A 56,567-nucleotide genomic window follows, 5' to 3' on the forward strand; every position below is an offset into this window, starting at 1 on the left:
GCCTGTCGCTCGGCTCGCTGACCGGCCTGCTGAACGGCGGTGACAAGGCGGTCAGCGCCAACAGCATGACCAACGCCGCAGGCGTGATGCAGTACTGCGTGCAGCACAACGTGGTGGATAACAACGTGAAGTCGGTGAAAGAGCAGGTGCTCGACAAGCTCGGCCTGAGCACGCAGACAGCGCAGACGCAGAGCACCGACTACCAGCAGGGCATCGCCGGCCTGCTTAACACCGGCAACGGCCAGCAGCTGAATCTGCAGAGCCTGAGCAACTCGCCGATGGGCGAGAAGCTGAAAACCAAAGCCTGCGACGTGGTGCTGAAGCAGGGCAAAAAATACATCGGCATGTAATCCGCCGCTGTACGGGCGCGAGCTGTCCCTCGCGCCTCTCTTTATCCCTTCACGGCCCTAACGCGCCACAGCCCTTCTCGTCTCCTCCTCTACGCCCTGCAGCAGCGCCAGCGCCTGCTCATACGACCGGATATTGGTATAGCCAATCACCAGCCCGTAGCGCTTCTGCGTCTGCATATACCAGCCGGAGAGCGGCAGCACGCGCAGCTGATGGCGCTGCCACACCTCCGCCAGCGCCGCATCCTGAATGCCGCGTCGCAGAAAGGCGACGATATGCATGCCGCCGTCGGTCAGCTGATACTCAAACAGATCCGGGAAGCACGCCTGCAGCGCGTCGAGCATCATGCGGCGGCGCTGCTGATAGAGAATGCGCATCTTTTTAATATGGCGATAGAAGTGCCCTTCGCTGAGGAACTGCGCGAGGATTTTCTGCGGCAGCAGCGGCAGGCCGTTCTCCAGAATCTCGCCCAGCTCGCGAAAGCGCGCCAGCGTCGCTTTGGGCATCACCAGATAGCCGATGCGCATCGCGGGCATAATGGTTTTACTGAAGGTGCCGGTGTAGATCACCCGGTCGTGCGTATCGAGGCTTTTTAAGGCCGGGATCACCTTGCGCGTGTAGTGAAACTCCCCGTCATAGTCATCCTCGATAATCCAGCTCTCGTTCTCCTGCGCCCACGCCAGCAGCTGATGCTTGCGCGGCAGCGACAGCGTTACCGCCAGCGGGCTCTGATGGGTTGGCGTCACCACCGCAAAGCGCGCGTCGGCGTGATAGCGCAGCAGATGATCGACGTCGATCCCGTCGCGATCGACCGGCACATAGTGCAGGTTAGGCGCGATCCGCTTCAGCAGCTTCTGCCCGAAGAAGTAGCCGGGATCCTCGAACAGCACCTTGTCGCCCGCCTGCGCTAGCACCGCCAGAATCAGCCGCAGGTTGGCGCGATAGCCGCTGGTGATAAAGATCTGCTCAGGCTGGCAGTCGAGCCCGCGCGAGATGTTGAGGTAGCTGGCGATCGCCTCGCGCAGCGGCGTATAGCCCATCACCGGCGGCATCAGCATCTCATCCGGCCGCAGGCTGCGCGCCGCTTTGCCGGAAATCAGCAGCCACTTCTTCAGCGGAAAGGCGTCCAGCGACGGCATGCCGAGCCGCATCTCCCCTTTGCTCTCCCGCTGCTCAATGCGCAGCGGCAGGTCGCTCTCCTCTGGCTGCCACGCTGGCTCCTGTTTGGTGACAACCGTAAGCGCGGGATTGACGCGCGTGCCCTTCGCGCCCTGGCTAACGAAGTAGCCTTCGCCAATCAGAATCTCGTAAGCAGCCTCGACGGTTTTGCGCGCCACGCGCAGCTCGCTGGCCAGCACGCGGATCGCTGGCACGCGGTCGCCCGGCTTCAGCACGCCCGCCTGGATCTGCTGCCGATAGCGCGCGTAAATCTCTCTGTATCCCACCGCTATGTCCTACCTGTTTTTACGTTTTTTGGCCCTTTTTACTCTGACATGGAAGGCTATGATGCATCCAGCTTTTAACCGCTATCCCTTTACTGTTCTGAAAGAGGAAAAGATCATGACGTCACGCGTTAACCACTTTAAAACCGTCCCGGCGCTGGCTAAATCCCTTGGCGACCTCTCTATGGCGCTACGTAAATCGACGCTGGACGCTACGCTGAAGCATCTGGTGGATATCCGCGCCTCGCAGCTCAATCACTGCGCGTTCTGCCTCGATATGCACGTGAAAGAGGCGAAGCTGCACGGCGAGCGAGAGCTGCGTCTGCATCACGTCGCCATCTGGCGCGAGTCGCCGCTGTTTAGCGCTCGTGAGAAGGCAGCGCTGGCGCTGACTGAAGCCCTGACGCGCATCGGCGAACAGGGGGTCAGCGAGGCGCTTTACGGCGAGCTGCGCGAGCACTTCTCCGAGGTGGAGCTCAGCGAGCTAGCCTTTAAAATCGCGGTGATCAACAGCTGGAACCGCTTGCAGATCCTGTCGCAGATGGCGCCGGGCGCGCTCGACAGCGCCTACGGGCTAGACCGCGCTGAATTACATTAATTTTTAACGCCAGCAGCGCAGGCTGCTGGTCGCCCCATGTTTTTCTGCGCGCCCTGAGGCTATAGTGAGCTTTTGCACTACAAAGGACAGCACGCATGAAAGGCATCAACATTGCGATTTACTTCGATCCCGATCTCATTTTCGCGACCGTACACCAGCCGGACGGCAGCTATCTGAGCAAAAACTTTCAGTACGACGATGCGGTTATTGAAGAGATCTACCAGTGGCTGGAACAGTTCACGCCGAATCGCACCCATATCTGCCTGCTTGAGCATGACACTGCCGATATCCTCGCCGACGAGCTGGTGGATAACGGCTATCACGTTCATCGCGTCAGCACCCATCTGATGCTGGAGTGGTTTACCTCCTCGCCGCCCGCCACGCCGGACGGCACGCCGGTGCGCGCGCTGCTGCGCTATCTGGAAGAGGAGAAGCCGGAAGAGTATGTGTCGCGCACGCCGCAGATTGAGGCGCTGCTCGATATGTTCGACGATCTCGACGCGCTGGAAGAGGTGGAAGAGGAAGACGACGAAGACAGCCTGCCGGATGACGTGCTGCGCCTGGTGAAGCAGAAGAAGATCACCGCGCTTGCCGCCGCGCAGAGCCTGATCCCGGAGCTGAGTGAACGTATCCGCGAGCACCTGATGCGCTATCCAGAACTGATGACGCCTGAGCTGCTGGAAGATTTTTTCCCGGAGCTGCTGGAAGCGATGGAACGGCCTAAACACTAATCCCGCGACAGAAGAGGACGCATATGCAGGCGTTATTAGAAGCGGTGGGATTAGGGCTGATCGTGCTGCTGCCGCTCGCTAACCCGCTCACCACCGTGGCGCTGTTCCTGGGGCTGGCGGGCGAGATGAACTTCAGCGAGCGCAACCGCCAGGCGCTTCAGGCCTCCATCTATGTGTTCGCCATTATGATGGTGGCCTGGTACGCGGGCAACGCGGTGCTCAATACCTTCGGCATCTCGATTCCCGGCCTGCGCATCGCCGGCGGGCTGATCGTCGCCTTTATCGGCTTTCGCATGCTGTTTCCCGCGCAGCCGGTCGGCCACTCGGTGGAGGCGCAGCACAAGCAGGATGAGCTGGAGAACAGCGATACGCGTCAGGAGCCGGTCAATATCGCCTTTGTACCGCTGGCGATGCCGAGCACTGCCGGTCCCGGCACCATCGCGATGATTATCAGCTCCGCCTCCACGGTGAAAAGCGGCGTCGATTTTCCCGCGTGGGTGATTGCCGCAGCGCCGCCGCTGACCTTTCTGCTGGTGGCGGTGATCCTGTGGGTGGCGCTGCGCAGTTCCGGCAGCATTATGAAGCTGGTGGGGAAAGGCGGCATCGAGGCGATTTCGCGCCTGATGGGCTTTTTGCTGGTCTGTATGGGCGTGCAGTTTGTGATTAACGGCGTGCTGGAAGTGGGACATAACTTCCATTAAAAAAGGGCGCCGAGGCGCCTTTAATATTTTCAGGTAAGGTGCTGACGCGGGTGAGAAGGCCCGATCGCAAAGACGCAAAAAGCGGCATCCCTGCCAGCTCGGCCCGCGACATCCTTGTCGCGGGACGCTTTGCTCTTCGGTCCTTCTCACCCGCTTGCAGACTTCTCAGCCGTCTGAAAGAAGGCGCAGTGCCCTTTAGTCGTGCTTCAGCGACTTCCGCACATCCGCAACCTGATCCTTGCTCACCGCCGGCGCGTTATTGCTCCAGCCCTGACGGATAAAGGTCGCGAGCTGCGCCACTTCGTCGTCGCTCAGACGCTTGCCGAAGCCCGGCATCGCCAGCGTCGACGGTGCCTTCTCGGTAGACGGCTGCTGCGCGCCTTCCAGGATGGTGTGGATCAGCCCGGTCGGATCTTTAGCGTTAACGATCGTCGCCTGATCCAGCTCCGGGAAGATCCCCGGCGCGCCTTTACCGGTGACAAAGTGGCAGGCGCCGCAGTTGTCGAGATAGAGACGCTCGCCTTCGCTCAGGTTCTTCGCCGCCGTCAGCTTCGCTTCGGTCTGCTGCTGCGCCTGCACGTTATAGGCCTGCAGCGGCGGATTGCCGCCAAGGAACTTCAGATAGGCCGCGACCGCTTTGAGATCGGCGTCGGTCATGTGCGAGCTGCTGTGCTCAATCACCGACTTCATCTCGCCGCCCACCGCCGCTTTATCGTTGCGGCCGGTCTGCAGGTAATCGACGATCTCCTGCTCGCTCCAGCGCGGCAGACCGCGCAGCGACGGCACGTCCCAGTTATTCAGGCTGCCGCCCGCCAGGAACTTCTCATCGCCGCTGTCCAGCGCCTTCTCGTTCATGCCGAGGCCGCGCGGCGTGTGGCAGCTGCCGCAGTGGCCGAGGCTCTCAACGATATAGGCGCCGCGGTTGATCTCTTCAGAGGCGCCGCCGATCGGCTGGAACGGCTTGTCGCTGGTAAAGGCCCAGTTCCAGAAACGCATGCCCCAGCGCTGGCTGAACGGAAAGCTCAGGCTGGTCTCCGGCGGCTGCTCGGCGCTCGGCTGCACGCCCTTCATAAAATAGACATACAGCGCGTGCATATCTTCATCGCTGATTTTGGCGTAGTCCGGGTACGGCATCGCCGGATAGAGGCGCGAGCCGTCCGGCAGCACGCCTTTGCGCACCGCGTCGGAGAACTGCTGCTCGCTGTAGTTGCCGATGCCGTGCGCTTTGTCCGGCGTAATGTTGGTCGAATAGATGGTGCCGAGGTTCGACTCAATCGCCAGCCCGCCGGAATAGTCCGGCTTGCCCGCGACAGAGTGACAGGCCATACAGTCGCCGAGACGCGACAGGTATTCGCCCTTCTTGATCAGCTGGGCCTCATCTTCCGCATGCGCCTGACTCGCCATGCATCCCAGCAGCACGGCGTTGGCGAGTAACAATGATTTCAGTTTCATATGCTTATGCCTGTACCAGTGGACCGGGGTTCTTCAGATACTGTTCCTTGATCGCCTGCGCCGCCATCAGGGTAATCGCGCCGATGGTATCGGTCGGGTTCGCCTGGAAGTTCTGCGGGAAAGCGTTGCCGCCCGGTACAAACACGTTATGCACGTCCCAGCTCTGCAGATACTTGTTCAGCGCAGAGGTTTTCGGGTTGTCGCCCATCACCGCGCCGCCCACGTTGTGGGTGGAGACGTACTTGGTCAGGTCGAAGTTGGCGTCCATCGGCAGGAAGCTCATGCTCATGCTGTCCGGGTTCAGCTCTTTGCTGATATTGCCGACGATGCCCTTCAGGTACTGCTGCAGCTTCAGCTCGTTCTGTTTCCAGTTAAAGGTCATGCGCAGCAGCGGCTGGCCGCGGTGGTCGGTGTAGTTCGGATCGAGATCCAGATAGACGTCGCGGTACGACTGGCAGGTCGTGGTGATGCTGATCTTCATGGAGTGGCCGTACCACTCTTCCAGACCCTCTTTGTAGCCCATGCCCCAGCTCGGCGTGCCTTTCGGCAGCGAGGTGGCGATCGGCGTGCCGGTGGCCTGCGAGCTGTGGATCTTCGCGCCGCCAAGGAAGCCGAGGCCCGGACCGTCGAAGTTGCCTGGCGAGATGTCGTTGAACATCTGGCCGGTGGCGCCTGCGGTGGCGTACGGGTTGAAGTTTTTATCCTTGAAGAACAGGGTCGCGCCGCCGTTCGACAGGAAGGCGTAGTTACGTCCTACCACGCCCTCTTCGGTGATCGGGTTGTACGGCTTGCCGATGCCGGAGAGCAGCATCAGACGCACGTTGTAGAGCTGGAAGCTGGAGAGCACCACAATCTTTGCCGGCTGGAACACTTCGTTGCCGTCGACGTCGTAGTAGATCACGCCTTTGGCGGTCTTCTTGTCGTCATGCAGCACCACCTTCACCACTTCCGCGTGCACTTCGTAGGAGAAGTTCGGCATGCGCTTCAGCGCATCCATCACCGCAGTCTGCGGCGAGGCTTTGGAGTAGTTCAGGCACGGATACTTCGAGCAGTAGCCGCAGTAGTTGCAGGGTGCGATCTGGTTGCCGTACGGGTTTTTCCACGCGCGGGAAACGCACGCCGACGGGTTGGGGAACGGATGGTAGCCCAGCTTCGTCGCCGCTTCTTTAAACATCACGTTGTTCAGCGTGTCTTCCAGCGCCGGCAGCGGGTAAGGCTCGGAGCGCGGGCCTTCAAACGGGTCGCCGCCTTCCAGAATCTGACCGCGCAGGTTGCCGGTGGTGCCCGACTGGCCGCAGATCAGCTCGAACTTGTAGTAGTAAGGCTCGATCTCTTCCCAGCTGAACGGGAAGTCCATCACGCGCATATCTTCCTGCAGGATGCCCGGCTTGTAGGCCTCGTCCACGTAGGTTTTCAGCTTGATGTCGGTCGGCGTCGGACGGATCAGTACCGCCGTCCAGTGCATGCCTGCGCCGCCCACGCCGGTGCCTGGCGCGAACGCGCCCCATTTACGGGTCGGCAGCGCGGTCTGGGTGGTGTCGTAACGCACGGTGACCGCCACTTCTTTCGGCGTGGCGAACACTTTGTTGCGCACGTTGTAGGCGTATTCGTCAGCCGGTTTCGGGTAGGCGAAATCGGGGTAGTCGCGCTCGCCGCCGCGCTCTAAGGCGCGCACTTCAAGGCCCGCCAGCGCCAGTTCGATGCTCATCAGCGAGCCGGCCCAGCCGAGGCCGCAAACGACGACGTCGACTTCTTTTTTAGTAATCTGTGCCATGATAATCCTGTCTCAAATACCTGATTCAACGCCGTTAAGCGCGTTCACCCAAAAGGCTGACCGGTCCCAGCGGATAAGGCACGTTGTGCTGCTTCACCCACTCGGTGAAGCTGGCGCGCGCGCCGGGGAAGCCGATGGCGATCCAGGCTTTCATGCCTTTGTTGCCGCCGTACATCGGATCCGCGAGATAGCCGTGTTTGGTATCAGAGAGCAGCTGGCTGAAGAACTGCGACGCTTTCAGGTTACCTTCGCCCAGCGCGGCGAAGTCGATGCCGTTCTTGTTGAGTTTGGTCAACACGTCATCTTTCTCTTCCAGCGTGAGCTGCTGGAACGGCTTGCTGTAGGTGGTTTGCACCCACTGCGTCACCAGCTTGATCGCGGTGTGGTACATCTGCTGCGGCGTGAACGGAATCTGGTAGCCGAAGGTGGGATCGGCGTGGACGTTGAACGGGCCCTGCATATAGATCTCGTCGCCGAACTCGCTGCTCTGCAGCTGCTGGTCGATAAAGATCGGCACGTTGGTTTCCAGCGCGCCTGGCGCTTTGCCTTTGCCGCCTGCCGGGATCAGGCGATCGGTCGCGGCCAGAATAAACTGCCACTCGTCCGCGCTAAAAAAGCCCGGTTTATAGTCGGCCAGATCCGGCGCGGCCATTTCTGCCGCCTGCGCTGCGGTCAGCCCTTTTAAAACAAGGTCACCTAGCGGCAATGCCAGTAGAGACCCGAGCAAAAACTTTCGTCTGGTGGTGGGTTTGTCAAGAAGCATAGCGGCACGACTCTCACTTGCTGTAAAAGTAATATATTTGTTAAACACAAATCTTATCGGTCATTTCCGCGGCAATATTAGGGATATAGATATGTCTAAATGTAACAATAAAAGTAAAAATGTGTTTTAGTGAAAATTTATAATTGTGTTATTGGATGGTTACAGACGGGTAACAGGCTGTGAAAGCGGGAATTTTGTTTAAAATTGCACAATTGATTATTTATTAACCAGGAAATTTGTGCGCAGGACCATTTTTATTTGCGGTGGGTGACTGTTGCCGAAAATAATCAATCAAAAAAAATCATACTTCCATACAAGAGAACTATTCTCATCGGCAACAATATATTCACTTATTTACAGCAGCAATGACATATTGCGGAAAATGTGATCGCTCTTTTATCAAACGGCTATTTTGGGACGGACGCGAAATAAATGAATTACCGTCATCCCCGTCGCACTAAAACGGCGAAAAGCGCGAAAAAAGAGACGATCTTTTTATGCAAAGCTCATAACAAAGCGGCATTTTGACTCTGACGCGCCGCGGATATAGTCGGTTTATCAACGACTCAGGATAAACTTCTATGCGACGCATTTTACTTGTGATGTTAAGCGCGCTGGCCTTAGCGCCGATGGCGCACGCCGGGACGCCGAAAGATACGCTGGTTATCGCCGTGCCGCTCGACGGCATTATCAGTTTCGATCCGGCAGAAAGCTTTGAAACGGTCAGCAACAGCAGCCTGCGTAATGTGTACCAGACGCTGGTCGAGCCGAATAAAGACGATCCGCAGAAGCTCTCGCCGCTGCTGGCGCGCAGCTGGCAGCAGGGCGAAACGCCCCACAGCCTGATCTTCAACCTCAATCCCGATGCGCGCTTCGTCAGCGGCAATCCGGTGACCGCGCAGGATGTCATCTTCTCGCTGACGCGCGCGGTGAAGCTCAACAAAGCGCCCTCGTTTATTCTCGGCGAGTTCGGCTGGACGCCTGACAATATCGACAGCCAGTTCACGGCGCTTAATGACCACCAGCTGGAGATCCGCTGGCCGGCGCAAATCGGTCAGGATCTGGCGCTGCGCCTGCTCACCGCGCCGGTCAGTTCGGTAGTTGACAGCAAAAGCGCGCTGCAGCACGCCAGCAACAACGATACCGGCAACGGCTGGCTGAAGACCCATTCCGCAGGCAGCGGCGCGTTTTCCATCAAACAGTTTGTGCCGCTGCAGGCGCTGGTGCTGGAGGCCAACCCGCACGCCGCCCCGCAGCCGCACCTGAAGCGCGTGCTGCTGAAGGGCGTCGCCGATCCCGGCACCCGTCGCCTGCTGGTGCAGCAGGGCGATGTGGATGTCGCCTATCAGCTCGGCCCCGATCAGATCGCGGCGCTGAAGAGCGATGCCAACGTGCGTATCGACGCCTTCCCGTCGAGCCTGGTCTATTACCTCGGCTTTAACACCAAAAACGCGCAGCAGCCGGCGCTCGGCAACCCGGCGCTGTGGCAAGCAGCGCGCTGGCTGGTGGACTACGACAGTATCGCCAACCAGCTGCTGAAGGGTCAGTACCGCATCCATCAGAGCTTTTTGCCGGACGGCTTTGACGGCGCGCTCAACACCACCCCGTTCCACTACGACGTCAGCAAGGCAAAGGCGATCCTGAAGGATGGCGGCATCGCGCCGGGCACCCATATCGCCCTGACGGTGGTAAACCAGCCGCCCTATATCGACGTGGCGCAGGCGCTGCAGGCGAGCTTCGCCAAGGCGGACGTTAACCTGGATATTCAGCCGGTGGCGGAGTCGGAGCTGTGGAGCAAAATGCGCGGCCGCGATTTCCAGTCCATCTTCATTTACTGGGGCGCGGACTATATCGACCCGAACACCAACGCCAGCGCCTTCGCCTATAACGTGCCGGGCGGCTCGAAAACGCTGGCGTGGCGCGTCGGCTGGGATATTCCTGCGCTGAGCGCCGAAACGCGCAAGGCGGCGGGCGAAAGCGATGCCGCGCAGCGCCGCGCGCTCTACACCCATTTGCAGACCGAGGTGCAGCAGAGTTCGCCCTTCGTCACTATTCTGCAGGGCGCGCAGCAGGTAGCGGTGCGCAAGAATCTCAGCAACGTTAAGCAGGGCATCGGCGTCAGCATGCTGCTGCTGGACGAGGTGCAAAAATAATCCTCATGGCGCGCGGGCATCGTCCCGTGCGCCAGCCTCAACGGCGCTTATATCGCACAGCCGTTTCAGCGCAATCCTCTCACCTTCCCCCGCCGCGCTTGCTATCCTTCAGACAATGTCCTTTGTCAGAGAGTGAACCTATGACCGCCCCGCTGCTTATTGCCCAGACGCCCGATGTGCAACTCCACCTTCTGCCCGCGATGGCGAATCGCCACGGGCTGATCACCGGCGCGACCGGTACCGGCAAAACCGTAACGCTGCAAAAGCTGGCTGAATCTTTCTCCTCTGTCGGCGTGCCGGTATTTATGGCGGACGTGAAAGGCGATCTGACCGGCATCGCGGCGGAAGGCCAGCAGAGCGAGAAACTGCTGGCGCGGCTGGCGAAGATAGGCGTCACCGACTGGCAGCCGCAGCGCAATCCGGTGATGCTGTGGGATATCTTCGGCGAACAGGGCCATCCGGTGCGCGCCACCGTCTCCGACCTCGGCCCGCTGCTGCTGGCGCGCCTGCTGAATCTCAACGAGATCCAGAGCGGCGTGCTGCAAATTATCTTCCGCGTCGCCGACGATCAGGGACTGCTGCTGCTCGACTTTAAAGATCTGCGCGCGATGACGCAGTACATCGGCGACAACGCCAAAAGCTTCCAGACGCAGTACGGCAATATCAACAGCGCGTCGGTGGGCGCCATCCAGCGTGGGCTGCTGGCGCTGGAGCAGCAGGGCGCGGAGCACTTCTTCGGTGAGCCGATGCTCGATATCCGCGACTGGATGCGCGTCGACGGCGACGGCAAAGGCTTTATCAATATTCTGGCGGCGGACAAGCTCTACCAGCAGCCAAAGCTCTACGCCACCAGCCTGCTGTGGCTGCTGTCGGAGCTTTACGAGCATCTGCCGGAGGCGGGCGATCTGGAGAAGCCGAAGATGGTGTTCTTCTTCGACGAGGCGCACCTGCTGTTCAACGACGCGCCGCCGGTGCTGCTGGAGAAGGTCGAACAGGTGATGCGCCTGATCCGCTCGAAAGGCGTCGGCGTCTGGTTCGTCACCCAGAACCCCGCCGACGTGCCCGAGAGCGTGCTCGGCCAGCTCGGCAACCGCGTGCAGCACGCGCTGCGCGCCTTTACGCCGAAAGACCAGAAGGCGGTGAAGAGCGCCGCCGACACCCTGCGCGCCAACCCGGCGTTCAATACCGTCGAGGCGATTCAGGCGCTGGGCACCGGCGAAGCGCTGATCTCTTTCCTGGATGAAAAAGGCAGCCCGTCGGTGGTGGAGCGCGCAATGGTGATCGCGCCCGGCTCGCGTATGGGGCCGGTTACCCTCGACGAGCGCAATGGCCTGATCAACCACTCGCCGCTGGCGGGCAAATATGATGAGGAGATCGACCGCGAGTCCGCCTATGAGAAGCTGCATCAGGGCGTGAAAGGCGCCAGCGAGCAGGCCGACGCGCCGCAGGCGAAGGGCAACCAGGTCGAGGTTGACGACGGCATTCTCGGCGGGCTGAAAGAGGTGCTGTTCGGCCATACCGGCCCGCGCGGCGGCAAGCATGACGGCATCGTGCAGAGCGTGGCGAAGAGCGCTACGCGGCAGATCGCCAACCAGATTATTCGCGGCGTGCTCGGCAGCCTGCTGGGCGGACGCCGCCGCTAAGGCAGTTTCCGCAGCGGTTTGGCCTCTGCTAAGCTGTGAGCATGGATAAATTACGCGAACTTAAACGGACAAAACGTCTGGCGCTCGGCCTGCTGCTGCTGGCCGCCGCCATCTTTATCACCACTCTTTTTCTGCCGCCCAACTTCTGGGTCAGCGGCGTCAAGGCGATCGCTGAAGCGGCGATGGTCGGCGCGCTGGCGGACTGGTTCGCCGTGGTGGCGCTGTTTCGCCGCGTGCCGGTGCCCTTTATCTCGCGCCATACGGCGATTATCCCGCGCAATAAAGATCGCATCGGCGACAACCTTGGCCGCTTCGTGCAGGAGAAATTTCTTGATACCGACTCGCTGCTGGCGCTGATCCGCCGACACGATCCGGCGCAGATGCTGGCGCAGTGGCTGAACGCGCCGGGCAACGCCGACCGCGTCGGGCATCATCTTTTGCAGGTGATGCGCGGCTTCCTCGATTTTACCGACGATGCGCGCATTCAGGCCTTTATGCGCCGCGCGGTGCATCGCGCCATCGACAAGGTCGATCTGTCGCAGACCAGCGCGGTGCTGCTGGAGAGCCTGACTAAAAACAACCGCCATCAGGAGCTGCTCGACGCGGCGATCGATCAGCTGCTGCGCCTGATGCATAAACCCGCCACGCGCGATTTTATCGCCATGCAGATTGTGCGCTGGCTGAAGCGCGAGCATCCCATTAAGGCCAAAATGCTGCCGACCGACTGGCTGGGCGAGCACAGCGCCGAGCTGGTCGCCAACGCCGTGGATTCGGTGCTCGACGACGTGGCGGCCGATCAGGGTCACGAGCTGCGCCTCGGCTTTAACCGCGCGGTGGATCGACTGATTGAAAAGCTGAAGCACGATCCCGAGATGGCGGCGCGCGCGGAGGAGATAAAGCGCTGGATTAAAGAGGATGCGTCGCTGAACCGCTATATCGGCGAGCTGTGGAACGACCTGCGCGCCTGGCTGAAAACCGATCTCAACAGCGACGATTCGCGCGTGCAGGAGAAGGTGCGCCAGGCGGCGCTGTGGCTGGGCGAGAACCTGGCGCGCGACGACGCGCTGCGCGCCTCAATGAATCGGCATCTGGAGGAGGCCGCGCGTAGCGTCGCGCCGGAGTTCGCCGCCTTCCTGACGCGTCATATCAGCGATACGGTGAAGAGCTGGGACGCGCGCGATATGTCGCAGCAGATTGAGCTGAATATCGGCAAGGATCTGCAGTTTATCCGCATCAACGGCACCCTGGTGGGCGGCACCATCGGGCTGATCCTCTACCTGCTGTCACAGCTCCCCACGCTGTTGCCGCTGCTGGCGCGTTAAAACCCCGCAACGCGACAGACAGAACCCGCTTTTTAAGGCGGGTTCTTTTATTGTGTTGATCGGTGTGGAGTACAGCTTAGGACGGTTACTGGTCGTCGAGGCGGTCTAATTCTTCTTCCGTCAGCCCGGTAGCCTGCAAGATGGTGTCGCGCGGCAGCTGCATTTTCAGCAGGCTGCGCGCGACTTCCAGTTTGCCCTTAAGCTCACCTTCCTGTCTGAGTTGTTCTGCAATCGTCATCAGTGGGACCTCATGTTGCGGCATTCGTTGCGCCAGTTCACGAACAAAGGCGCTGGCATCCGTGGTTTCGCCTGCCTGAATAATATAGTTTACCAGCGAGAGTGTTTGTGATGAAGATTTGTCCGCCTGCCAGGCTGCTACCAACAGGTCCATTATCTCTGCTAAATCGCGCTGGCGAATATGTTTTTGCAGCAGCGTCAGCGCCGCCATACGACGATGCTGCACGATTTCATCGTCAGGAATAACGGTGACGTCGACCAGCGGAAAAGCCTTGCCGTAAAGCACGGCGGCCAGCGCCGGGTCGCCGAACCCGTCCAGCCAGCAGGTTGAATATGGATAAGGACTGCGCTGACCGGCGTAAAACAGCACCGGTATCACCAGCGGCAGCCTCTTATGTCCGGCGTCGAGGTGGCGCTTCATCGCCGCCACCGCGTAGCGCAACAGCCGAAACGCCATCTGTTTATCTGGTGTCGACTGGTGCTCAATCAGCACCTGCACATAGCCGTCGTCGCCGCTGCGGGTTTTCATGCTGTAGAGCACGTCGCTGAAGTAAGGGCGCAGATCATCCTCTACGAAAGAGCCGGAGGCCAGCCTGAGCGTGCTGAGGTCGCAGAGCGCAAGGAGTTGCGGCGGCAGGTGGATTTCCATAAAGTCGCGCGCCACATCCGGCTGGCTGAGAAGCTGGCGGAAGACGGCGTCGTGCGGGGGCGGCGTACTCTTCTTCTTCATCTTTCCTGACTCTGAAAAAACCTGCGCAGAGCCTGGCATAGCTGAAAAAGCGAGTCATTAGCGATACCGGTAAAGGCTACCGGTTTTCAGTGAGTTATAAGAGAGAGGCCGCAATTTGCGGCCTCATTTTTTGCTTCTGGATTGTTGCCCGGGCTTAACGCCGCTTAACCAGCAGGAACAGGCTAATGGCGAAGAAGGCGGCGCTGGGCAGGATCGCCCCCATTATCGGCGGTAGACCGTACACCAGGCTCAGCGGCCCGAAGATCTGGTCCAGCACGTAGAACAGGAAGCCGAAGCTGATGCCCGTCACCACGCGCACGCCCATCGACACGCTGCGCAGCGGCCCGAAGATAAACGACAGCGCCATCAGCATCATTACCGCCACCGACAGCGGCTGGAAAATCTTGCTCCACATATTGAGCCGGTAGCGTCCCGACTCCTGGCCGCTCTGCGTCAGGTACTTGCTGTAGTTATAGAGGCCGCGAATCGACAGCGCGTCGGGATCGAGCGCCACCACGCCGAGCTTGTCCGGCGTCAGATTGGTTTTCCATTCGCCGCTCAGGCTCTGCGAGCCGCTAATCTGCTTCGCGTCGTTGAGATCCGACTCATCCACCTGCGCCAGATTCCAGCGCTTGTTCGCCTGGTCCCAGGTGGCGCTGGCGGCGTAGCGCACGCTCTTCAGACGACGGTCGTCGCTGAAGTTATAGATGCTGACGCCGTCGAGCTGGTTATCGCCGCGCACGCGTTCGATATAGATAAAGTTATTGCCGTCCTTCGCCCACAGGCCGTTCTGCGTCGACACCAGCGCGCCGCCGTAGAGCTGAGTCGCGCGGTAGTTGCGCGCCATCTGCTCGCCCGCCGGGGCGAGAAACTCGCCGATCGCCATGGTGAGCAGCACCAGCGGGATAGCGGTTTTCATCACCGACAGCGCCACCTGCATGCGGGTAAAGCCCGCTGCCTGCATCACCACCAGCTCGCTGCGCTGCGCCAGCGTGCCCAGGCCGAGCAGCGCGCCGAGCAGCGCCGCCATCGGGAAGAAGATCTCAATATCCTTCGGCACGCTGAGCAGCGTGTAGTAACCGGCGGCGAGCGCGGTATAGGCGCCCTGCCCGGTCTTACGCAGCTGATCGACGAACTTGATGATGCCGGAAAGCGACACCAGCATGAACAGCGTCAGCATGATGGTATTGAAAATGGTTTTACCGATATAACGGTCGAGAACGCGAAACATCAGACGGAACCTCCGCGGCTGAAGCGGGCGCGCACGCGGCGCATCGGCACCGTATCCCACAGGTTAAGCGCTACCGCCAGCAGCAGATAGCTGATATTCACCACCCACATCCAGATCGCCGGATCGAGCCGCCCTTTCGCCGCATTCGACTTCAGCGAGCTCTGCAGCAGGAAGAAGATCAGATAGAGCAGCATCGCGGGCAGCATCGACAGCACGCGGCCCTGACGCGGGTTGACCACGCTGAGCGGCACCACCATCAGCGCCATCACCAGCACCGAGAAGATCAGCGTAAAGCGCCAGTGCAGCTCGGAGCGGAACGCCGGCGTGCTGTTGCTGAGCAGCGTGGTGAGGTCGGACTGCTCGGCGTCGTTGGGATCGAGCGTCGCCTCTTTATAGCCCACGCGCGCCTGATAGTTGGTGAAGTCGGTGATACGGAAGTCGCGCAGCATCGCCGTGCCTTCGAAGCGGGTGCCTTTATCCAGCGTCACCACCTGCGAGCCGTCTTTGCGCTGCTCCATATGGCCGCTGTCCGCCAGCACGACAGACGGTCGCGCGTTGCCTTTAGCGCGCAGCTGCGCAAGGAAGACGTTGCCGAACTGGTTGCCCTTGACGTTTTCGATAAACAGCACCGAATTGCCGTCGCTGGAGCTCTGGAACTGCCCGGCCGCCAGCGCCGCCGCGCCAGGGTTGGCTTTGGCGTTTTGCGTCACCTCGTCCTGATAGCGCGAGGACCAGGGGCCGAGCCAGATAACGTTGACCGCCGCCACGACGGAGGTGAGCAGCATCAGCACCATCGCCGCCTTCACCAGCACGCTTTTGCCTAATCCGCAGGCGTGCATCACGGTGATTTCGCTGTCGGTGTAAAGCTTGCCCAGCGTCATCAGGATCGCCAGAAACAGGCTTAACGGCAGAATAAGTTGTGCCATTTCAGGCACGCCAAGCCCTAACAGAGTCAGAACGAGATTTGTTGGGATTTCGCCGTCCACCGCAGCCCCTAAAATCCGCACTAACTTCTGACAAAAGAAGATAAGCAGCAGGATGAAAAGGATAGCCAGCTGGCTTTTGAGCGTTTCCCGAACCAGATATCTAATGATGATCACGCTTAGTACGCCTGTGATAACTTGTCTTTTTGCAGGAAAATCGCTAGTTTCAACGCTTATTAGCCATTTTTCTTCATCAATGGCCTGCGTCGCAGCTAAAATGGTATGACAAACACGTCAGGGTGGTGAAAATTAACGCATTGCCACACTAAACGTAGTTCGAACGCTGATTACCAACAAAATTTTTTACCTCTGTGGTATCAAGCGGACCATTCTAGCGACAGCCGCGGCCGTTGTCTTTAAGATTCAGGAGAGTGCATGGAGTTCAGTGTAAAAAGCGGAAGCCCGGAAAAACAGCGCAGCGCCTGCATTGTTGTCGGTGTTTTCGAGCCGCGTCGTCTGTCGCCGATCGCCGAGCAGTTAGACAAAATCAGCGATGGCTACATCAGCGCCCTGCTGCGCCGCGGCGAGCTGGAAGGCAAAGTAGGCCAGACCCTGCTGCTGCATCATGTACCCAATATTCTTTCCGAGCGCATTCTGCTGATTGGCTGCGGCAAAGAGCGCGAGCTGGACGAGCGCCAGTATAAGCAGGTGATCCAGAAGACCATCAATACGCTGAACGACACCGGCTCGATGGAAGCGGTCTGCTTTCTCACCGAGCTGCATGTAAAAAGCCGCAATACCTACTGGAAAGTGCGTCAGGCGGTCGAAACCTCCAAAGAAGCGCTTTATAACTTCGACCAGCTGAAAAGCAACAAAACCGAGCCGCGCCGTCCGCTGCGCAAGCTGGTGTTCAACGTGCCGACGCGCCGCGAACTCACCAGCGGCGAGCGCGCCATCCAGCACGGTCTGGCGGTCGCCGCCGGCGTGAAGGCGGCGAAAGATCTCGGTAATATGCCGCCCAACATCTGCAATGCCGCCTACCTCGCCTCGCAGGCGCGCCAGCTGGCGGACGCCTATAGCAAAAACGTCACCACCCGCGTTATCGGCGAACAGCAGATGAAAGAGCTGGGCATGAACGCCTATCTCGCGGTCGGCGCCGGCTCGCAGAACGAGTCGCTGATGTCGGTTATCGAGTACAAGGGCAACCCGGACGCGGAAGCGCGCCCTATCGTGCTGGTGGGCAAAGGGCTGACCTTCGACTCCGGCGGCATCTCCATCAAGCCAGCGGAATCGATGGATGAGATGAAGTACGACATGTGCGGCGCGGCGTCGGTCTACGGCGTGATGCGCATGGTGGCGGAGCTGAACCTGCCGCTTAACGTGGTCGGCGTGCTGGCGGGCTGCGAAAACATGCCGGACGGCCGCGCCATGCGTCCGGGCGACGTGCTGACCACCATGTCCGGTCAGACGGTGGAAGTGCTGAATACCGATGCGGAAGGCCGTCTGGTGCTGTGCGACGCGCTGACCTACGTCGAACGCTTCGATCCGGAAGTGGTGATCGACGTGGCGACCCTGACCGGCGCCTGCGTTATCGCGCTGGGCCATCACGTCAGCGGCCTGCTGTCGAACCACAATCCGCTGGCGCACGAGCTGATCGGCGCGTCAGAGCAGTCCGGCGACCGCGCCTGGCGCCTGCCGATGGCGGACGAATATCAGGAGCAGCTGGAGTCGAACTTCGCCGATATGGCGAATATCGGCGGCCGTCCCGGCGGCGCGATCACCGCCGCCTGCTTCCTGGCGCGCTTTGCGCGTAAATATAACTGGGCGCACCTGGATATCGCCGGCACCGCCTGGCGCTCCGGCAAGGCCAAAGGCGCCACCGGTCGTCCTGTGCCGATGCTGTCGCAGTTCCTGCTGAACCGCGCCGGCCTCAACGGCGACGACTAAACCCCGCTGCGCGCCGCTCTCAGAGGCGGCGCGCATTGATTTATTCCACCGCAGACGCCATATCCATCTCATCGGGAAGTGCTACCGCGCGCCTTAGCTGGTAACATCGACACCTCTCACCCACAAGGCATTTCCATGAAAAACGCAACCTTCTACGTAATGGAAACGGACTCGCCCAGCGAAGAGCTGAGCGCCATCGAGGCGCTGGTGTGCGATCTGGCGGAAACGCGCTGGCGGGCGGGCAAACGCATTTTGATCGCCTGTGAAGACGAACAGCAGGCCATACGCCTCGACGAGGCGCTGTGGCAGCGCCCGGCCAACGCCTTCGTGCCGCATAATCTGGCGGGCGAAGGTCCGCGCTACGGCGCGCCGGTCGAACTCGCCTGGCCGCAGCGTCGCGGCAGCTCGCCGCGCGATCTGCTGATCAGCCTGCTGCCGCAGTTTGCAGATTTTGCTACTGCTTTCCATGAAGTGATAGACTTCGTACCCTACGAAGAGTCTCAGAAACAGCTGGCGCGCGACCGCTATAAAGCGTACCGCAGCGTTGGTTTCCAATTGAATACGGCCACGCCGCCACAGCCGCAAATGACATAGCAGAAATGGAAAAAACATATAACCCGCAAGACATCGAGCAGCCGCTTTACGAGCACTGGGAAGAGCAAGGCTATTTCAAGCCTAACGGCGATACCAGCCAGGAAAGCTTCTGCATAATGATCCCGCCGCCGAACGTCACCGGCAGCCTGCACATGGGTCACGCTTTCCAGCAGACCATCATGGACACCATGATCCGCTACCAGCGCATGCAGGGGAAAAACACGCTGTGGCAGGTCGGCACCGACCATGCGGGCATCGCCACCCAGATGGTGGTAGAGCGCAAGATCGCCGCCGAAGAGGGCAAAACACGCCAGGACTACGGCCGTGACGCCTTTATCGACAAAATCTGGCAGTGGAAGGCGGAATCAGGCGGCACCATTACCCGCCAGATGCGCCGCCTCGGCAACTCCGTGGACTGGGAGCGCGAGCGCTTCACCATGGACGACGGCCTCTCCAATGCGGTGAAAGAGGTGTTTGTTCGCCTGCATAAAGAGAATCTGATCTACCGCGGCAAACGCCTGGTGAACTGGGATCCGAAACTGCGCACCGCGATTTCCGATCTGGAAGTGGAAAACCGCGAGAGCAAAGGCTCGATGTGGCACATCCGCTATCCGCTGGCGGACGGCGTGAAAACCGCCGAAGGCAAAGATTATCTGGTGGTCGCCACCACGCGTCCGGAAACCCTGCTGGGCGATACCGGCGTGGCGGTCAACCCGGAAGACCCGCGCTACAAAGATCTGATCGGCAAAGAGGTGATCCTGCCGCTGGTGAACCGTCGCATTCCCATCGTGGGCGACGAGCACGCGGATATGGAAAAAGGCACCGGCTGCGTGAAAATCACGCCGGCGCACGACTTCAACGACTATGAAGTCGGTCGTCGCCACAAGCTGCCGATGATCAATATCCTGACCTTCGACGGCGATATCCGCGAGCGCGCCCAGGTGTACGACACCAACGGCGAAGTCAGCGACGCCTGCTCGGACGAGATCCCGGCGGCATTCCAGAAGATGGAGCGCTTCGCCGCGCGTAAGGCGATTGTCGCCGCCGTAGACGAACTGGGCCTGCTGGACGAGATCAAACCGCACGACCTGACCGTGCCTTACGGCGATCGCGGCGGCGTGGTTATCGAGCCGATGCTGACCGACCAGTGGTACGTGCGTACCGCACCGCTGGCGAAAGTCGCGGTCGAGGCGGTCGAGAACGGCGATATCCAGTTCGTGCCGAAGCAGTATGAAAACATGTACTTCTCCTGGATGCGCGACATTCAGGACTGGTGTATTTCGCGCCAGCTCTGGTGGGGCCACCGCATTCCGGCCTGGTACGACAACGACGGCAATGTCTATGTCGGCCGCAGCGAAGAGGAAGTGCGCAGCGAGAACAACCTGGGCGCGGACGTGGCGCTGCGTCAGGATGACGACGTACTCGACACCTGGTTCTCCTCTGGCCTGTGGACCTTCTCAACCCTCGGCTGGCCGGAGAACACCGAAGCGCTGCGTCAGTTCCACCCGACCAGCGTGCTGGTGAGCGGCTTCGACATTATCTTCTTCTGGATCGCCCGCATGATCATGCTGACCATGCACTTCCTCAAAGATGAGAACGGCAAGCCGCAGGTGCCGTTCAAGACCGTCTATATGACCGGTCTGATCCGCGATGAAGAAGGCCAGAAGATGTCGAAATCTAAAGGCAACGTTATCGATCCGCTGGATATGGTCGACGGCATCTCGCTGGAAGATCTGCTGGAAAAACGTACCGGCAACATGATGCAGCCGCAGCTGGCGGAGAAGATCCGCAAGCGCACCGAGAAGCAGTTCCCGGACGGCATCGAGCCGTCGGGCACCGACGCGCTGCGCTTTACCCTGGCGGCGCTCGCCTCGACCGGCCGCGACATCAACTGGGATATGAAGCGTCTCGAAGGCTACCGCAACTTCTGCAACAAGCTGTGGAACGCCAGCCGCTTCGTGCTGATGAACACCGAAGATCAGGATTGCGGTCAGAACGGCGGCGAAATGACGCTGTCGCTGGCGGATCGCTGGATCCTCGCCGAGTTCAACAACACGGTGAAAGCGTACCGCGAGGCGCTGGACAGCTATCGTTTCGATATCGCCGCGAATATTCTCTATGACTTCACCTGGAACCAGTTCTGCGACTGGTACCTGGAGCTGACCAAGCCGGTGATGAACAACGGCAGCGAAGCGGAGCTGCGCGGCACGCGCAACACGCTGGTGACGGTGCTGGAAGCGCTGCTGCGCCTCGCCCATCCGATCATTCCGTTTATCACCGAGACCATCTGGCAGCGCGTGAAGGTGCTGAAGAACATCAGCGACGACACCATTATGCTGCAGCCTTTCCCGCAGTACGACGCGGCGAAAGAGGATGCGGAAGCGATGGCCGATATCGAGTGGATGAAGCAGGCGATTGTCGCGGTGCGTAATATCCGCGCCGAAATGAATATCGCCCTGAGCAAACCGCTCGACGTGCTGCTGCGCGACTGTTCTCCTGCGGCGCTGCGCCGTGTGGAAGCGAACCGCACCTTCCTGTCGCGCCTGGCGCGTCTGGAAAGCCTGACCATTCTGCCAGCGGGCGAGAAAGGTCCGGTTTCGGTGACGAAAATCGTCGAAGGCGCCGAGCTGCTGATCCCGATGGCGGGCCTGGTGGACAAGGCGGCAGAGCTGGATCGTCTGGCGAAAGAGCTGGGCAAGCTCGACGTCGAGATTGAGAAGATTCAGGTTAAGCTGGCGAACGAAGGCTTCGTCTCGCGCGCGCCGGAAGCGGTGGTGGCGAAAGAGCGCGAGCGCGTCGCCGAGCTGGAGCAGTCGAAAGCGAAACTGATTGAACAGCAGGCGGTGATTGCGGCATTGTAAGCGTTTGAGTCTGACAGCGTAAAAAACGAAGCCGGGCTTGCCCGGCTTTATTATTTGATCGGAAAAGATTATGACGACTTCAGCACTGCGGCTGGCACTTAAGCTGCGCCCTATCAGCGCCGCCGACAATCCCCATATCGCCCAGGTTATCCGCACCGTCTCGGCAGAGTTCGGCCTGACCGCCGATAAAGGCTATACCGTGGCCGATCCGCAGCTCGACAGCCTGTATGAACTCTACAGCGCTGAGCACAGCGCCTACTGGATTGTGGAGCATCAGGGGAAAGTAGCGGGCGGCGGCGGCATCGCCCCGCTCGCCTGCAGCGCGCCCGATATCTGCGAGCTGCAGAAAATGTATTTCCTGCCGGAGGTGCGCGGCTTCGGCGTGGCGCGCGAGCTGGCGCTGCGCGCAATGGAGCATGCGCGCCAGCGCGGCTTCCGTCGCTGCTATCTGGAAACCACCGGCAGCCTGACGCGCGCCATTAAACTCTATGAGTCGCTGGGCTTTGAACGCATCGACGAGGCGCTCGGCTGTACCGGCCATGGCGACTGCGAATACAGAATGTTGAAGACGCTGTAAGCGCGTCTTCCCGGTCAGAAGGACGGCACGCCGCTGTGAAAACGCAGCTCCGCGTCCGGCTCGCTAATCAGCTTCGCCTCCGCTTCGCCAATCGCCCGCACGCGCGGCGCGATATCTTTCGGCGATATCTGCGCCGCCAGGGCTAAATAGTCCTGATAGTGGCGCGCTTCCGAACGCAGCAGCGAGATATAGAACTTCTCCAGCTCCGCATCCAGCCAGGGCGCCAGGCTGGCGAAGCGTTCGCAGGAGCGCGCCTCGATATAGGCGCCGCAGATCAGTTTGTCCACCAGCGTATCAGGCTCGTGCGTGGTGATCTCCCGCAGCAGCCCTTTGGCGTAGCGGCTGGAGGTGATCTTTTTATAGGGTAAACCGCGCGCCTGCATAATCTCCCATACCTGATAAAAGTGGTGCAGCTCCTCTTTAATCAGCAGCACCATCTTCTCCACCAGATCGTCCGCCCAGGGCAGCTCGTTACGCACAATGATGCTTTTAGAGAGGCTTTTATGCGCCTGGATAAACTGGCTGTCGGGGTGCTCGCGGAAAATAAAATCTTCGTAGGGCTTCAGCCAGGCGAGGATCGCCTCGCCGCTCGGCTTGTCGGCGACATACTTGCGGATCAGCCAGGTGGCGGTCTGCGCCGCTTTCAGTTCGCAAACCAGATGGTCGGTCAGCAGCAGCGTCAGGTTTTCCGGTTTGCGCGCCTCGTCGATCCAGGCTTGCGGCGTGCGGCAGAGTAGAAACTGATAGATAGGCTCAAGCAGCGGTGCGTAGTTCATATCTGTTCAAAAGGCAGGAAACGGAAAGGCGGAGCGCGCGGCTCCGCCAGGGGAAATCAGTGGCGGACGCCGGTATCTTCGTCGCCGTCGATAATGTCGCCATCTTCATCGTCATCTTCGTCTTCGGCGTCGGGATCTTCGAAGTAGGTGCCCCAGCCATCGTAGTCGACGTTGTATTTGCCCACCAGGTTGACCAGCTGCTCAACCTGCGCGTCGATCAGCTCAGGCTTCAGCGCCGACTCGCTGAGGATATCGACGCACATCACCGTGGTGCCGTCCTCCAGCTCCAGCTCTTCCGGCTCGGTCACTTCATAACCCAGCTTAAACGCGTCGACGGCCGCTTTTTCCAGCGAGTCGAAGTTGTTGCAGGAGAGATGATGTTCAATGGTATAGAGCGCATCCGGATCGCTGCCATCTTCCAGCAGCTCATCAATGATCAGGCGTGTCTCTTCACGCTGCTCTTCCAGCAATGCTTCATATGCCATGGCGAATTCCCCTCAGTGTTCGGCAATAAACAAGTATTTTCCCACACTGCCCGGCGCGCCACTACTCAAAACCGAAAGTTTCTTTACGCCGGGGTTGAAAATGAATATTCATACGTTTAGATTGAATTTTCATTCAATCAGAATGGATGCACTGGAGCCCGTTATGAGTCACCTTTTTCAACGCCACTTCCTTCGGCTGCTCGATTTTAGCCCGGCCGATATCACCTCCCTGCTCGACCTCGCCGCTGAATTAAAACGCGCTAAAAAAAACGGTAGCGAAACCCAGCGCCTGAAGGGCAAAAACATCGCGCTCATCTTCGAAAAAGACTCGACCCGCACCCGATGCTCTTTCGAAGTTGCCGCATACGATCAGGGCGCTAATGTCACTTATCTCGGCCCGAGCGGCAGCCAAATCGGCCACAAAGAGTCGATGAGGGATACCGCCCGCGTGCTGGGCCGCATGTATGACGGCATCCAGTACCGCGGCTACGGCCAGGCGCTGGTGGAGACGCTGGCGGAATTCGCCGGCGTGCCGGTGTGGAACGGCCTTACTACCGAGTTTCACCCTACCCAGCTGCTGGCGGATCTGCTCACCATGCAGGAGCATCTGCCGGGCAAGGCGCTGAGCGAGATGACGCTGGTCTACGTCGGCGACGCCCGCAACAACATGGGCAACAGCATGCTGGAAGCGGCGGCGGTAACCGGCCTGGATCTGCGCCTGGTCGCGCCGAAGGGCTGCTGGCCGGAAGCGGATCTGGTCGAAACCTGCCGCCAGGCGGCGCAGCAAACCGGCGGCAGCATCACCCTGACCGAAGATATCGCCGCAGGCGTCAAGGGCGCGGACTTTATCTATACCGACGTCTGGGTGTCGATGGGCGAGGCGAAAGCGGTATGGGAAGAGCGCATCGCGCTGCTGCGCGACTATCAGGTCAATCAGGCGATGCTGCAGCTGACCGGCAACCCGCAGGTGAAGTTCCTGCACTGTCTGCCAGCGTTTCATGACGATCAGACCACGCTGGGCCGTCAGATGGCTGAACAGTATGGCCTGCACGGCGGCATGGAGGTGAGCGACGAGGTGTTTGAGTCGGAGCACAGTATCGTATTCGACCAGGCGGAAAACCGCATGCATACCATTAAAGCGGTCATGGTGGCGACGCTGAGCCAGGCGTAGCCGCTCAGCCAGCCGCTCCGCAAACGTTTTCCCTTGATGCAAAACGCCGGACGGGTATAATGCGCCCCAATTTGCCGGAGGAAGCATGCAACAGCGCAGCGCACACATTCACGCGACATCACGCCTGAACGCAGGCGGCGCCCCTGTTTTTTCCGTCATCAACCCGATCGTAGAAAAAGCCCCTTAAGCAGGGGCTTTTTTTTGTCCGCAATTCGGCAGCGCAGAGAGGCGAACTATGGCTAACCCGTTATATCGCAAACATATTATATCTATTAACGATCTCAGTCGCGACGAACTGGAGCTTGTGCTGCACACCGCCGCGCGGCTGAAAGCCAACCCGCAGCCGGAGCTGCTGAAGCACAAGGTCATCGCCAGCTGCTTCTTTGAAGCCTCGACGCGCACGCGCCTGTCGTTTGAAACGGCGATGCACCGGCTGGGCGCGTCGGTGGTGGGCTTCGCCGACGGCAGCAATACCTCGCTCGGCAAAAAGGGCGAAACCCTGGCGGATACCATTTCCGTTATCGGCACCTACGTCGACGCCATCGTGATGCGTCATCCGCAGGAGGGCGCGGCGCGGCTCGCCACGGAATTTTCCGGCGGCGTGCCGATCCTTAACGCCGGGGACGGCGCCAATCAGCATCCGACCCAGACGCTGCTGGATCTCTTTACCATTCTTGAGACGCAGAGCCGCCTGGACAATCTGAGCATCGCCATGGTCGGCGACCTGAAATATGGCCGCACGGTGCACTCCCTGACGCAGGCGCTGGCGAAGTTCGACGGCAACCGCTTCTACTTTATCGCGCCCGACGCGCTGGCGATGCCGGCCTATATCACCGATACGCTGGATGAGCGCGGCATCGTCTGGTCGCGTCACGACAGCATCGAAGCGGTGATCCCGCACGCCGATATTCTCTATATGACCCGCGTGCAGAAAGAGCGTCTCGACCCGTCGGAATACGCCAACGTCAAGGCGCAGTTTATTCTGCGCGCGGCGGATCTGGCCGGCGCACGCGACAATATGAAAGTGCTGCATCCGCTGCCGCGCGTTGACGAGATCGCCACCGATGTGGATAAAACGCCCTACGCCTGGTATTTCCAGCAGGCAGGCAACGGCATCTTCGCGCGTCAGGCTCTGCTGGCGCTGGTACTCAACAGCGAACAGGATCTGTAAGGAGCAATCGCCATGACACACGACAACAAACTGCAGGTAGAAGCGATCAAGCGCGGCACGGTCATCGACCATATTCCGGCGCAGGTCGGGTTTAAGCTGCTGTCGCTGTTTCGCCTCACCGAAACCGACCAGCGCATCACCATCGGCCTTAACCTGCCTTCGGGCGAGCTTGGGCGCAAAGATCTGATCAAGATCGAGAACACCTTTCTTACCGAGGATCAGATCAACCAGCTGGCGGTCTATGCGCCGCACGCCACGGTGAACCGCATCGACGACTATGAAGTGGTCGCGAAAATCGCGCCGACGCTGCCGGAGCGCATCGAACGCGTGCTGACCTGTCCCAATGGCAACTGCATCAGCCGCAGCGAGCCGGTTTTCTCCAGCTTTGCGGTGAAAAAGCGCGATGCCGAGGTGCTGCTGACCTGCAAATATTGCGAGAAAGCTTTTGCGCACCACGTGGTGCTCGGTCACTGGTAATCGCCCTGCTCGTCCCTATAATGGGGCGATGTTTCTCGCCAGCGGTGGTCTGCCGCCGCTGCGTCACTCTTAAGGAGCAAGTATGTCTCGCGAAATCAGTACGGAAAAAGCGCCAGCGGCGATCGGTCCCTATGTGCAGGGCGTGGATCTGGGCAATATGATCATCACCTCTGGCCAGATCCCGGTCGATCCGGCGACCGGCGCGGTGCCGGACGCGATCGACGCTCAGGCGCGTCAGTCGCTGGAAAATGTGAAAGCGATCGTCGAAGCGGCTGGCCTGCAGGTCGGCGACATCGTGAAAACCACAGTGTTCGTCAAAGACCTTAACGACTTCGCTACCGTCAACGCCACCTATGAAGCCTTCTTCGCCGAGCATAACGCCAGCTTCCCGGCGCGCTCCTGCGTGGAAGTGGCGCGTCTGCCGAAAGACGTGAAGATCGAGATCGAAGCGATCGCTCTGCGCCGCTAAGGATCCGCTGCGCGCTGCGCCTGCAGCGCGCATCGCTTTTCCCCTCTTTTTTCTCTTCTGCACGACTTTGCGCCACGACCCCATCTTCTTTGTTTCAGGTCAAAACCTCGGCGATTATATTCTCCTGACGTCCATATATAGTGGCTAGAATCTTCCGCAGCACAACATGTAGCGGATGGAGAGAGCATGGCAAAGGTAGTGGTGAAGCGCGACGGCTGTCGCTCAGAGTTTGACCCAGCAAGGATCGAGGCGGCGGTGGCCGCGGCGGCGCGCGCGGCGCAGGTCGAGGACGCGTCCTGGTGCGCGACGGTGGCTCAGCGCGTCAGCGAGAAGCTGGCCGATCGCGCTGAAGTGGATATCCGCGATATTCAATTCGCGGTCGAAGAGACGCTGATGTGCGGCCCCTGGCCGCAGCTGGCGCGCGCCTATATCGAATATCGTCACGATCGCGACGTGGCGCGCGAGCAACGCGGCAAGCTGCACCACGCCATTCGCGGCCTGGTCGATCAGACCAACGCCGCGCTGCTGAACGAAAACGCCAACAAAGACAGCAAGGTGATCCCGACGCAGCGCGACCTGCTGGCGGGCATCGTCGCGAAACACTATGCGCAGCAGCAGCTGTTGCCGCGCGACGTGGTGCAGGCGCACGAGCGCGGCGAGATCCACTATCACGATCTCGACTACTCCCCGTTTTTCCCCATGTTCAACTGTATGCTGATCGATCTGAAAGGCATGCTCACCAACGGCTTCAAAATGGGCAATGCCGAGATCGAGCCGCCGAAGTCGATCGCCACCGCCACGGCGGTCACCGCGCAAATTATCGCGCAGGTCGCCAGCCATATTTACGGCGGCACCACCATCAACCGCATCGACGAGGTGCTGGCGCCCTTTGTGCAGCTCAGCATGGAAAAGCATCGCGCTATCGCCGCCGAATGGCAGATTGCCGACGTCGAGGCCTATGCGCGGGCGCGCACCGAGAAAGAGTGCTACGACGCCTTCCAGTCGCTGGAGTACGAGGTCAACACGCTGCACACCGCCAACGGCCAGACGCCGTTCGTCACCTTCGGCTTCGGACTCGGCACCAGCTGGGCGGCGCGCCTTATCCAGCAGTCGATCCTGCGCAACCGCATCGCCGGACTGGGCAAAAACCACAAGACCGCCGTCTTTCCCAAGCTGGTATTCGCGATCCGCGAAGGGCTCAATCGCCGTCCGGGCGATATCAACTACGATATCAAACAGCTGGCGCTGGAGTGCGCCAGCAAGCGCATGTATCCCGATATTCTTAACTACGATCAGGTAGTCAAAGTCACCGGCTCCTTTAAAACGCCGATGGGCTGCCGCAGCTTTCTCGGCGTCTATGAGGAAAACGGCGTCGAAATTCACGACGGCCGCAACAATCTGGGGGTCATCAGCCTTAACCTGCCGCGCATCGCGCTGGAGGCGCAGGGCGACGAGGCGCGCTTCTGGACGCTGCTCGACGAGCGGCTGGCGCTGGCGAAGCGCGCGCTGATGACGCGTATCGCCCGCCTGGAAAAAACCAAAGCGCGCGTGGCGCCAATCCTCTACATGGAGGGCGCCTGCGGCGTACGGCTTAACGCCGATGACGAGGTGGGGCCGATTTTCCGCAACGGGCGCGCCTCGCTGTCGCTGGGCTATATCGGCCTGCATGAAACCCTGAACGCGCTGAGCGGCGGCGCGCGCCATCCCTATGACGATCCCGCGCTGCGCGCCAAAGGGATCGAGATTGTCTCGCGCCTGCGCGCCGCGACCGACGCCTGGAAGGCTGAAACCGGCTACGGCTTCAGCCTCTACAGCACGCCGAGCGAAAATCTCTGCGACCGCTTCTGCCGCCTCGACGCCGCGCAGTTCGGCGTGGTGCCTGGCGTCACCGATAAAGGCTACTACACCAACAGCTTTCACCTCGACGTCGAGAAGAAGGTCAACCCTTACGACAAGATCGACTTTGAAGCGCCCTACCCGCCGCTGGCGAACGGCGGCTTCATCTGTTACGGCGAATACCCCAACGTGCAGCATAACCTCAAGGCGCTCGAGGATGTATGGGACTACAGCTACGATCGCGTGCCCTATTACGGCACCAATACGCCGATCGACGAATGCTATGAGTGCGGCTTTACCGGCGAGTTCAGCTGCACCAGCCGCGGCTTTACCTGCCCGAACTGCGGCAATCACGATCCGGCGCGCGTGTCGGTAACGCGCCGCGTCTGCGGCTATCTCGGCAGTCCCGACGCGCGCCCGTTCAACGCCGGCAAGCAGGAAGAGGTGCAGCGACGCGTTAAACATCTGGAGAGCGGCCCCCTGGGATGATGCATTTTCATCGCTACTACGATGTCGATATCGTTAACGGCCCCGGCACGCGCTGCACGCTGTTCGTGGCCGGATGCGAGCATCAGTGCCGCGGTTGCTATAACCAGAGCACCTGGCGGCTCGACTCCGGCACGCCTTTCACCCTGGAGCACGAGGAGCGCCTGATCGCCGACCTGCAGGACAGGCGCATCCGGCGTCAGGGGCTGTCGCTGAGCGGCGGCGATCCGCTGCATCCGCACAACGTGCCGCACATCCGTCGGCTGGTGAAACGCGTGCGCGCCGAGTGTCCCGGAAAAGATATCTGGCTCTGGACCGGCTATCAGCGCGCCGAGCTTAGCTGCGCCCAGCGCGAGGTGCTGAGCTATATCGACGTGCTGATTGACGGGCGCTTCGTCGAGGCGGAAAAAGAGGCGACGCTGCTGTGGCGCGGCAGCCGCAATCAGATTATCTGGGATCTGAGCAAAGAGCGCGGCTAACGCGGGATCTGCCCCGACTCGATAATCTCGACGCTAGCGCCAGCTGGCTGAAAGGCGCAGGCGTGCATGCATTTCGCCACCGCCAGCGCAGAGACCGAACGCCAGTTGCCGGGCAGCACGCTAAACAGCGGCGCCATCAGGCTTTCGCCGGTACGTTTGCGCGTGCGCTCGCCCAGCAGCAGCGAAGGCCGCACCAGCGTCAGGCGCGGCCAGCCCTGATGACGCAGCGCCGTCTCCATCTCGCCTTTAACCCGGTTATAGAAAAAAGGCGAATGGCGATTCGCGCCGTGCGCGCTGACCGCCACCATCTGCTTCGCCCCCAGCCGCAGCCCGTTCAGGCCGGTATCCACCACCAGCGTATAGTCGACGTGCAGAAACGCCGCTTTGCTGCCCGCCGCTTTGCGCGTGGTGCCGAGACAGCAAAATACGCTGTCGATGGCAACGTTGAGCGGGCGCAGCACGTCGGTCAGGTCAGCCTCCACCAGATTCACCACCTTATTCATCGGCGGCAGCGGACGACGCGTCGGCGCGATGATTTCGTCGACGCGCGCATCCGCCACCAGCAGGCGCAGCAGATGCGCGCCCACCAGGCCCGTCGCGCCGGTTATCAATACACGATGCATCTCGCCTCCCGCTAACCTGTTGCCATTACTCTGAAATATAGTCAGCTTTCGCCGTCTGGCTTGCATTTTTAGCACAAACAACCAGGCTTAACCTGTTCATCAGGAGAGCGCATCGTGCGCAAACCATCATGAGGAGGGGAAAAAATGAGCAAGAAGATTGCGGTGTTGATTACCGACGAATTTGAAGACTCAGAATTCACCTCACCGGCTGACGCCTACAAACAGGCGGGCTTTGAGGTGGTGACCATTGAAAAAGAGGCGGGTAAAACCGTTACCGGCAAACAGGGTGAAGCGCAGGTGAAAATCGACCGCGCCATCGACGAGGTCAGCCCGGCCGAATTCGACGCGCTGCTGCTGCCAGGCGGCCACTCGCCTGACTCGCTGCGCAGCGACGACCGTTTCGTCGCCTTTACCAAAGAGTTCGTCGCCAGCGGCAAACCGATTTTCGCTATCTGCCATGGCCCGCAGCTGCTGATCAGCGCGAATGGCGTGCGCGGTCGCAAGATGACCTGCGTGAAGGCGATCGCTATCGATCTGCGCAACGCCGGCGCGGACTTCTATGACGAAGAGGTGATTGTGGATGACGATCGTCTCGTCACCAGCCGCACGCCGGACGATCTGCCCGCCTTTAATCGCGAGTCGCTGCGTATTCTACAGGCGTTGTAACGTCCTTTTCCCTTTCCCTCAGGGGAAAGGGATTTCACCCTCTTCCCGCCGCCAGCTAATTTTTTTGCCAAATCCCAGCGCATTATCGGTCATCTTGACCTCCTCCAGCTGAATCTCCCACAGCGGCGCAGAGACTTTGCGCGCCACTGGAAAACGCTTTTGATACGCTTTGCGCGCCTGCGCTTCCGCGTCGCCGTCGAGCAGCACTATATGACCGCGATACTGCACGCCTTTAATCAGCAGCACGGTTTTCGGCTGGCCGTTCACCGTGCCCGCAACCTGCGGATTCGCCTGCAGCAGAGCGCCGTGGCGCGTGTCGGGTTCGGTCATCAGCCAGAACGCCATACGCGCCTCGTCGAAGACGTAAAAGCAGTTGGCGCACCAGAGATCGCCGTCGGCCTGGCAGCAAAGTGAGAGGACATGCTGTTTTTTCAGGTAACGCACCAGATGAGAATGGTCAGACACCTTCTATTGCTCCGTGCAAAGATCGCCGGATAGCCGCCGCGCCGCTGGCGCGCTACACTGCCCGGCAGTAAAGATTCAGGAATACAGATTATGAATGAGGGCTGGCAGCTCTATATCGTCCAGACCGCCGCCGGCGCGCTCTATACCGGCATTACCACCGACGTGACGCGGCGCGTCGAACAGCATGCCGCCGGACGCGGCGCGCGCGCCCTGCGCGGCAGAGGCCCGCTGGCGCTGGTGTATCGCTGCGACGCCGGCGACCGCGCCGCGGCGTCGCGGCTGGAGTACCAGGTCAAGCAGCTCAGCCGCCAGCAGAAGCTGCGGCTGGTGGCGCAACAGCCGGACTGCCTCGCCAGCTGGCTTACGCAAGCCGGCTAAACGGCTCGGCAAAATCGATCTCGCCTTCCGCGCCAGCAACCGCGTCGTCCGCCAGGCGATAGACCTGAAACGCCGCTTCGGCGCCCGGCCAGCGGCAGCGCAGCCCGTGGCGCGCGGCCGGCTCGAAGCCGAAGCGATTATAGTAAGCCGGATCGCCCACCACCACCACCGCGCCGTAGCCAAACTCATTCAGCGTATCCAGCCCGGCATAGATCAGCTGCTCGCCAATTTTCTGGCCGCGCACGCTTTCGTCTACCGCCAGCGGCGCCAGGCCGACCCAGTTGCGATCCTCGCCCTGCAAGGTCACCGGGCTGAAGGCGGCGTAGCCCAGCACCTGGCCTTCGTCGTCCGTCGCTACCACGCCCAGCGTCAGCAGCCCGTCTTCCCGCAGCTGCTGAACCAGTTCGGCTTCCGCGTCACGCTTGAAGCTGCGTCTTAACAAACTGTCGATGCTTGCCGCATCCACGCCTATTTCTGTGCGAATTAACATACACTCTCCGCGCGCGCCTGTGCGGCCTTCGCGTCCTGTTTCATTCCCGCTTCGACAAACGCAGCCAGCTGCTGCAGTCCCGTGCGCAACGCCGTGGGCATGGCCTCAAGTTCCAGAGCATCCATCAGGTTTTTTACCTCCAGTCCCAGCTCCGTGTCGCCTTCGATCAGCAGACGACGCTGGAAAAACAGCATATCCGGATCCGCTTTACGGGCGGCGACCAGCAGCAGATCGTTAGCATTGCCGCGAAACCAGACGTCCGCTTCGGCATGCTGTACGACCCTGAGCTGACCCTCTTCAATGGTGGTAATCCAGCGTAAACCCACATCCGCAATCTCGATACCCAGATGACGCGCCTGCAGAAAGTCTAACTCACCTTCCGCCAAAGCATGACGAAATTGCCAGTTTAGGAGTTGTTGCAGAAAGGCTTTTTTTAACGGGAACGGGGTCAGCGAAACAGGTAAGGCAAGGAATTTTGGGCCTTTTTTCACTAACTCAGCACGTAACTGTTGAAACACGGGCGTCTCTCCCTTTAGAAAATTTCAGGTATATTGCCACATCCGCCGCCGCACGCTGCAGCCGAGATCAATAATTTCACCGCCCCGCTGCGCGAAATTTCCGCTATCCGTCTCGTCAACTGGCGATTCACTGCCCCAAATCAACATTTCCCTTCAGCCGCTTGCCTAGACTCGTCGCCTTATCCTGTCGATGAGAGATCACTATGGAACTGCTGTGTCCGGCCGGTAATCTGCCCGCCGTGCGTTCAGCGGTGGAGAATGGCGCCGATGCGGTGTATGTCGGACTGAAAGATGACACCAACGCGCGCCACTTCGCCGGGCTGAACTTTACCGACAAGAAGCTGGCGGAAGCGGCGCGCTATCTGCATCAGCATCGCCGTAAATTACATGTCGCGATTAATACCTTCGCCCATCCTGACGGCATGGGCCGCTGGCAACGCGCCATCGACGTGGCGGCGCAGAACGGCGCGGACGCGCTGATCCTTGCCGATATCGCCACGCTGGAGTACGCCGCGCAGCGCTATCCCGAGGTTGAACGCCATCTGTCGGTGCAGGCTTCCGCCACCAATCTGGAAGCGGTGCGCTTCTACCATCGTCACTTCGCGCTGAGCCGCGTGGTGCTGCCGCGCGTGCTGTCGCTGCATCAGGTGAAGCAGCTGGCGCGCGAGACGCCGGTGCCGCTCGAGGTGTTCGCCTTCGGCAGCCTCTGCATTATGGCGGAAGGCCGCTGCTATCTCTCCTCCTGGCTGACCGGCGAGTCGCCCAACAGCGCGGGCGCCTGTTCGCCGGCGAAGTTCGTGCGCTGGCAGCAAACGCCCAACGGCATGGAGTCGCGCCTTAACGACGTGCTGATTGATCGCTACGCGCCGGATGAGAGCGCCGGCTATCCCACGCTGTGCAAAGGCCGCTATCAGGTCGACGGGCAGCGCTATCACGTACTGGAGGAGCCCACCAGCCTCAACACCCTGACGCTGCTGCCGGATCTGCTGCGCGCCGGCGTCGCCTCGGTGAAGATTGAGGGGCGCCAGCGCAGCCCGGCCTATGTGGCGCAGGTGGCGCGCGTCTGGCGGCAGGCGATCGATCGCTGCAAACGCGAGCCGGAGAACTTTGCGGTGACCGAGGCCTGGACGGCGGCGCTCGATGAGCTATCCGAAGGCTCGCAGACCACGCTTGGCGCTTACCACCGTGAATGGCAATAAGGAGAACAGAATGCAATACGCAATCGGTCCGGTGCTGTGGTACTGGCCGACAGAGCAGCTGGCGAGCTTTTATCAGCAGGTGGCGAACAGCAGCGCGGATATCGTCTACCTTGGCGAAGCGGTGTGCAGCAAACGACGCGCCACCTCGTATCAGCGCTGGATGGAGCTGGCGCGCGAGCTGGCGGCCAGCGGCAAACAGGTGGTGCTGAGCACGCTGGCGCTGCTGCAGTCGCCTTCAGAGCTGAAAGAGCTGAAGCGCTACGTCGATAACGGCGAATTTCTTATCGAGACCAACGACGTCGGCACGGTGAATATGGCTGCCGAGCGCGGCCTGCCCTTTGTCGCCGGGCCAGCGCTCAATATCTATAACGTCGAAACCCTGCAGCTGCTGGTAAAAGAGGGTATGACGCGCTGGTGCATGCCGGTGGAGATGTCGCGCGACTGGCTGCTGCAGCTGCTGCGCCAGAGCGAGGAGCGCAACATCCGCAGTCGGTTTGAGGTCGAAGTGCTGGGCTACGGCTATCTGCCGCTGGCGCTGTCGGCGCGCTGCTTTACCGCCCGCGCCGAAAATCGCGCCAAAGACGATTGCCAGACCTGCTGCATCAACTACCCTAACGGACGCCGCGTCCACTCGCAGGAAGGCCAGCAGGTGTTCGTGCTGAACGGCATTCAGACCATGAGCGGCTACTGCTACAACCTCGGCAACGATTTGGTCGGCATGCGCGGCTGGGTCGATATTCTGCGTCTGTCACCGCAAAACGCCGCCACGCTGAACGAGATCGCTCGTTTCCGCGCTAATGAAGAGGGACAGTCGCCGCTGATGATGGCTAACGGCAACGATTGCAACGGCTACTGGCGTAAAGTGGCCGGCATGACGCTGTTATCCTCCTGAAAGGCACATACAGGCTAGCCGCCTGCCTTTGTTAGCAGTTTTAATATGGGCATTATTACGTAATACTGGTTGGTGCAGGTTAATCATCACCTGCGCCATACCCAACTGGAGTGCCCATGTCTGAGAAAAAACCCCTTCGTCTTTCCGTGCTGGATCTGGCGCCGATTCCGCAGGGTTCGACCCCGCGCGATGCCTTTCATACCTCGCTGGCGCTGGCGCGTCAGGCGGAAGCGTTGGGCTATGAACGCTACTGGCTGGCCGAGCACCATAATATGACCGGCATCGCCAGCGCGGCGACCTCGGTGCTGATCGGCTATCTGGCGGCCAACACCACTACCCTGCATCTGGGATCGGGCGGCATTATGCTGCCGAACCATGCGCCGCTGGTGATCGCCGAGCAGTTCGGCACCCTGGCGTCGCTCTATCCCGGCCGCATCGATTTAGGCCTGGGCCGCGCGCCCGGCTCCGACCAGCGCACCATGATGGCGCTGCGCCGTCACCTCTCCAGCATCCATGCGGATACCTTCCCGGATGATGTTCAGGAGCTGATTAACTGGTTTGACGCCGACGAAGATGCGCAGCCGCCGGTTCAGCCCGTGCCTGGCCTGGGCATGAAGATCCCGGTCTGGCTGCTTGGCTCCAGCCTCTACAGCGCACAGCTCTCGGCGCAGCTCGGCCTGCCGTTCGCCTTTGCGTCGCACTTCGCGCCCGATCAGCTGTTCCAGGCGCTGCATATCTATCGTGAAAAATTCCAGCCTTCGGCGCGTCTGGAGAAGCCGTACGCCATGGTCTGCATCAACGTCGTCGCCGCCGACAGCGAGCGCGACGCGCGCTTCCTGTTCACCTCGCAGCAGCAGCAGTTTATCAACCTGCGCCGCGGCAAGCCGGGCCCGCTGCCTGCGCCGGTGGAAAACATGGATAACCTGTGGTCGCCGTCGGAGCAGTATGGCGTGCAGCAGGCGCTGAGCATGTCGCTGGTCGGCGATGCCGATAAAGTGCGTCACGGCCTGGCCGGACTGATGCGTGAAACCCAGGCGGACGAGATCATGGTCAACGGCCAAATCTTCGATACCGCGGCGCGTCTGCGCTCCTTCGCCATCGCGATGGAAGCGGCCCGCTCGCTGTAAGCTTTTCTGCGGTGGGCGCTACGCTTCCGGCCCCACCGCCAGCTGACGCACGTCGCGCGCGGGAGATCGGCCGTAAAAACGGCTGTACTCCCGGCTGAACTGCGACGCGCTCTGGTATCCCACGCGATAGCCCGCCGTTCCGGCATCCAGCTTCTCTACCATCATCAGCCGTCGCGCCTCGTTGAGACGCAGCTGCTTCTGATACTGCATCGGCGTCATCGCGGTGACCGCTTTGAAATGATGGTGCAGCGAAGAGGCGCTCATGCCGACGCTGCTGGCGAGCCGGCCGATTTTCAACGGCTGATGAAAATTCTCCCGCAGCCAGCGCGCCGCGCGCGCCACCTTGTTTCCCGGCCGCTCCGCCAGCGCCATATTGAGGATGCGCCCGCCTTCCGGGCCGGTCAGCAGACGATAGAAGATCTCCTGCTCGATAAGCGGCGCCAGCGCGGCGATATCCTGCGGCTGATCCAGCAGGCGAATCAGACGGATAACCGCATCCACCAGCAGCGGCGACACTTTGTGCGCGGCGATGCCGCGCTCGGTGCGCGCTTCCACCAGCGGCGACGTTAGCGGAAACGTATCGAGATAGCGCATCAGTCTCTCTTCGTTTATTGCGATGCCGATGCCGAGATTCGGCTTCTCGGGCGTGGCGATCGTTACGCAGGAGCGCACCGGCATATCCATCGTCACCAGCAGCAGATCGCCAGGGCCGTAATGAATAATCTCCTCACCTATACGCAGCGCCTTTCCGCCCTGCGCCACCAGCGCGAAGCTGGCCCATTGAGCATGATAGGTCGGTTCGGACGGCCGGGAGCTGCGGCCGAAAAAGAGAAAATCAATCGCGCTGTCGTGACGGCCATCGTCGGCCGCATGACGCGCGATAAGCTGCGCCAGATGCGTCAGCTGCGCCAGTTCCGCCATATCCTCTTCCTTTTCTCCGCGAGTCAATTGTGGTGAACATGTTACCCGAACCCGCGATGAACGCAGCCGCCTCGCCGCCAGATTTGCAGGATCGTGCAAGAGACTTGCAGGATTGCGCTACCGCACAATCGACCTGAAAGCGCATATTTTGCAAACGCGATACTCAGGTGGAGAGACAAGATGAAAGCACTTGACGGAAAAATTGCGCTGGTGACGGGCGCCTCGAAGGGCATTGGCGCGGCGATTGCTACGGCGTTCGCCGCAGCCGGCGCGCGCGTAGTGGTCAACTACCGCCAGGATGAGGTGGGCGCGGCGGACGTCGTCAGCGATATACGCACGCTGGGCAGCGAAGGGCTGGCGGTTCAGGCCGATATCTCACGCGAGGCAGACGTTGAGCGGCTGTTCGAAACCGCGCTGGCGCACTTCGGCGCGCCCGATATTGTGGTCAATAATGCCGGACAGTTCCATCACGGCGAGTTTAGCGCCCTGAGCCTGCTGGAGATGCAGCAGCAGCTCAACGTGAATCTGCTGGGCACGCTGCTGGTCTGCCAGCAGGCGGCGCGGCGTTTCCCCGCTCACGGCGGCTGCATCATCAATCTCAGCGCGCTGAACAGCCAGCAGAGCACGCCGGGTTCGGTACTCTGGGCGACAACCAAAGGCGCGATCGATACGCTGACGCAGGGGCTGGCGCGCGAGCTGGGCCCGCGCAATATTCGCGTTAACGCGCTGGCGCCGGGCATCATAATGACCGAAGGGCTGCTGTCCGCGAAGAAGCTCAATCCGCAGCTCAAGGCGCAGCTGCTGGCGGCGACGCCGCTGGGGCGTTTCGGACTGCCGGAAGATGTGGCGCAGGTGGCGCTGTTTCTCGCCTCGGAGGAGGCCGCCTATATCAGCGGCGAGCGCGTACTGATCGCCGGCGGCGCGTAACGCAAGAATTGAAGATAAAAAAAGGGAAGCCCGAGGGCTTCCCTTTTTATCAATCAGCCAGGCTGATTATCAGAACTCGCGACGACGCGGCGCTGCAGCAGCGCCCTCTTCGCGACGCGGACCGCGGCTGCCTTCACGGCTGAAGCTGCTGCGTCCGCCTTCACGACCGCCTTCACGACGCTCGGAAGAGAAACGACGTCCGCCTTCGCGACCACCTTCACGGTTGCCGCCGCCACGACGCTCGCCGCCGAAATCACGGCCGCCGCCACGACGTTCGCCGCGCGCTTCGCTCTGCGGCTGCGCATCGCCCAGCAGCTGCATATTCATCGGTTTGTTGAGAATACGCGTGCGGGTGAAGTGCTGCAGGATATCGCCCGGCATACCTTTCGGCAGCTCGATAGTCGAGTGGGTGCCGAACAGCTTGATGTTGCCGATGTAGCGGCTGCTGATGTCGCCTTCGTTGGCGATAGCGCCGACGATGTGACGCACTTCAACGCCGTCGTCGCGGCCAACTTCAATGCGGTAGAGTTCCATTTCGCCGACGTCGCGACGTTCGCGACGCGGACGATCGCCGCCTTCACGGTTGTCACGCGCTTCACGCGGGCTGCGACGGTCATCACGACGATCGTCACGATCGCGGAACTCGCGACGCTGCGGACGCGGCGCGTCCGGCTGGACGATCAGCGGACGTTCGCCCTGCGCCATTTTCAGCAGCGCGGCGGCCAGCGTTTCCATATCCAGATCGTCCTGCGGAGAGAGTTTCTCCAGCAGCGCGCGATACTGGTCCAGATCGCTGCTTTCCAGCTGCTGCTGTACGCGTCCGGCGAATTTCTCCAGACGACGAGTGCTCAGCAGTTCAGCGTTCGGCAGTTCCACTTCCGGAATGGTCAGCTTCATGGTGCGCTCGATGTTGCGCAGCAGACGACGCTCGCGGTTCTCGACGAACAGCAGCGCGCGACCAGCACGACCGGCGCGGCCGGTACGACCGATACGGTGAACGTAAGACTCAGCGTCCAGCGGAATGTCGTAGTTAACGACCAGGCTGATGCGCTCAACGTCCAGACCACGCGCCGCAACGTCGGTGGCGATCAGGATATCGAGACGGCCATCTTTCAGGCGCTCCAGCGTCTGCTCACGCAGCGCCTGGTTCATGTCGCCGTTCAGCGCGGCGCTGTTGTAGCCGCTGCGCTCCAGCGCTTCAGCCACTTCCAGCGTAGCGTTTTTGGTACGCACGAAGATGATAGCGGCATCGAAATCTTCCGCTTCAAGGAAACGCACCAGCGCGTCGGTTTTACGACCGTACGCCGTCCAGTAAGACTGGCTGATGTCCGGGCGCGTGGTGACGCTGGACTGAATGCGGACTTCCTGCGGATCTTTCATGAAACGTTTGGTGATGCGACGAATCGCTTCCGGCATGGTCGCTGAGAACAGCGCGGTCTGATGACCTTCCGGGATCTGCGCCATGATGGTTTCAACGTCTTCGATGAAGCCCATACGCAGCATTTCATCAGCTTCGTCCAGCACCAGGCCACGCAGGTTAGAGAGATCCAGCGTACCGCGTTTCAGGTGGTCGAGCAGACGACCCGGGGTGCCCACCACAATTTGCGGGCCCTGACGCAGCGCGCGCAGCTGCACGTCATAACGCTGGCCGCCGTAAAGGGCCACGACGTTGACGCCACGCATATGTTTAGAGAATTCGGTCATCGCTTCGGCAACCTGCACCGCCAGTTCGCGGGTCGGCGCCAGCACCAGGATCTGCGGTGCGCGAAGAGATGGATCAATGTTGTTTAACAGCGGCAGCGAGAACGCCGCGGTTTTACCACTGCCGGTCTGCGCCATGCCCAGTACGTCACGGCCCGCCAGCAGGTGAGGAATACACTCAGCCTGGATCGGAGAAGGCTTAACGTAGCCCATGCCGTTCAGTGATTCGAGGATGTCGGCGTTCAGGCCCAGGTCAGCAAAAGTGGTTTGGATATCAGTCATGTAGTACACGTGCCTCTTAGATTGCGGCGGCCAGTCTACATAACTCGTCGTGAAAATTTTCAGTCATTTTCATCAAAAAGTGTGAACCGGCTCAAATTAGAAGTTTTGACGAACAGAAAGGCCCTCATCCCGGAAGATGATGACATAACGGGTACTTCAGGCAATAAAAGTTCGTCAGCTATTGCTGGTCAGATTCTGATAAATCGTCTTGTGTCTGGCCGAGTTGCGCCAGTTCCAACAATGCGTATCGGTGTTCAACAAAGTTATTGACGTTGTTGGCCACCGCCAGTTTGAACAGCGCTTTCGCGTTGTCCTTCTCCCCCAGACTTAGGTAGTGCTTACCTAAATAGAAGTTGGTTTCACTGAGATGTTCAGCGAGCGAGGTGTTATCCGTTGCGTCTGCCTTGAGACGTTCCATCAGCGTGCTTTCACTGATGTCGCCAAGGTAGAATTCGACAATGTTCCATCCCCATTGATCACGGGCCGCTTTGTCGTAACGCTGCTGCAGCGCAACTTTCGCCTTATCAGCATCCATCTCGCGTTCATCGAGATAGAGCCACAGGCTGCGGAAAGGATCGTTGGGATCGTCTTGATAAAACGCCAGCAGATCATCTTGCGCTAACTTGTATCGACCGCCGTAATAGAGGGCGATACCACGGTTTAAATGCGCATAATTGTAAGTTGGATCAAGCTCAAGTACAGAATCAAACGCTTCATAGGCAGCATCAAAATTGCCTGCCTGCGTTAAATATATGCCGAGATAGTTAAACACTTCCGGCATATCTGGTCTTATAGACAGCGCTTGCGAGAAATCGTTCCGCGCAAGTGCCCTCAGACCGAGACTATCATACAACACTCCGCGCTCATATAACAGCTGTGCGCGTTCATCATCGGTAAGGGCGCGACTGGCAAGAATTTGTTCCATGCGCGCCAGAATCACTTCCTGCTGCAGTGTGGGCTGTAGAGGTACTGCAAGAACTTCGTTCTTACGCCAATTGGAGTTGCTGCATCCTGCCAGCGTGATAGCTGTCGCAACAAAACACCAGCGCAAAAAAGGCTTCATTTCCCACTCCCGAATACAAACATTAGGACAACGCTCCTGTCATCCGCCTGCTGTGCACAAGGATTCCCGCCCTCGCGATGACACAAACGCCTCTCCCATCCGCGGCGGGATAAGGAGAGGCAAACAGGAAATTACTCTGCGTCTGGCGCGCTGGTCACGGCAGCTTCTTCGCCCTGAGGCTTAGACTCTGTCGCTTCTTTGATGCTCAGACGGACGCGGCCCTGACGGTCCACTTCCAGTACCTTAACCGGCACTTCCTGGCCCATCTGCAGGTAGTCGGTCACTTTCTCTACGCGCTTGTCCGCGATCTGAGAAATGTGTACCAGACCTTCCTTGCCGCCGCCGATAGCGACGAAGGCGCCGAAGTCGACGATACGGGTCACTTTACCGCTGTAAACGCGGCCCACTTCGATCTCGGCGGTAATCTCTTCGATGCGACGAATCGCCTCTTTCGCCTTCAGACCGTCGGTCGCGGCGATTTTCACGGTGCCGTCGTCTTCGATTTCGATGGTGGTGCCGGTCTCTTCGGTCAGCGCGCGGATCACGGAACCGCCTTTACCAATCACATCTTTGATCTTGTCTGAATTGATCTTGATGGTGTAAATGCGCGGCGCGAACTCAGAGATTTCTTTACGCGGCGTGCTGATCGCCTGCTCCATCACGCCCAGGATGTGCAGACGCGCACCTTTAGCCTGATTCAGCGCAACCTGCATGATTTCGCGGGTGATGCCTTCGATTTTGATGTCCATCTGCAGCGCGGTGATGCCTTCACGGCTACCGGCTACTTTGAAGTCCATGTCGCCGAGGTGATCTTCGTCGCCGAGGATGTCAGACAGCACCACGAACTTCTCATCTTCTTTCACCAGGCCCATCGCGATGCCTGCAACGGCCGCTTTGATCGGCACGCCGGCATCCATCAGCGCCAGTGAAGCGCCGCACACGGAAGCCATAGAAGAGGAGCCGTTGGATTCAGTGATTTCAGAGACAACGCGCACGGTGTACGGGAACTCTTCCTGCTTCGGCATCACGGCCAGCACGCCGCGCTTCGCCAGACGACCGTGACCAATTTCACGACGCTTCGGCGAGCCGACCATACCGGTTTCGCCTACCGAGTACGGAGGGAAGTTGTAGTGGAACAGGAAGCTGTCGGTACGTTCGCCCATCAGCTCATCCAGGTTCTGCGCGTCACGCGCGGTACCCAGCGTCGCGGCGACCAGCGCCTGCGTTTCGCCACGGGTGAACAGCGCCGAGCCGTGCGTGCGCGGCAGTACGCCAGTGCGCACGTCCAGGCCACGGATCATATCTTTTTCACGGCCGTCGATACGCGGTTCGCCGTTCAGGATACGGGTACGCACCACGTTCTTTTCCAGGCTGTGAACGATGTCGCCGATTTCAGCGTCGTCCAGCGTTTCGTCTTCAGCCAGCAGCGCGGCGATGGTTTCATCTTTGATGACGCCAACCTGAGTGTAACGCTCCTGCTTGTCGGTGATGCGGTAAGCGTCGCTGATGCGCGCTTCAGCCAGGGCGGCAACGCGTGCGATCAGCGCGTCGTTAGCCGGCTCAGGCTGCCAGTCCCAGCGCGGTTTGCCCGCTTCTGCGACCAGAGAATTGATGTTTTCGATAACGATCTGCTGCTGCTCGTGGCCGAACACCACTGCGCCCAGCATCTGATCTTCGGTCAGGATGTCCGCTTCGGACTCAACCATCAGTACCGCGTTCTGCGTACCGGCAACCACCAGATCCAGACGAGACTGTTTGATTTCGTCAGCGGTCGGGTTCAGCACATACTGGTCGTTGATATAGCCGACGCGCGCGGCGCCGATCGGACCGTTGAACGGCAGGCCTGACAGCGCCAGCGCGGCGGAGGCGCCGATCATCGCGACGATATCCGGGTTAACCTGCGGGTTAACGGAAACCACGGTGGCGATAACCTGAACTTCGTTAACGAAGCCTTCCGGGAACAGCGGACGAATCGGGCGGTCAATCAGACGCGCAATCAGGGTTTCGCCTTCGCTTGGACGGCCTTCGCGACGGAAGAAGCTGCCCGGGATACGGCCAGCGGCGTAGGTACGCTCCTGGTAGTTCACGGTCAGCGGGAAGAAGTCCTGACCAGGTTTGGCCTTTTTCTGGCCGACAACGGTAACGAATACAGCGGTGTCGTCCATGCTGGCCATAACGGCTGCGGTGGCCTGGCGCGCCATCATGCCGGTTTCCAGCGTGACGGTATGCTGACCATATTGGAATTGACGTACGATCGGGTTCAGCAAAATGAATTCCTTAACTTCGGGGCAGCGCCTTTCTGGCGTGCCATGGATTACCGATCTTCAGTTGCATCCTCGCGACTAATGACAACCCTTAACCGAATCTGCGGTAAAGCCTCTCATTAGCCGCGCGAACCTCTGCAAACGAAGATCACTCACTGCAACAATACATGAGTTTGGTCCGGATTGCTGCGCATTGCTCGAAAAAAGGGGCCGTAAAGGCCCCCTTTTCGTGAAACTCGCACGAATCTGATCGCAAGACGCGTTTTTTCGCAAACTCTCTGCGCTACATCTTTGATCAGATTCTTCAGACTTAGCGACGCAGGCCCAGGCTTTCGATCAGGCTGGTGTAGCGTGCAACATCTTTACGCTTCAGGTAGTCCAGCAGCTTACGACGCTGAGATACCATGCGCAGCAGACCGCGACGGCTGTGGTGGTCTTTCTTGTGCTCAGAGAAGTGACCCTGCAGGTGGCTAATCTGGGCAGTCAGCAGTGCAACCTGAACTTCGGTTGAGCCGCTGTCGTTAGCACCACGACCGTATTTAGCAACGATCTCTGCTTTAGCTTCTACGCTTAGAGACATAATAAACTCCAGTAATAAATGAATGTATGGGCGCCGATCTCTAATTCAGCTACCCGCTTTAAAGCCGCGCTATTCTACTCTTCGCCCGAGAGCAACGCAAACAGGACGTTGTGTAACGTTACGCGGGGTACTCTACCACCAGACGACGCGGCGCCACGCGTCCGTCGTCGGCGATTTCCGCCATGCCGATAAATTTATGCGCATCGCCTTCGGTAACGCGCACCAGGCCCTGCTGCGGCGCATCCGCTGCCTGAACCGGCATCCCCTGTTTGAAAAAGGCGGCGACGGTGGAGGGCAGATTAACGAGGGGAAACCCGTCCGCCGGACTATCCATCGGCAGCAAAAGCGCGTCGAGCGGCGCGTAATCGGGCGTCTCCGCCGCGTTTACCGTCGCTGCGATGGCCTGCAGCTGCTCCAGCGTCATCATCTTTTCGATCGGATAGCGCGCCACCTGCAAACGACGCAGCATAATCACATGCGCGCCGCAGCCAAGCTTCTCGCCCAGATCGTCGATAATGGTGCGGATATAGGTGCCTTTGGAGACGTGGATTTCCAGCTCCAGCTCACTGCCTTCCCAGCGAATAAACTGCAGCTCGAAGACGGTAATCGGACGCGCTTCGCGCGGCACGGTCACGCCTTCGCGCGCGTACTCATACAGCTTTCGGCCCTGATACTTCAGCGCCGAAAACATGGTCGGCACCTGCATCGTCTCGCCGCGAAAGCTCTCGAGCGCCGCGTCGAGTTGCTGCTGGCTAAAGGAAACCGGACGCGTTTCGACGATATTGCCGTCGGCATCGGAAGTATCGGTACGCTCGCCGAGGCGCGCGATAACGCGATAACGCTTATCCGAGTCGAGCAGATACTGGGAGAACTTGGTCGCTTCGCCGAGACAAATCGGCAGCATGCCGGTCGCCAGCGGATCGAGCGCGCCGGTGTGGCCCGCTTTGTTGGCGTTAAACAGACGTTTAACTTTTTGCAGCACATCGTTGGACGACGCGCCCTGCTGCTTGTCGAGCAGGAACACGCCGTGGACGTCGCGACCGCGACGACGAGGACGACTCATCAGTCCTCCTTGTCATCTTCCGCCGGGTTTTCACCGCGGCGCTCGACGTCGTTTTTGATGACGTTCGACACCAGGTTCGACATGCGCATACCTTCGATCAGCGAATTGTCGTAGAAGAAGGTCAGTTCCGGCACGATACGCAGACGCATCGCTTTGCCGAGCAGAATACGGATATAGCCAGAAGCCTCTTTCAGCGCCTTCAGGCCATTTTTCACCGCTTCCTCGTCTTTGTCGTTAAGGAAGGTGACAAACACTTTGGCATACGCGAGATCGCGCGACACTTCCACGCCGGATACCGTCACCATCATGCCGAGACGCGGATCTTTAATCTCGCGCTGCAGAATGATGGCGATCTCTTTTTGCAGCTCCTGCGACACGCGCTGCGGGCGGCCAAATTCTTTCGCCATAATCATCTCTCCAAAATAATTCGGGAGGCCAGCGGCCTCCCAAATTGCAACACATCGCGTAATGCTTATTCGATGGTGCGCTTAACTTCGATCACTTCAAACACTTCGATCATATCGCCAACGCGAACGTCGTTGTAGTTCTTCACGCCGATACCACACTCCATGCCGTTACGCACTTCGTTGACGTCATCCTTGAAGCGACGCAGAGATTCCAGCTCGCCTTCGTAGATAACCACGTTGTCGCGCAGCACGCGGATCGGGTTGTGACGTTTGATGTTGCCTTCGGTGACCATACAGCCGGCAATCGCGCCGAACTTCGGTGACTTGAACACATCGCGAACTTCAGCCAGACCGATAATCTGCTGTTTGAACTCCGGAGCCAGCATACCGCTCATCGCCGCTTTCACTTCGTCGATCAGATTATAGATGACGGAGTAGTAACGCAGGTCGACGTTTTCAGCATCGATGACGCGACGCGCAGAGGCATCAGCACGCACGTTGAAGCCGAGGATGATGGCGTTGGACGCCGCAGCCAGCGTGGCGTCGGTTTCGGTGATACCACCTACGCCCGAACCGATAATCTTCACCTTCACTTCGTCGGTGGAGAGTTTCAGCAGCGAGTCGGAGATCGCTTCCACAGAACCCTGGACGTCGGACTTCAGCACGATGTTCAGCTCGGAGACTTCGCCTTCGGTCATGTTGGCGAACATGTTCTCCAGCTTCGCCTTCTGCTGACGCGCCAGTTTGACTTCGCGGAACTTGCCCTGACGATAGAGCGCAACTTCACGCGCTTTCTTCTCGTCACGCACCACGGTCGCTTCGTCGCCCGCTGCCGGCACGCCGGAGAGACCGAGGATTTCCACCGGAATGGACGGACCCGCTTCCATAACTTCGCGGCCCAGTTCGTCGCGCATCGCACGCACACGGCCATATTCGAAGCCGCACAGCACGATGTCGCCTTTGTTCAGGGTACCTTCGCGCACCAGTACGGTAGCAACCGGACCACGACCTTTATCCAGGAAGGATTCGATTACCACGCCGCTCGCCATACCTTCGCGAATAGCGGTCAGCTCCAGCACTTCCGCCTGCAGCAGAATCGCATTCAGCAGGTCGTCGATGCCGGTACCGGCTTTCGCAGAGACGTTGACGAACATGTTTTCGCCGCCCCACTCTTCCGGGATGATGCCGTACTGGGTCAGTTCGTTCTTGACGCGATCCGGATCGGCTTCTGGCTTATCGATTTTGTTGACGGCAACCACAACCGGCACGCCCGCCGCTTTCGCGTGCTGGATCGCTTCGATGGTCTGCGGCATCACGCCGTCGTCAGCCGCCACTACGAGGATAACGATATCCGTCGCCTGCGCACCACGCGCACGCATCGCGGTAAACGCGGCGTGGCCCGGGGTGTCGAGGAAGGTGATCATGCCGTTGTCGGTTTCGACATGGTAAGCACCGATATGCTGGGTAATGCCGCCCGCTTCGCCAGAGGCGACTTTGGTCGAACGGATGTAGTCCAGCAGCGAGGTTTTACCGTGGTCGACGTGGCCCATGATGGTCACGACCGGCGCGCGGGATTCCTGCGCGGCATCGGTATCGCGATCGCTCATTACCGCTTCTTCCAGCTCGTTCTCGCGGCGCAGGATCACTTTGTGACCCATCTCTTCCGCGACCAGCTGAGCGGTTTCCTGGTCGATAACCTGGTTGATGGTCGCCATGGCGCCCATCTTCATCATCGCTTTGATGACCTGCGAACCTTTCACCGCCATTTTGTTAGCCAGTTCGGCTACGGTGATGGTTTCGCCGATGATGACGTCGCGGTTAACAACCTGAGCAGGTTTATTGAAGCCCTGCTGCAGTGCGCTTGGCTTGCGGTGTTTGCCGCCTTTGCCGCCACGAATCTGCGCGCGCGCTTCTTCGCGATCGGTTTTAGCTTCAGAATGCTTGTTGCCTTTCTTCGCCGGACGCGCCGCTTTAGCAGTGGTGCGCGCGCGTGCGCGGCCCGCTTCTACCTGACGGTCGTTTTCGTCTTCTGCCTGACGGGCATGAGTCGAGGTGGTGACGTGATAGTCGCCTTTATCCTCTTCTTCAGGTTTTTCCCATTCAGCCGATTTTTCTTCAGCCAGGCGGCGCGCTTCTTCAGCAACGCGGCGAGCGTCTTCTTCGAGCTTACGGCGCGCTTCTTCTTCCGCTTTACGCTTCAGTTCAGCCGCTTCGGCTTCGCGACGGGCTTTATCGGACTGCGCAGCCTTGGTCATATCGTCGGTTTGATGATTCGTCACTTTTTCTTTTTCCGCTGCTTCACGCTTCGCCTTTTCAGCGGCTTCGCGCTTGGCTTTCTCTTCGGCTTCACGTTGCGCTTTTTCTTCAGCTTCGCGACGGGCTTTTTCTTCAGCCTCGCGTTGCGCCTTTTCTTCCGCTTCACGCTGAGCCTGGGCTTCTGCTTCTGCCTGTTCAGCTTCCGCATCACCTTTTACGTAGGTGCGCTTTTTGCGGACTTCGATTTGCACCGATTTACTTTTACCCCCGGTGCCTGGGATATTCAAGGTACTGCGCGTCTTACGCTGCAATGTTAACTTGCTTGAGCCGGTCTGACCATGCTCGCGATTGAGGTGAGACAATAAAGTTTCTTTCTCTTGCTGCGTGACCGCGTCGTTCTCCGACTTGCGGATCCCTGCGTCAGCAAATTGCTGAACCAGGCGATCGACCGGGGTCTGAATCTCTGCGGCCAGCGATTTTACGGTTACATCTGTCATGCTGTTCCTTCCTGTTATTACGCGTCATCGCCGAACCAGCAGATATTTCGCGCGGCCATAATCAGCGCGCCGGCTTGCTCATCATTCAGCCCTTCAATATCCGTCAGGTCGTCGACACCTTGCTCGGCGAGATCTTCCAGCGTGCAAACGCCTTTCGCCGCCAGGCGGTACGCCAGCGTACGATCCAGGCCGTCGAGATTCAGAAGATCCTCAGCGGGCTCCTGATTACCACGGCTCTCTTCTTTCGCCAGCGCCAGGGTGGTTAACGCATTTTTGGCTCGTTCACGCAGGGCTTCTACGGTCTCTTCGTCCAGACCATCAACGTCCAGCAGCTCGTTGATCGGCACGTATGCCAGCTCTTCCAGCGAAGAGAAGCCCTCTTCCACCAGTACGGTGGCGAACTCTTCGTCGATGTCGAGATGTTTAGTAAACATATCAATAGCAGCATGCGCTTCGGCCTGGTGTTTCGCCTGCAGATCATCGACGGTCATCACGTTCAGCTCCCAGCCGCTCAGCTGGGAAGCCAGACGCACGTTTTGGCCGTTACGGCCGATCGCCTGAGCCAGATTGCCGGCTTCAACAGCGATATCCATGGTGTGGTTATCTTCATCAACCACGATTGACGCCACGTCGGCCGGGGCCATGGCGTTAATAACAAACTGCGCCGGGTTATCGTCCCACAGCACGATATCGATACGCTCGCCGCCCAGTTCGCTGGAAACAGCCTGGACGCGCGCGCCGCGCATACCCACGCAGGCGCCGACCGGATCGATGCGTTTGTCGTTGGTTTTCACCGCAATTTTAGCGCGTGAACCCGGATCGCGAGCCGCCGCTTTAATTTCGATGACTTCTTCGCCGATTTCCGGCACCTCAATGCGGAACAGTTCGATCAGCATTTCCGGCTTGGAACGGGTCACGAACAGCTGCGCGCCGCGCGCTTCCGGACGTACGGCGTACAGCACGCCGCGAATACGGTCGCCCGGACGGAAGTTCTCGCGCGGCAGCATATCTTCACGCAAAATCACCGCTTCGGCGTTGCTGCCGAGATCCAGGGTGATGTTGTCGCGATTCACTTTCTTCACCACGCCGGTGATGATCTCGCCTTCGTGCTGGCGGAACTGATCGACCACCATCGCGCGCTCGGCTTCGCGCACTTTCTGCACGATAACCTGCTTCGCGGTCTGGGTAGTGATACGGTCAAAGGTGACCGATTCGATCTGATCTTCAACGTAATCGCCCAGATTGAACGCTTCATCCTCGAAGCGGGCTGCCTCCAGCGTGATCTCGCGCGTCGGCTGCGTCACTTCTTCTACCACTTCCCAACGGCGGAAGGTGTCGAAGTCGCCGCTTTTGCGATCGATGCTGACGCGAACGTCAATCTCTTGCTCGTACTTCTTCTTGGTTGCAGTTGCCAGCGCGCTCTCCAGCGCTTCGAAGATTTTCTCACGCGGCAGGGCTTTTTCGTTAGAAACGGCTTCTACAACAGCTAAGATCTCTTTGTTCATCCTGGTTAGCCTCAATCCGGACTTTTAAAAGTGGGGGACCAGGTTCGCTTTCTGAATATTGCTCAGCGCGAACACCTCGTCTTTACCCTCAACGGTCACCGTCACCATCTCGCCGTCGACCGACTTGATGATGCCCTGCCATTTACGACGGTTCTGGACCGCCATGCGCAGAACCAGACTGACTTCTTCGCCTGTGTACCGCACGTAGTGTTCTGCGGTAAACATCGGGCGATCCAGTCCCGGTGAGGAGACTTCAAGGTTGTAAGCCACGGTGATGGGATCTTCCACATCCAGCACCGCGCTTACCTGGTGGCTGACATCCGCACAATCATCGACATTGATGCCATCTTCACTATCAATATAGATGCGCAGGGTTGATGTGCGACCACGAACGAATTCGATACCGACCAGTTCGTAGCCGAGCGCTTCTACCGGAGCCGATACCAACTCTGTCAATTTTTGCTCTAATGTGGACAAGCCCACCCCCAAGACATAAAAAAAGGGCTTAATAGCCCAGTGTTGCGATTTCCTGATAACAAAAAACCCCGAAAATTCGGGGCTTTTTGTGACTGGACCCTGTACGCCGCTAAGCGGCTCGGCACCGTCCAGAAGAATTTTTTTCAAAACTCGCTGCGATGCGCCCGTCGATGCACACAGTATATTTGAAAAAGAACTCTAAGGGAAAGTGGTTGCGGGGGCCGGATTTGAACCGACGACCTTCGGGTTATGAGCCCGACGAGCTACCAGGCTGCTCCACCCCGCGTCCGAAAACGTGACGAATGTTACGCCGATCTTGCGATATTTGCAAGTAAAACCAGATTTGGTACCGAGGACGGGACTTGAACCCGTAAGCCCAATCGGGCACTACCACCTCAAGGTAGCGTGTCTACCAATTCCACCACCTCGGCACTGTTCAGACCGCGACTTGAATCTGTCGCGTCGCAAGCATGACGAACTTATTTCGGGATATCGTTACCCGGCGTTGCCGGTTGTGCTGGCTGAGTCGTTGACTGCGCCGGCGCTGACAGATTTTCCCACTCGCTTCCTTTTGAAGTCTTATTGGTGTTCAGGTTACCCAGAACAAGGCTGATGATGAAGAACAGCGCCGCGAGAATGCCGGTCATGCGAGTCATGAAGTTACCTGAACCCGTAGAACCGAACAGCGTTGCGGATGCGCCTGCACCGAATGAGGCTCCCATATCAGCGCCTTTACCTTGCTGCAGCATAATCAGACCCACGAGGGCGATGGCTACAATAAGGAAGATAACTAAAAGAGCTTCGTACATAATCAACCTGTTTCCTTGCGCGATAACCGCACAGTTAAGCTTCAGCCAGTATAGATGGGCCGTGTCGTCATCACCCATCAGAAGCGGGTGTGAATACTAACCAAAGGCGCACCCCTCTGCAAGGGTAATTTTCTTCGACGCGATCGACTGCGGAAAAAAGCGCCATCCTGATGATTTTAACGGCGGATCGGCGTAAAACCGTCCGCCGATCCTGCCTTAAACCGCTTTGACCTGCTCGGCGATACGATGCGCCAGCTCGGTGACCTGCGCTTCGTTTTCCCCTTCGACCATCACGCGAATCAGCGGCTCGGTGCCCGATTTACGCAGCAGCACGCGTCCGCGTCCGGCCAGCGTCTTTTCCACCTCCGCCGTTACGCTTTTTACCGTCTCGTCTTCCAGCGGATCGCCGGTGCCGCTGAAGCGCACGTTGACCAGCACCTGCGGCAGCATCTTCATGCCGCTGCACAGGTCATGCAGGCTCATATGGTTGCGCACCATTGCGGTAAGCACTTGCAAACTTGCCACGATGCCGTCGCCGGTGGTGGTTTTATCCAGCAGAATAACGTGGCCGGAGTTCTCCGCGCCGAGACGCCACTGCTTCTCCTGCATCTTTTCCAGCACGTAGCGGTCGCCCACTTTGGCGCGGGCGAAAGGAATGCCGAGCTGCTTCAGCGCCAGTTCGAGGCCCATGTTGCTCATCAGGGTGCCGACCACGCCGCCGCGCAGCTGGCCCTGACGCAGCCCTTCGCGCGCGATGATGTACAGGATCTGGTCGCCATCGACCTTCTCGCCCAGATGGTCAACCATCATAATGCGGTCGCCGTCGCCGTCGTAAGCCAGGCCAATATCCGCCTTCTCCGCCAGCACGCGCTGCTGCAGCATACGCAGATCGGTCGCGCCGCACTCTTTGTTGATATTCATGCCGTCGGGCTGCGTGGCGATGGCTATAACGGTGGCGCCCAGCTCGCGCAGCACGTTCGGCGCGATGTGGTAGGTGGCGCCGTTCGCGCAGTCGACCACGATTTTCAGGCCGTTAAGGCTGAGCTCGCTCGGAAAGGAGCCCTTGCAGAACTCGATATAGCGGCCGGCGGCGTCGACGATACGGCTGGCGCGGCCCAGTTCGGCGGACTCGACGCAGGTGAGCGGCTTCTCCATTTCCAGCTCAATCGCCTCTTCTACCTCGTCCGGCAGCTTGGTGCCTTCGGCGGAGAAGAATTTAATGCCGTTATCGTCAAACGGGTTGTGCGACGCGGAGATGACGATGCCCGCTTCGGCGCGGAAGGTGCGCGTCAGATAGGCGATGGCGGGCGTCGGCATTGGGCCGGTAAAGGCGGCGGATAAGCCCGCTGCGGCCAGGCCCGCTTCCAGCGCCGACTCCAGCATATAGCCGGAGATACGCGTATCTTTACCGATCAGCACCTTGCGTGAGCCGTGGCGCGCCAGCACTTTGCCCGCCGCCCAGCCCAGCTTTAGTACAAAGTCAGGGGTAATCGGCGCTTCGCCAACCTTGCCGCGAATGCCGTCCGTACCAAAATATTTACGATTACTCATGCCTTAATTATCCTTTTGCTCTCCGTGTCGCTTCGACAACCCGCATCGCCTCGACCGTTTCTTTAACGTCATGTACGCGGATGATCTGCGCGCCCTGCATCGCGGCGATCGCAGCACAGGTCAGGCTGCCCGTCAGGCGCTGCGAAGGCCCGACGTTCAACAGCTGGCCAATCATAGATTTGCGCGACATGCCCACCAGCAGCGGCAGCCCGAAATGGTGAAAATGGCTGAGGTGGGCCAGCAGCTCATAGTTGTGGTTGAGATTCTTACCGAAACCGAAGCCAGGGTCGAGCAGCAGATGTTCTTTTTTGATACCCGCAGCTTCGCAGCGCGCGATCTGGTCCACGAAGTAAGCATCCACTTCGCTTACGACATCGCGATACTCCGGCGCCTGCTGCATAGTGCGCGGCTCGCCCTGCATATGCATCAGGCAAACCGGCAAATTAGCCGCCGCCGCCGCTTCCAGCGCGCCAGGTTCGGAGAGCGAGCGAATATCGTTAATGATGTGAGCGCCCGCTCGCGCCGCTTCGCGGATAACCTCGGCTTTTGAGGTATCCACCGAAATCCATACCTCGAAACGCTGCGCAATCGCCTCTACTACCGGAATAACGCGCGCCAGCTCTTCGTCGACGCTTACTTCATCCGCCCCCGGACGGGTCGACTCGCCGCCGACGTCGATAATGGTGGCGCCCGCGTTAACCATTTCATTGGTGTGCGTCAGCGCCTCGACCAGCGTGTGATGTTTTCCACCATCGGAGAAGGAGTCCGGCGTGACATTCAAAATTCCCATCACATGGGGAAACGACAGATCGAGATGGGTATCACGGGCGTACAACTTCATGGGGAAAATCTCCTCTGATTACCTGGTTATGGATGTAAAAAACCCCGGACCAGCCGGGGTTTTTGCAAGGGTGAAACCCTGTTATTTGTCGAACTGCTCTGACATGGTGTTGCCGGGATTCGGCGTGCGCGGCTCATCGACCGGACGCGGCGCCTTCGGCGTGCCGTTGCTGTCGGAGTTGCTGCCCGGATCTTCCCAGCCCGCTGGCGGACGCACTTCGCGGCGCGCCATCAGGTCGTCGATCTGCGGCGCATCGATGGTTTCATACTTCATCAGCGCGTCTTTCATCGCGTGAAGGATGTCCATATTCTCGCTCAGAATACGGCGCGCGCGCTGGTAGTTGCTGTCGATCAGGTGTTTAACTTCCTGGTCGATAATGCGCGCGGTTTCGTCAGACATATGTTTCGCTTTCGCCACGGAACGGCCGAGGAACACCTCGCCCTCTTCTTCGGCATAAAGCAACGGACCCAGTTTTTCCGAGAAGCCCCACTGCGTCACCATGTTGCGCGCCAGGTTAGTGGCCACTTTGATGTCGTTAGAGGCACCGGTGGAAACATGTTCCGCACCGTAAATAATCTCTTCAGCCAGGCGGCCGCCGTACAGGGTCGAAATCTGGCTTTCCAGCTTCTGACGGCTGGCGCTGATGGCGTCGCCTTCAGGCAGGAAGAAGGTCACGCCGAGCGCACGTCCGCGCGGAATAATCGTAACCTTGTGCACCGGATCGTGTTCCGGCACCAGACGGCCGATAATCGCGTGGCCCGCTTCGTGATAGGCGGTAGATTCTTTCTGCGCTTCCGTCATCACCATGGAGCGACGTTCCGCGCCCATCATGATTTTGTCTTTCGCTTTCTCGAACTCAACCATCGATACCACGCGCTTGTTGCCGCGTGCGGCAAACAGCGCCGCTTCGTTCACCAGGTTGGCGAGATCCGCACCGGAGAAGCCCGGCGTACCGCGCGCGATGATGCCTGCGTCGATATCGGTCGCCAGCGGCACGCGGCGCATATGCACTTTCAGAATCTGTTCGCGGCCGCGCACGTCCGGCAGACCCACGACGACCTGACGGTCAAAGCGGCCTGGACGCAGCAGCGCCGGGTCGAGAACGTCTGGACGGTTAGTCGCGGCGATAACGATAATGCCTTCATTGCCTTCAAAACCATCCATCTCAACCAGCATCTGGTTCAGGGTCTGTTCACGTTCATCGTGACCGCCGCCTAAACCTGCGCCGCGCTGACGACCGACGGCGTCGATCTCATCGATAAAGATGATGCAAGGTGCGGCTTTCTTGGCCTGTTCGAACATGTCGCGCACGCGAGATGCGCCGACGCCCACGAACATTTCCACGAAGTCAGAACCGGAAATGGTAAAGAACGGCACTTTCGCTTCGCCTGCGATAGCTTTCGCCAGCAGGGTTTTACCGGTACCCGGCGGGCCCACCATCAGCACGCCTTTCGGGATTTTACCGCCCAGCTTCTGGAAGCGGCTCGGTTCGCGCAGATACTCGACCAGTTCGCCCACTTCCTCTTTCGCTTCGTCGCAACCTGCCACGTCGGCGAAAGTGGTTTTGATCTGATCTTCCGTCAGCATACGGGCTTTGCTCTTGCCAAAGGACATCGCGCCTTTGCCGCCGCCGCCCTGCATCTGACGCATAAAGAAGATCCATACGCCAATCAGCAGCAGCATCGGGAACCAGGAGATGAAGATTGAAGCCAGCAGGCTCGGTTCTTCCGGCGGTTCGCCAACCACTTTGACGTTTTTGGTCAACAGGTTATCGAGTAACTTGGGATCGTTGACAGGAATGTAGGTCGTGTATTTATTACTGTCTTTCTTGATTACGTTAATCTCACGCCCGTTAATACGTGCCTCGCGGACCTGATCCTGGTTCACTTCCGACAGGAAGGTTGAATAATCAACCCTACGGCCATTCGACTCGCTGGGCCCAAAGCTCTGGAATACTGACATCAGCACGACCGCGATGACTAACCAGAGAATCAGGTTTTTCGCCATGTCACTCAAGGGATTAACCTCATATTACAACGGTGTTAACAGACAGCGTAGGGTACTATATATCCTTCATACATGGAATCGCGGCTGGTGGGCTGCAACTTCATCAATTGGGCTATAGTTTGCGCCCTGTCGCCACAATGTACACTTCGCGCGAACGAGATCGCGAAGCGTCCGGCTTACGAATTTTCACTTTCGTAAACAGGGAGCGAATTTCCCGCAGGTATTCATCGAAGCCATCTCCCTGAAACACTTTCACTACAAAACTGCCGCCCGGCGCCAGGATATCCCGACACATTTCGAGCGCCAGTTCAACTAAATACATCGACCGAGGAATATCGACTGCCGGCGTCCCGCTCATGTTGGGCGCCATATCCGACATGACCACCTGCACTTTTTGATCGCCTACGCGATCGAGCAGCGCCTTGATCACCGATTCTTCACGAAAATCGCCCTGAAGGAAATCGACGCCGACGATAGGATCCATCGGCAGAATATCGCAGGCGATAACGCGTCCCGAAGAGCCGATCTGCTGGACCACATACTGCGACCAGCCGCCGGGCGCCGCACCCAGATCTACCACGGTCATACCGGGTTTGAAAAGCTTGTCACCCTGTTGTATTTCATCAAGTTTAAACCAGGCGCGCGAACGCAACCCCTTTTTCTGTGCCTGAAGCACATATTTATCGCTAAAGTGTTCCTGTAACCAGCGGCTGGAGCTGGCCGAACGCTTTTTACCCGTCATAATTTTCTCAACTAAATCGTCATCGCAGCGATAAACCTGCACGCAATGGGTTGCGTTGATTTGGTGATAACCCCGAGATGGCGGTAGAATGAACCGTTTTCAATCCCTGAGTAAGCAAAAAATACGATGAATCTAAGTACCAAACAAAAACAGCACCTGAAAGGCCTTGCCCATCCACTGAAACCAGTGGTCATGATCGGCGGCAACGGCCTGACCGAAGGCGTGCTGGCCGAAATCGAATCCGCGCTGGAACATCACGAACTGATCAAGGTGAAAATTGCCTCGGAAGACCGTGAAACCAAGCAGCTGATCGTTGAGGCTATCGTGCGTGAGACTAAAGCCGGCAACGTGCAGGTGATCGGCAAAACGCTGGTGCTGTATCGCCCTTCTAAAGAGAGCAAGATTTCTCTGCCGCGCTAAACGCGTCGCCGGTCAACCGGCCAGAGAAAGTGCCATGCTCCCGCATGGGTTAAAAGGCCGCATCGCGGCCTTTTCCATTCTTTACATAATGCTTCGACGCTTTTCAAAGCGTAGCTGTCTCTTAAAGGTATTCCACTTTCAGAATTTCATACTCAACATCGCCGCCTGGGGTTTTGATGATGGTCACATCGTCCACCTCTTTTCCTACCAGACCGCGCGCCATCGGCGAGTTGACCGAAATCAGATTTTGCTTAAAGTCCGCTTCGTCGTCGCCCACGATGCGATAAGTCGACTCTTCGTCGGTATCGGTGTTGAGCACGGTTACGGTCGCGCCGAAGATCACGCGGCCATTGTTCGGAATAGTGGTGACGTCGATAACCTGCGCGTTAGACAGCTTGGCTTCGATCTCCTGAATACGACCTTCGCAAAACCCCTGCTCTTCGCGCGCGGCGTGATACTCCGCGTTCTCTTTCAGATCGCCGTGCTCACGCGCTTCAGCGATTGAGGCGATGATGCGCG

54 protein-coding genes and 2 tRNA genes (2 of these 56 running past the window's edge) are annotated in these 56,567 nt (G+C 59.3%); 24 read left to right on the plus strand and 32 right to left on the minus strand.

From position 1 onward, the window contains the following. A protein-coding gene (locus AC6I7Z_RS16420; protein WP_051563702.1) for a YjjA family protein crosses the window boundary here: on the plus strand, positions 1-350 show its 3' portion. The gene continues 172 nt to the left of window position 1, outside the view; the window shows 350 of its 522 coding nt (coding positions 173-522); the start codon falls outside the window, past its left edge; its stop codon occupies positions 348-350. Positions 351-407: 57 nt separating this feature from the next. Here AC6I7Z_RS16420 and pdxR read toward each other — a convergent pair whose 3' ends face one another. After that, complete coding sequence (gene pdxR / locus AC6I7Z_RS16425) at positions 408-1,793, minus strand: MocR-like pyridoxine biosynthesis transcription factor PdxR (protein WP_497814982.1); 1,386 nt, start codon at positions 1,791-1,793, stop codon at positions 408-410. 115 nt (positions 1,794-1,908) lie between these two features. Between pdxR and AC6I7Z_RS16430 the strand changes: the two genes are divergently transcribed. The 3 genes from AC6I7Z_RS16430 (at position 1,909) to AC6I7Z_RS16440 (ending at position 3,820) form a co-directional block, all read left to right on the plus strand. Then, on the plus strand, positions 1,909-2,388 hold the full coding sequence (locus AC6I7Z_RS16430) for a carboxymuconolactone decarboxylase family protein (protein ID WP_497814983.1): 480 nt from the start codon (positions 1,909-1,911) through the stop codon (positions 2,386-2,388). A gap of 95 nt (positions 2,389-2,483) precedes the next feature. Then, the gene (locus AC6I7Z_RS16435) at positions 2,484-3,119 is read left to right on the plus strand and encodes a hypothetical protein (RefSeq protein WP_286870780.1); all 636 of its coding nucleotides are present in this window, start codon (positions 2,484-2,486) and stop codon (positions 3,117-3,119) included. 23 nt (positions 3,120-3,142) lie between these two features. Next, complete coding sequence (locus AC6I7Z_RS16440) at positions 3,143-3,820, plus strand: MarC family NAAT transporter (protein WP_033749354.1); 678 nt, start codon at positions 3,143-3,145, stop codon at positions 3,818-3,820. 195 nt (positions 3,821-4,015) lie between these two features. Here AC6I7Z_RS16440 and AC6I7Z_RS16445 read toward each other — a convergent pair whose 3' ends face one another. The 3 genes from AC6I7Z_RS16445 to AC6I7Z_RS16455 are packed head-to-tail and all read right to left on the minus strand — an operon-like array spanning position 4,016 to position 7,809. Continuing rightward, positions 4,016-5,272 carry a c-type cytochrome gene (locus AC6I7Z_RS16445; protein WP_497814984.1) on the minus strand — a complete coding sequence of 419 codons (1,257 nt, stop codon included), beginning with the start codon at positions 5,270-5,272 and terminating at the stop codon, positions 4,016-4,018. A gap of 4 nt (positions 5,273-5,276) precedes the next feature. Further along, on the minus strand, positions 5,277-7,046 hold the full coding sequence (locus tag AC6I7Z_RS16450) for a GMC family oxidoreductase (protein ID WP_497814985.1): 1,770 nt from the start codon (positions 7,044-7,046) through the stop codon (positions 5,277-5,279). A 34-nt stretch (positions 7,047-7,080) separates the two neighbouring features. Continuing rightward, positions 7,081-7,809: a gluconate 2-dehydrogenase subunit 3 family protein gene (locus AC6I7Z_RS16455; protein WP_497814986.1), complete on the minus strand. Its 729-nt coding sequence runs from the start codon at positions 7,807-7,809 to the stop codon at positions 7,081-7,083. A gap of 581 nt (positions 7,810-8,390) precedes the next feature. On the opposite strand from AC6I7Z_RS16455, the gene AC6I7Z_RS16460 reads away from it, so the two are divergent. The 3 genes from AC6I7Z_RS16460 to AC6I7Z_RS16470 all read left to right on the plus strand — a co-directional run bounded on the left by AC6I7Z_RS16460 (position 8,391) and on the right by AC6I7Z_RS16470 (position 12,927). Further along, entirely contained in the window at positions 8,391-9,962 is a 1,572-nt protein-coding gene (locus tag AC6I7Z_RS16460) for an ABC transporter substrate-binding protein (protein ID WP_497814987.1), read from the plus strand. A 140-nt stretch (positions 9,963-10,102) separates the two neighbouring features. Further along, positions 10,103-11,605 (plus strand): helicase HerA-like C-terminal domain-containing protein, encoded by a 1,503-nt coding sequence (locus AC6I7Z_RS16465; protein ID WP_497814988.1) that lies wholly within the window; start codon positions 10,103-10,105, stop codon positions 11,603-11,605. Positions 11,606-11,646: 41 nt separating this feature from the next. Continuing rightward, positions 11,647-12,927 carry a DUF445 domain-containing protein gene (locus AC6I7Z_RS16470; protein WP_497814989.1) on the plus strand — a complete coding sequence of 427 codons (1,281 nt, stop codon included), beginning with the start codon at positions 11,647-11,649 and terminating at the stop codon, positions 12,925-12,927. Positions 12,928-13,012: 85 nt separating this feature from the next. Here the strand turns inward: AC6I7Z_RS16470 and AC6I7Z_RS16475 are convergent, their stop codons facing one another. From AC6I7Z_RS16475 to lptF, 3 genes are all read right to left on the minus strand, one after another. Further along, the gene (locus tag AC6I7Z_RS16475) at positions 13,013-13,894 is read right to left on the minus strand and encodes an Rpn family recombination-promoting nuclease/putative transposase (protein ID WP_497814990.1); all 882 of its coding nucleotides are present in this window, start codon (positions 13,892-13,894) and stop codon (positions 13,013-13,015) included. A 154-nt stretch (positions 13,895-14,048) separates the two neighbouring features. Then, a complete protein-coding gene (gene lptG, locus AC6I7Z_RS16480) occupies positions 14,049-15,125 on the minus strand; it encodes an LPS export ABC transporter permease LptG (protein ID WP_497814991.1) in 1,077 nt (358 codons plus the stop codon). Then, positions 15,125-16,225: an LPS export ABC transporter permease LptF gene (gene lptF, locus AC6I7Z_RS16485; RefSeq protein WP_497814992.1), complete on the minus strand. Its 1,101-nt coding sequence runs from the start codon at positions 16,223-16,225 to the stop codon at positions 15,125-15,127. Before lptF ends, lptG begins: the two co-directional genes overlap by 1 nt. Positions 16,226-16,483: 258 nt before the next feature. On the opposite strand from lptF, the gene pepA reads away from it, so the two are divergent. From pepA to AC6I7Z_RS16505, 4 genes are all read left to right on the plus strand, one after another. Further along, positions 16,484-17,995, plus strand: a complete 1,512-nt coding sequence (gene pepA / locus AC6I7Z_RS16490) for a leucyl aminopeptidase (protein ID WP_033749345.1) — start codon at positions 16,484-16,486, stop codon at positions 17,993-17,995. A gap of 135 nt (positions 17,996-18,130) precedes the next feature. Then, the gene (locus AC6I7Z_RS16495; RefSeq protein ID WP_497814993.1) at positions 18,131-18,589 is read left to right on the plus strand and encodes a DNA polymerase III subunit chi; all 459 of its coding nucleotides are present in this window, start codon (positions 18,131-18,133) and stop codon (positions 18,587-18,589) included. A gap of 5 nt (positions 18,590-18,594) precedes the next feature. After that, complete coding sequence (locus tag AC6I7Z_RS16500) at positions 18,595-21,450, plus strand: valine--tRNA ligase (protein ID WP_497814994.1); 2,856 nt, start codon at positions 18,595-18,597, stop codon at positions 21,448-21,450. A gap of 70 nt (positions 21,451-21,520) precedes the next feature. Next, complete coding sequence (locus tag AC6I7Z_RS16505; RefSeq protein WP_497814995.1) at positions 21,521-22,027, plus strand: GNAT family N-acetyltransferase; 507 nt, start codon at positions 21,521-21,523, stop codon at positions 22,025-22,027. Positions 22,028-22,041: 14 nt separating this feature from the next. Here the strand turns inward: AC6I7Z_RS16505 and miaE are convergent, their stop codons facing one another. After that, positions 22,042-22,803, minus strand: coding sequence for a tRNA isopentenyl-2-thiomethyl-A-37 hydroxylase MiaE (miaE, locus tag AC6I7Z_RS16510; protein WP_497814996.1), 762 nt, complete (start codon positions 22,801-22,803; stop codon positions 22,042-22,044). 56 nt (positions 22,804-22,859) lie between these two features. Beyond that, positions 22,860-23,288, minus strand: a complete 429-nt coding sequence (gene rraB, locus AC6I7Z_RS16515) for a ribonuclease E inhibitor RraB (protein ID WP_048781961.1) — start codon at positions 23,286-23,288, stop codon at positions 22,860-22,862. 163 nt (positions 23,289-23,451) lie between these two features. On the opposite strand from rraB, the gene argF reads away from it, so the two are divergent. The 6 genes from argF (at position 23,452) to nrdG (ending at position 29,377) form a co-directional block, all read left to right on the plus strand. After that, positions 23,452-24,459, plus strand: coding sequence for an ornithine carbamoyltransferase (gene argF, locus AC6I7Z_RS16520; RefSeq protein WP_497814997.1), 1,008 nt, complete (start codon positions 23,452-23,454; stop codon positions 24,457-24,459). Positions 24,460-24,694: 235 nt separating this feature from the next. Further along, entirely contained in the window at positions 24,695-25,630 is a 936-nt protein-coding gene (gene pyrB, locus AC6I7Z_RS16525) for an aspartate carbamoyltransferase (RefSeq protein ID WP_033793363.1), read from the plus strand. A 12-nt stretch (positions 25,631-25,642) separates the two neighbouring features. Further along, positions 25,643-26,107: an aspartate carbamoyltransferase regulatory subunit gene (gene pyrI, locus AC6I7Z_RS16530; protein ID WP_033749334.1), complete on the plus strand. Its 465-nt coding sequence runs from the start codon at positions 25,643-25,645 to the stop codon at positions 26,105-26,107. A gap of 82 nt (positions 26,108-26,189) precedes the next feature. Next, positions 26,190-26,576, plus strand: coding sequence for a 2-iminobutanoate/2-iminopropanoate deaminase (ridA, locus tag AC6I7Z_RS16535; protein ID WP_313383267.1), 387 nt, complete (start codon positions 26,190-26,192; stop codon positions 26,574-26,576). 186 nt (positions 26,577-26,762) lie between these two features. Then, positions 26,763-28,901: an anaerobic ribonucleoside-triphosphate reductase gene (nrdD, locus tag AC6I7Z_RS16540; RefSeq protein WP_497814998.1), complete on the plus strand. Its 2,139-nt coding sequence runs from the start codon at positions 26,763-26,765 to the stop codon at positions 28,899-28,901. Further along, positions 28,898-29,377: an anaerobic ribonucleoside-triphosphate reductase-activating protein gene (nrdG, locus tag AC6I7Z_RS16545; protein WP_048781975.1), complete on the plus strand. Its 480-nt coding sequence runs from the start codon at positions 28,898-28,900 to the stop codon at positions 29,375-29,377. The genes nrdD and nrdG overlap by 4 nt, the downstream gene beginning before the upstream one ends. Here nrdG and AC6I7Z_RS16550 read toward each other — a convergent pair. Then, a complete protein-coding gene (locus tag AC6I7Z_RS16550; protein ID WP_497814999.1) occupies positions 29,374-30,000 on the minus strand; it encodes an NAD(P)H-binding protein in 627 nt (208 codons plus the stop codon). The two genes, nrdG and AC6I7Z_RS16550, sit on opposite strands and share 4 nt — an antisense overlap. Before the next feature lie 144 nt (positions 30,001-30,144). On the opposite strand from AC6I7Z_RS16550, the gene AC6I7Z_RS16555 reads away from it, so the two are divergent. After that, positions 30,145-30,666 carry a type 1 glutamine amidotransferase domain-containing protein gene (locus AC6I7Z_RS16555; RefSeq protein ID WP_497815000.1) on the plus strand — a complete coding sequence of 174 codons (522 nt, stop codon included), beginning with the start codon at positions 30,145-30,147 and terminating at the stop codon, positions 30,664-30,666. Between the two features lie 18 nt (positions 30,667-30,684). Here the strand turns inward: AC6I7Z_RS16555 and AC6I7Z_RS16560 are convergent, their stop codons facing one another. Then, a complete protein-coding gene (locus tag AC6I7Z_RS16560; RefSeq protein ID WP_497815001.1) occupies positions 30,685-31,131 on the minus strand; it encodes a YhbP family protein in 447 nt (148 codons plus the stop codon). A 90-nt stretch (positions 31,132-31,221) separates the two neighbouring features. On the opposite strand from AC6I7Z_RS16560, the gene AC6I7Z_RS16565 reads away from it, so the two are divergent. After that, positions 31,222-31,509: a GIY-YIG nuclease family protein gene (locus AC6I7Z_RS16565; RefSeq protein WP_048781979.1), complete on the plus strand. Its 288-nt coding sequence runs from the start codon at positions 31,222-31,224 to the stop codon at positions 31,507-31,509. On the opposite strand, the gene AC6I7Z_RS16570 is transcribed toward AC6I7Z_RS16565, so the two are convergent. Further along, entirely contained in the window at positions 31,493-31,999 is a 507-nt protein-coding gene (locus tag AC6I7Z_RS16570) for a GNAT family N-acetyltransferase (protein ID WP_497815002.1), read from the minus strand. The two genes, AC6I7Z_RS16565 and AC6I7Z_RS16570, sit on opposite strands and share 17 nt — an antisense overlap. Continuing rightward, the gene (ubiT, locus tag AC6I7Z_RS16575) at positions 31,993-32,517 is read right to left on the minus strand and encodes a ubiquinone anaerobic biosynthesis accessory factor UbiT (protein ID WP_434124313.1); all 525 of its coding nucleotides are present in this window, start codon (positions 32,515-32,517) and stop codon (positions 31,993-31,995) included. Before ubiT ends, AC6I7Z_RS16570 begins: the two co-directional genes overlap by 7 nt. A 203-nt stretch (positions 32,518-32,720) precedes the next feature. Here ubiT and ubiU point away from each other — a divergent pair, with 203 nt between their 5' ends. The 3 genes from ubiU (at position 32,721) to AC6I7Z_RS16590 (ending at position 35,735) form a co-directional block, all read left to right on the plus strand. Beyond that, positions 32,721-33,716, plus strand: coding sequence for a ubiquinone anaerobic biosynthesis protein UbiU (gene ubiU, locus AC6I7Z_RS16580; RefSeq protein WP_497815003.1), 996 nt, complete (start codon positions 32,721-32,723; stop codon positions 33,714-33,716). 10 nt (positions 33,717-33,726) lie between these two features. Then, the gene (locus tag AC6I7Z_RS16585; RefSeq protein WP_497815004.1) at positions 33,727-34,608 is read left to right on the plus strand and encodes a U32 family peptidase; all 882 of its coding nucleotides are present in this window, start codon (positions 33,727-33,729) and stop codon (positions 34,606-34,608) included. A 116-nt stretch (positions 34,609-34,724) separates the two neighbouring features. Beyond that, positions 34,725-35,735 carry a luciferase-like monooxygenase gene (locus AC6I7Z_RS16590; RefSeq protein WP_497815005.1) on the plus strand — a complete coding sequence of 337 codons (1,011 nt, stop codon included), beginning with the start codon at positions 34,725-34,727 and terminating at the stop codon, positions 35,733-35,735. Positions 35,736-35,753: 18 nt separating this feature from the next. On the opposite strand, the gene AC6I7Z_RS16595 is transcribed toward AC6I7Z_RS16590, so the two are convergent. Continuing rightward, positions 35,754-36,656 (minus strand): AraC family transcriptional regulator, encoded by a 903-nt coding sequence (locus AC6I7Z_RS16595; RefSeq protein ID WP_497815006.1) that lies wholly within the window; start codon positions 36,654-36,656, stop codon positions 35,754-35,756. A gap of 180 nt (positions 36,657-36,836) precedes the next feature. Here AC6I7Z_RS16595 and AC6I7Z_RS16600 point away from each other — a divergent pair, with 180 nt between their 5' ends. Beyond that, positions 36,837-37,583: an SDR family NAD(P)-dependent oxidoreductase gene (locus AC6I7Z_RS16600; protein WP_497815007.1), complete on the plus strand. Its 747-nt coding sequence runs from the start codon at positions 36,837-36,839 to the stop codon at positions 37,581-37,583. Between the two features lie 69 nt (positions 37,584-37,652). Here AC6I7Z_RS16600 and AC6I7Z_RS16605 read toward each other — a convergent pair whose 3' ends face one another. The 17 genes from AC6I7Z_RS16605 to rlmE all read right to left on the minus strand — a co-directional run bounded on the left by AC6I7Z_RS16605 (position 37,653) and on the right by rlmE (position 55,628). Further along, positions 37,653-39,566 carry a DEAD/DEAH family ATP-dependent RNA helicase gene (locus AC6I7Z_RS16605; protein ID WP_497815008.1) on the minus strand — a complete coding sequence of 638 codons (1,914 nt, stop codon included), beginning with the start codon at positions 39,564-39,566 and terminating at the stop codon, positions 37,653-37,655. Positions 39,567-39,582: 16 nt separating this feature from the next. Next, positions 39,583-39,639, minus strand: a complete 57-nt coding sequence (gene yrbN, locus AC6I7Z_RS16610; protein ID WP_100229640.1) for a protein YrbN — start codon at positions 39,637-39,639, stop codon at positions 39,583-39,585. 105 nt (positions 39,640-39,744) lie between these two features. Continuing rightward, positions 39,745-40,629: a lipoprotein NlpI gene (gene nlpI, locus AC6I7Z_RS16615; RefSeq protein ID WP_033749316.1), complete on the minus strand. Its 885-nt coding sequence runs from the start codon at positions 40,627-40,629 to the stop codon at positions 39,745-39,747. Between the two features lie 131 nt (positions 40,630-40,760). After that, positions 40,761-42,896 (minus strand): polyribonucleotide nucleotidyltransferase, encoded by a 2,136-nt coding sequence (gene pnp, locus AC6I7Z_RS16620; RefSeq protein ID WP_497815009.1) that lies wholly within the window; start codon positions 42,894-42,896, stop codon positions 40,761-40,763. A 307-nt stretch (positions 42,897-43,203) separates the two neighbouring features. Beyond that, positions 43,204-43,473 (minus strand): 30S ribosomal protein S15, encoded by a 270-nt coding sequence (gene rpsO, locus AC6I7Z_RS16625; protein WP_033749314.1) that lies wholly within the window; start codon positions 43,471-43,473, stop codon positions 43,204-43,206. A gap of 118 nt (positions 43,474-43,591) precedes the next feature. After that, entirely contained in the window at positions 43,592-44,536 is a 945-nt protein-coding gene (truB, locus tag AC6I7Z_RS16630) for a tRNA pseudouridine(55) synthase TruB (RefSeq protein ID WP_497815010.1), read from the minus strand. Continuing rightward, positions 44,536-44,943, minus strand: a complete 408-nt coding sequence (gene rbfA, locus AC6I7Z_RS16635; protein ID WP_033749639.1) for a 30S ribosome-binding factor RbfA — start codon at positions 44,941-44,943, stop codon at positions 44,536-44,538. The genes truB and rbfA overlap by 1 nt, the downstream gene beginning before the upstream one ends. A gap of 65 nt (positions 44,944-45,008) precedes the next feature. Then, entirely contained in the window at positions 45,009-47,696 is a 2,688-nt protein-coding gene (gene infB, locus AC6I7Z_RS16640; protein ID WP_033749312.1) for a translation initiation factor IF-2, read from the minus strand. A gap of 17 nt (positions 47,697-47,713) precedes the next feature. After that, positions 47,714-49,201, minus strand: coding sequence for a transcription termination factor NusA (nusA, locus tag AC6I7Z_RS16645; RefSeq protein WP_033749311.1), 1,488 nt, complete (start codon positions 49,199-49,201; stop codon positions 47,714-47,716). Between the two features lie 24 nt (positions 49,202-49,225). Next, a complete protein-coding gene (gene rimP, locus AC6I7Z_RS16650; RefSeq protein WP_033749310.1) occupies positions 49,226-49,678 on the minus strand; it encodes a ribosome maturation factor RimP in 453 nt (150 codons plus the stop codon). Between the two features lie 209 nt (positions 49,679-49,887). Then, positions 49,888-49,964: transfer RNA gene (locus tag AC6I7Z_RS16655), tRNA-Met, on the minus strand. A 58-nt stretch (positions 49,965-50,022) separates the two neighbouring features. Then, positions 50,023-50,109: transfer RNA gene (locus AC6I7Z_RS16660), tRNA-Leu, on the minus strand. Between the two features lie 48 nt (positions 50,110-50,157). After that, the gene (gene secG / locus AC6I7Z_RS16665) at positions 50,158-50,487 is read right to left on the minus strand and encodes a preprotein translocase subunit SecG (RefSeq protein WP_033749638.1); all 330 of its coding nucleotides are present in this window, start codon (positions 50,485-50,487) and stop codon (positions 50,158-50,160) included. Positions 50,488-50,703: 216 nt separating this feature from the next. Beyond that, complete coding sequence (glmM, locus tag AC6I7Z_RS16670) at positions 50,704-52,038, minus strand: phosphoglucosamine mutase (RefSeq protein WP_048785420.1); 1,335 nt, start codon at positions 52,036-52,038, stop codon at positions 50,704-50,706. Between the two features lie 7 nt (positions 52,039-52,045). Beyond that, positions 52,046-52,879, minus strand: a complete 834-nt coding sequence (gene folP, locus AC6I7Z_RS16675) for a dihydropteroate synthase (RefSeq protein WP_497815011.1) — start codon at positions 52,877-52,879, stop codon at positions 52,046-52,048. A gap of 81 nt (positions 52,880-52,960) precedes the next feature. Continuing rightward, complete coding sequence (gene ftsH, locus AC6I7Z_RS16680; protein WP_033749306.1) at positions 52,961-54,886, minus strand: ATP-dependent zinc metalloprotease FtsH; 1,926 nt, start codon at positions 54,884-54,886, stop codon at positions 52,961-52,963. Positions 54,887-54,998: 112 nt separating this feature from the next. Beyond that, entirely contained in the window at positions 54,999-55,628 is a 630-nt protein-coding gene (rlmE, locus tag AC6I7Z_RS16685) for a 23S rRNA (uridine(2552)-2'-O)-methyltransferase RlmE (RefSeq protein ID WP_033749635.1), read from the minus strand. A gap of 126 nt (positions 55,629-55,754) precedes the next feature. Here rlmE and yhbY point away from each other — a divergent pair, with 126 nt between their 5' ends. Then, positions 55,755-56,048, plus strand: coding sequence for a ribosome assembly RNA-binding protein YhbY (gene yhbY / locus AC6I7Z_RS16690; RefSeq protein WP_033749305.1), 294 nt, complete (start codon positions 55,755-55,757; stop codon positions 56,046-56,048). Between the two features lie 121 nt (positions 56,049-56,169). On the opposite strand, the gene greA is transcribed toward yhbY, so the two are convergent. Beyond that, positions 56,170-56,567, minus strand: partial view of a transcription elongation factor GreA gene (gene greA, locus AC6I7Z_RS16695; RefSeq protein ID WP_033749304.1) — the 3' portion only. 79 nt of this gene lie beyond the right edge of the window; 398 of the gene's 477 nt are visible here — the last part of the coding sequence; the start codon falls outside the window, past its right edge; the stop codon is at positions 56,170-56,172.

This window comes from Pantoea sp. X-Soil-MYKO-1289 (assembly GCF_059730625.1).

Excerpts from the sequence above, each read along its gene's own strand:
- AC6I7Z_RS16430 (WP_497814983.1), top strand. The coding sequence starts at position 1,909 with ATGACGTCACGCGTTAACCACTTTAAAACCGTCCCGGCGCTGGCTAAA.
- AC6I7Z_RS16435 (WP_286870780.1), top strand. The coding sequence starts at position 2,484 with ATGAAAGGCATCAACATTGCGATTTACTTCGATCCCGATCTCATTTTC.
- AC6I7Z_RS16440 (WP_033749354.1), top strand. The coding sequence starts at position 3,143 with ATGCAGGCGTTATTAGAAGCGGTGGGATTAGGGCTGATCGTGCTGCTG.
- AC6I7Z_RS16445 (WP_497814984.1), bottom strand. The coding sequence starts at position 5,272 with ATGAAACTGAAATCATTGTTACTCGCCAACGCCGTGCTGCTGGGATGC.
- AC6I7Z_RS16450 (WP_497814985.1), bottom strand. The coding sequence starts at position 7,046 with ATGGCACAGATTACTAAAAAAGAAGTCGACGTCGTCGTTTGCGGCCTC.
- AC6I7Z_RS16455 (WP_497814986.1), bottom strand. The coding sequence starts at position 7,809 with ATGCTTCTTGACAAACCCACCACCAGACGAAAGTTTTTGCTCGGGTCT.
- AC6I7Z_RS16460 (WP_497814987.1), top strand. The coding sequence starts at position 8,391 with ATGCGACGCATTTTACTTGTGATGTTAAGCGCGCTGGCCTTAGCGCCG.
- AC6I7Z_RS16465 (WP_497814988.1), top strand. The coding sequence starts at position 10,103 with ATGACCGCCCCGCTGCTTATTGCCCAGACGCCCGATGTGCAACTCCAC.
- AC6I7Z_RS16470 (WP_497814989.1), top strand. The coding sequence starts at position 11,647 with ATGGATAAATTACGCGAACTTAAACGGACAAAACGTCTGGCGCTCGGC.
- AC6I7Z_RS16475 (WP_497814990.1), bottom strand. The coding sequence starts at position 13,894 with ATGAAGAAGAAGAGTACGCCGCCCCCGCACGACGCCGTCTTCCGCCAG.
- lptG (WP_497814991.1), bottom strand. The coding sequence starts at position 15,125 with ATGTTTCGCGTTCTCGACCGTTATATCGGTAAAACCATTTTCAATACC.
- pepA (WP_033749345.1), top strand. The coding sequence starts at position 16,484 with ATGGAGTTCAGTGTAAAAAGCGGAAGCCCGGAAAAACAGCGCAGCGCC.
- AC6I7Z_RS16495 (WP_497814993.1), top strand. The coding sequence starts at position 18,131 with ATGAAAAACGCAACCTTCTACGTAATGGAAACGGACTCGCCCAGCGAA.
- AC6I7Z_RS16500 (WP_497814994.1), top strand. The coding sequence starts at position 18,595 with ATGGAAAAAACATATAACCCGCAAGACATCGAGCAGCCGCTTTACGAG.
- AC6I7Z_RS16505 (WP_497814995.1), top strand. The coding sequence starts at position 21,521 with ATGACGACTTCAGCACTGCGGCTGGCACTTAAGCTGCGCCCTATCAGC.
- miaE (WP_497814996.1), bottom strand. The coding sequence starts at position 22,803 with ATGAACTACGCACCGCTGCTTGAGCCTATCTATCAGTTTCTACTCTGC.
- rraB (WP_048781961.1), bottom strand. The coding sequence starts at position 23,288 with ATGGCATATGAAGCATTGCTGGAAGAGCAGCGTGAAGAGACACGCCTG.
- argF (WP_497814997.1), top strand. The coding sequence starts at position 23,452 with ATGAGTCACCTTTTTCAACGCCACTTCCTTCGGCTGCTCGATTTTAGC.
- pyrB (WP_033793363.1), top strand. The coding sequence starts at position 24,695 with ATGGCTAACCCGTTATATCGCAAACATATTATATCTATTAACGATCTC.
- pyrI (WP_033749334.1), top strand. The coding sequence starts at position 25,643 with ATGACACACGACAACAAACTGCAGGTAGAAGCGATCAAGCGCGGCACG.
- ridA (WP_313383267.1), top strand. The coding sequence starts at position 26,190 with ATGTCTCGCGAAATCAGTACGGAAAAAGCGCCAGCGGCGATCGGTCCC.
- nrdD (WP_497814998.1), top strand. The coding sequence starts at position 26,763 with ATGGCAAAGGTAGTGGTGAAGCGCGACGGCTGTCGCTCAGAGTTTGAC.
- nrdG (WP_048781975.1), top strand. The coding sequence starts at position 28,898 with ATGATGCATTTTCATCGCTACTACGATGTCGATATCGTTAACGGCCCC.
- AC6I7Z_RS16550 (WP_497814999.1), bottom strand. The coding sequence starts at position 30,000 with ATGCATCGTGTATTGATAACCGGCGCGACGGGCCTGGTGGGCGCGCAT.
- AC6I7Z_RS16555 (WP_497815000.1), top strand. The coding sequence starts at position 30,145 with ATGAGCAAGAAGATTGCGGTGTTGATTACCGACGAATTTGAAGACTCA.
- AC6I7Z_RS16565 (WP_048781979.1), top strand. The coding sequence starts at position 31,222 with ATGAATGAGGGCTGGCAGCTCTATATCGTCCAGACCGCCGCCGGCGCG.
- AC6I7Z_RS16570 (WP_497815002.1), bottom strand. The coding sequence starts at position 31,999 with ATGTTAATTCGCACAGAAATAGGCGTGGATGCGGCAAGCATCGACAGT.
- ubiU (WP_497815003.1), top strand. The coding sequence starts at position 32,721 with ATGGAACTGCTGTGTCCGGCCGGTAATCTGCCCGCCGTGCGTTCAGCG.
- AC6I7Z_RS16585 (WP_497815004.1), top strand. The coding sequence starts at position 33,727 with ATGCAATACGCAATCGGTCCGGTGCTGTGGTACTGGCCGACAGAGCAG.
- AC6I7Z_RS16590 (WP_497815005.1), top strand. The coding sequence starts at position 34,725 with ATGTCTGAGAAAAAACCCCTTCGTCTTTCCGTGCTGGATCTGGCGCCG.
- AC6I7Z_RS16595 (WP_497815006.1), bottom strand. The coding sequence starts at position 36,656 with ATGGCGGAACTGGCGCAGCTGACGCATCTGGCGCAGCTTATCGCGCGT.
- AC6I7Z_RS16600 (WP_497815007.1), top strand. The coding sequence starts at position 36,837 with ATGAAAGCACTTGACGGAAAAATTGCGCTGGTGACGGGCGCCTCGAAG.
- AC6I7Z_RS16605 (WP_497815008.1), bottom strand. The coding sequence starts at position 39,566 with ATGACTGATATCCAAACCACTTTTGCTGACCTGGGCCTGAACGCCGAC.
- nlpI (WP_033749316.1), bottom strand. The coding sequence starts at position 40,629 with ATGAAGCCTTTTTTGCGCTGGTGTTTTGTTGCGACAGCTATCACGCTG.
- rpsO (WP_033749314.1), bottom strand. The coding sequence starts at position 43,473 with ATGTCTCTAAGCGTAGAAGCTAAAGCAGAGATCGTTGCTAAATACGGT.
- truB (WP_497815010.1), bottom strand. The coding sequence starts at position 44,536 with ATGAGTCGTCCTCGTCGTCGCGGTCGCGACGTCCACGGCGTGTTCCTG.
- rbfA (WP_033749639.1), bottom strand. The coding sequence starts at position 44,943 with ATGGCGAAAGAATTTGGCCGCCCGCAGCGCGTGTCGCAGGAGCTGCAA.
- infB (WP_033749312.1), bottom strand. The coding sequence starts at position 47,696 with ATGACAGATGTAACCGTAAAATCGCTGGCCGCAGAGATTCAGACCCCG.
- nusA (WP_033749311.1), bottom strand. The coding sequence starts at position 49,201 with ATGAACAAAGAGATCTTAGCTGTTGTAGAAGCCGTTTCTAACGAAAAA.
- secG (WP_033749638.1), bottom strand. The coding sequence starts at position 50,487 with ATGTACGAAGCTCTTTTAGTTATCTTCCTTATTGTAGCCATCGCCCTC.
- glmM (WP_048785420.1), bottom strand. The coding sequence starts at position 52,038 with ATGAGTAATCGTAAATATTTTGGTACGGACGGCATTCGCGGCAAGGTT.
- folP (WP_497815011.1), bottom strand. The coding sequence starts at position 52,879 with ATGAAGTTGTACGCCCGTGATACCCATCTCGATCTGTCGTTTCCCCAT.
- ftsH (WP_033749306.1), bottom strand. The coding sequence starts at position 54,886 with ATGGCGAAAAACCTGATTCTCTGGTTAGTCATCGCGGTCGTGCTGATG.
- rlmE (WP_033749635.1), bottom strand. The coding sequence starts at position 55,628 with ATGACGGGTAAAAAGCGTTCGGCCAGCTCCAGCCGCTGGTTACAGGAA.
- yhbY (WP_033749305.1), top strand. The coding sequence starts at position 55,755 with ATGAATCTAAGTACCAAACAAAAACAGCACCTGAAAGGCCTTGCCCAT.